Source organism: Lachnoclostridium sp. An76, from assembly GCF_002161355.1.
Taxonomy (GTDB): Bacteria; Bacillota; Clostridia; order Lachnospirales; family Lachnospiraceae; genus Mediterraneibacter; species Mediterraneibacter caccavium.
In genome coordinates, this window is the sequence record NZ_NFHL01000006.1 from 115,137 (window position 1) to 172,807 (window position 57,671).

Below are 57,671 nucleotides of genomic sequence, written 5' to 3' on the forward strand. Positions count from 1 at the left end.
GCGGCGGACATGATCCGTGCGCTGAGAGCAGAAGGAATACAGAAAACAGTCATGATGACCGGGGACAGTGAGAAGACAGCTGCCGCTGTCGCACGCCGGGTCGGCGTAGACGAATACTATGCAGAGGTGCTGCCGGAAGAAAAGGCCGGCTTTGTAGAGCGGGAGAAAGCGTCGGGACACAAGGTTATCATGATCGGGGACGGAATCAACGATTCGCCGGCTTTGTCTGCCGCCGATGCGGGGATCGCCATCAGCGACGGAGCGGAACTTGCAAGGGAGATCGCCGACATTACCATTGCGGCGGAAGACCTGGCAGAGCTGGTCGTTCTGAAGCGCCTTGCCAACGGGATGATGAAGCGGATCGGGAAAAATTATCACCAGATCATCGGGATCAACGCTGGGCTGATCGCGCTCGGCGTTGCCGGAGCGCTCCAGCCGACGACTTCGGCGCTGCTCCACAACACGTCTACACTGCTGATCAGCTTAAGGAGTATGAGAAATCTCTTGACAGGAAAATCTTTTTGTCCGATAATATGCCATACAGATACCCCTAATGGTATAAAGGAGGCAGAATATGAAACAATGTATGGACTCAGACAATCTCCACCGCCGGCTGAAGAAAATCATCGGACAGGTGCAGGCCATTGACCGCATGATCGATGAAGACATTCCCTGTGAAGATATCCTCGCGCAGATCAATGCAGCAAAGTCCGCGCTCCATAAAGCGGGGCAGGTTGTTTTGGAAGGGCATATCAAACACTGTGTCAGGGACGGGATCGAGCACGGCGACGCTGACCAGACGATCGCGAATTTTACGAAAGCAGTAGAGCGCTTTGCGAATATGAACTGAATATCAGATGAAAGCCAGCCATAACAGTCAGGCTGGTTTTCTTTTATCTCATTGACAACCTATACCCCCATACGTATAATATACACATACCTATATAGGTATGTGGAAGGAGGAACATATGTTGAAAACACTGGAAAACTTTCTGGAATGGGGAGGGGTAAAAAAAGATGTGACCTGCCTGATCTTATCAGGGATCGCACTGCTTGCCAGCCTTTTGGACGTTGAATTATTTCATATAAACCCTGCGTGGATCGCGATCATCCTGTGCGGGGTCCCAATCATTCTGGAAGCAGTCATAGGGCTTGTTACAAGATTTGATATTAAGGCGGACGTCCTTGTCTCCCTTGCGCTGATCGCATCCGTTATCATCGGGGAGATCTTTGCTGCCGGGGAGGTTGCATTTATCATGCAGCTCGGAGCGCTTCTGGAAGATCTGACTGTGGCGAAGGCAAGGGCAGGGATCGAGAAGCTGGTCCATCTGACGCCGCGGACGGCGCGCCGGATCTTTGACGGGAAAGAGGAAGTCATCCCGGCCGAGCAGGTACAGGCAGGCGACGTGCTGAGAGTGCTCCCCGGTGAGACGATCCCTGTTGACGGGATCATCTTATCCGGGCAGACTTCTGTTGATCAGGCGGTTATGACGGGCGAATCCATTCCGGTGGATAAGGGAGCAGGTGACAGTGTTTCCAGCGGAACCGTCAATCAGTTCGGTTCCTTTGATATGAGAGCGACAAAAGTGGGCGACGACAGCTCGATCCAGCGCATGATCAGGCTGGTCCAGTCGGTTGACGCCGGGAAAGCGAAGATCGTCGGGATCGCAGACCGCTGGGCAACGTGGATCGTAGTGATCGCTCTGAGCGCGGCGGGACTGACATGGCTCATCAGCGGGGAGATCATCCGTGCGGTAACGATCCTTGTTGTTTTCTGCCCATGCGCGCTTGTCCTTGCTACGCCAACAGCGATCATGGCTGCGATCGGGAATGCGACAAAACACGGATTTCTCGTAAGGGAAGGAGACGCCCTGGAGCGGCTGGCGTCTGTAACGAAGATTACATTTGATAAGACGGGAACCCTCACTTACGGGACGCCGAGGGTGACTGCGGTAAAAAGCTTCAGTAAGGAGTGGACCGACGGGGAGCTTTTCCGGCTTACGGCCTGTGCGGAACAGCGCTCGGAACATCCGCTGGGGAAAGCGATCGTGGAAAGCTATAAAAATCAATATTCTGACGAGCTGCTGGCACTGGCACGGTTTCAGATGATCCCGGGGCAGGGAGTGTCGGCAGAGGCGGGAGGATATGAGATCCTTGCCGGAAATCCGGAGCTGCTCCAGGCGGATCAGATCACCCTGCCGGAGGATATGAGGGCCGCTGCGGCTGCTTATCTGGAGACCGGAAGCACGATAACCTATGTGGCGGTCTCGAAAACAGCCGTCGGATTCATCGCCCTGTCAGATACGCTGCGGCAGGATGCGCCTGACACGGCTGCGCGCATCCGGGATACCGGAGCTGCCCCTGTGCTGCTGACAGGAGACAATGAGAAAGCGGCGGGATATATGGCGGGGCAGCTGGGGATCCGTGAGATCCATGCAAACTGTCTGCCGGAGGACAAGCTGCGGTATATCGAGACGTTCCAGAACAACGGAGAAATGGTCTGCATGATCGGGGACGGGATCAATGACGCACCCGCTTTGAAGAAAGCCTGTGTGGGGATCGCCATGGGCGGGATCGGAAGCGATATCGCGGTCGATGCGGCGGATATCGCCCTGATCAACGATAAGATCAGCGAGCTTCCCCACCTGCTCCTTCTGGCAAGGCGGATGATGCTTACGATCAAATGCAACCTCACATTTTCCATGACACTGAATTTTATCGCTATCGTTCTCGCGATCACAGGAGTGCTGAACCCGGTAGTCGGCGCGCTGGTCCATAACGCCGGATCAGTCATCGTGATTGTTAATTCTGCATTTTTGCTGGGATGGAAGAAAAAGAGCAGGTCTTAAATAAGAAAAAATATCAATAAAATCCCACAATAAGTTGTTGATATCTAATTTTTGTTAGTATATACTAATTCATGGATAAATGATACATATTATCAATTCGTGAGAATGCGGTAATGCAGGAAAACGGACGGAGGGATTGTTATGACGGATGCGGTCATTATACTTGTGATCGTAGTATTTTTGATCTTTGCGCTGAAAGGATCGATCAAACATTTCAAAGGCGAGGGGGCATGCTGCGGCGGTGGTTCCGGCAGTGTGAAACCGAAAAAGCCGAAAAAGAAGAAGCTTGACGGTCCGGTGGTCGGGCGATGCACGATCCGTATTTCAGGCATGCACTGCCAGAACTGTGTCAACAGCGTGACCAGCGCGCTCAACGCCATAGAAGGAGTTTCCGCCAGGGTAAGCCTCAAAGAGGGCAGCGCGGAGGTCTCGTATGACCGTGAGGTGGATGAGACTGAGCTGAAAGAGGCGGTAGAAAAGGCGGGCTTTAAAGTTATCAGCATTTCTTAACTATAAGGCGGGAATATATGGTGAGCAGAAAAGACGAGATCATTGAGCGATTAAAAGAAAACGGATGCCGGATCACCAGGCAGAGAAGGATCCTGATCGACATTATCCTTGAGAACGACTGCGCGAGCTGCAAAGAGATCTTTTATAAGGCATCACAGGAGGACAAAAAGATCGGTGCAGCGACGGTCTATCGGATGATCAATGTGCTGGAAGAGATCGGCGCGATCAGCCGGAAGAATATGTACCGGGTTGAATGCGGGGAAGCCTGTGCAGACCGGAGCGGATGCGAGATCATCCTGGAGGATGATACCGTCTTCCGGCTGCCGCAGGAGAAGCTGGATCAGATCGTCCGGGAGGGCGCCAGACAGCGGGGATACCTGAGCGGCAGTAAGAAAATATCGAGGATCATTTATCACGGCGGGCAGACATAGCTGACGGAGTATCAGGAGAAGTTACAGATGTCTCTTATCAACAAAGAAATCAGTGACTTTACGGGGAGGCTTATCTGAAAAAGGGAGAATACCGGGTATGAAGATAAATGAAAGAAAACGGAAGCCGGTCAGGCTTGGCACACACGGGGAGGATTATGGAAACTGGATGTCCGCACCGGTCTTTTATATGGTGGGTGCGCTGGTTGTCCTCATGGCGGTCTTATGCGTCATATCGCATTTTATCCCCGGTATGAGACTGATCGGAGTTCTGGCGCTGGCTGCTGCAGCGGCAGTGCTGTTCCTTCTTGCCTGGATCACCTGGATCCGGCGGCAGTATGCCTTTGGCGGGGGCGGAATGATGGAGAAGGTACATGAGGTTCTTCTGTCTCAACTGGATTTCGACGGGAAGGGGACGCTTCTGGAGATAGGATGCGGATCAGGTGCGCTCTCCATCCGGGCGGCGCTTTCCTGGCCGGAGGCGGAAGTGACCGGCATGGATTACTGGGGCGCAGTCTACAATTACAGCCAGGCTATGTGCGAGAGCAATGCCCGGAGCGAGGGCGTATCCGAGCGGTGCCGGTTCCTTCACGGCGACGCCCGGAAGCTGGACTTCCCGGACGAGACCTTTGATGCCGTGGTGAGCAACTATGTTTATCATAATATCAACGGCTCCGACAAGCAGGCCCTGCTTCTGGAAAGCCTCAGGGTACTGAAAAAGGGCGGCGTATTTGCCCTCAACGATAACATGAAGCCCCACATGTATGGGAATATGGAAGCATTTGCAGAAAACCTGCGCAAAATGGGATATCAGGAAGTGCGGATCATCGATACGGCGCAGGAGGCTTTCGGTTCCCATCGCCGGGCTGCCCTGATGATGCTGGGAGATTCCCGGATGCTGGCAGGCCGGAAATGAGACGGCGGCGCCAATGGCCGGACAGACCGGGACAGCCGGTCATAATTATATGGAAAGAAAAAACGTGCTGCATTTCGTGGAAATCCACTTTGACTGCAGCACGTTTTTTAACGGAAACTCAGAAAAGTTATCGTTTTATGTTAAATGCCTGAAAACCGGGATATACGGCGCTTTCCCCCAATTCTTCCTCGATGCGCAGAAGCTGGTTGTACTTGGCGACACGTTCGCTCCGGCTGGGTGCGCCTGTCTTGATCTGGCAGGTATTGAGCGCCACGGCAAGATCGGCGATAGTGGTATCCTCTGTCTCTCCGGAGCGGTGGGAGGTCACGGCGGTGTATCCGGCCTTATGGGCCATCTTGATGGCTTCCAGCGTTTCAGATACGGAGCCGATCTGATTCAGCTTGATCAGGATAGAGTTCCCGCATCCCAGAGAGATCCCCTTTTCCAGACGCTCTGTATTGGTGACAAACAGGTCGTCCCCTACAAGCTGGATGCGGCCGCCCAGTTCTTTTGTGAGGATCTGCCAGCCTTCCCAGTCTTCTTCATCCAGGCCGTCTTCGATGGAATAGATGGGATATTTGTCCACAAGGGATTTCCAGTGTTCGACCAACTCAGCCGAAGTGAAAGTCTTTTTGCATTTCGGGAGGATGTATTCGCCCTTTTTATTCCCTTTCCATTCGCTGGACGCTGCATCCATAGCGAGGACAAAATCTTTGCCGGGTTCATATCCTGCCATTTTTACTGCCTCGAGGATGCATTCGATGGCTTCCTCATCGCTGGAAAGATCCGGTGCAAAACCGCCTTCATCTCCCACAGAGGTTGCCAGCCCTTTTGATTTCAGAAGGGACTGAAGGGAGTGGAAGACCTCTGTACACCATCTCAGGCCCTCGGAGAAACTGGAAGCGCCCGCCGGCATGATCATAAATTCCTGTACATCCACGGTGTTTGCCGCATGGGCGCCGCCGTTTAAGATGTTCATCATAGGGACCGGAAGCCGGTTGGCATTCACCCCGCCGAGGAAACGGTACAGCGGGAGATCAAGGGAAGCTGCAGCCGCCCTGGCGCATGCGATGGAAACGGCGAGGATCGCATTTGCCCCGAGGTTGGATTTGTCTTTTGTGCTGTCCGCACGGATCATGGCATTGTCAACAGCGTAGATATCGCTGGCGTCCATGCCTGTCAGCACCTCGTTGATCGTGGTGTTGATATTGTGTACGGCCTTGGACACGCCTTTTCCTCCGAAACGGGAAGTATCCCCGTCCCTTAATTCCAGCGCTTCAAATTCCCCGGTTGACGCCCCGCTTGGGGCAGCGCCTCTTCCGGCCGTCCCGTCTGCCAGAAAAACCTCCGCTTCCACAGTGGGATTTCCTCTGGAATCAATGATCTCCCGTCCGATCACCTTTTCAATCTTTAAATAATCCATAGACATTCATCCTTTCTGGCGAAAACATCCCCGCCCCACTCAGCAGGCATGGGGCAAAGGAGTTTTCATGATTTATTCATATTGGTTAGAAATAACTAACCACACATATTCTATCAAAGAAAAAAGAAAAATTCAATTATATTTTTGACAATCATTCTCAACTAGTATATAATGCGGTTAGAAAAGACTAATCAAAAGGAAAGAAGGCCTGTAAAGTGGGAAGGTATTACAGATTGTCAAAATCAATCACGGAAGAGATGGCTGCAGAGATCCTGAGAGAGGCAAGAGAGGTTAAAAACGTCCGTGAGGCGAAGTTTCTGGAGGATTGTTCCAAAATCCTGGTATTGACAGAAAAAGAGAACTATCCGGAAGTGATGACCAGGCTTGTCAATATTTTCAGCCGTGTCGGCCGCGGGTGCGAGATCTCTTTCGCAGGCTTTGCAGATCAGGATGAGTAGGAAAAGGAAATTCCTGATCCCGGCAGCCCTTGTACTGATCGGCGTTTCCCTCTGGAACATCCTCCCGGATTATCTGGATAAGCGCGCCTCATCCCGGACCTATGAAGAACTGAGCGAAGATTATACAGAGGTTCCGGCAGGGGACGATACAGAAAAGAAGAAGGACTGGTGGCTTACAGACGTGCTGATCCGGTTTGACGAACTGAAAGAACAGAATTCAGATATCGTGGCATGGATCCGCTCGGACGATCCGGAAAGTACCGGGATCGATTATCCTGTCCTCTACTCAGGGGATAATGAGAAATATCTGAGAAGAGATCTGTACGGAGAGGAGCATATCGCCGGGAGCATCTTCCTGGAGGGGCTGAACCGGCCGGATTTCACGGACTATTATACGATCATCTACGGGCATAACATGAATGATGGGAGCATGTTCGGCGGCCTGAAAAAATATAAGGAAAAGGAGTTCTGGGAAGAGAACCCGTATTTTACCCTGTATACGGAAGATATGGCATACCGGTATCAGATCTTTGCCTGCCAGGAGGCGGCAAACGGCGGGGACGTCTATAAGATCGGATACGAACCGGGAGAAGAGTATCAGGCGCTGATCGACGGCATGACCGGCGATTCCCTGATCGATACAGGCATCCATCCGGACAGCAGTCATAAAGTGATGACCCTCTCTACCTGCACCGGAAGCGGATACAGCAGGCGCTTTGCCGTCCATGCCGTGTGCGTGGATGTGCAGGAAACAGCAGGAAACCTTGGCGAATGAAAAAGTTTATTGCATATCGAATGGAGGGATGATTTTATGTGCCATATAGCATTAAGCATACCAGATGAAGTCCTTTATGATACAAAAATGAGCCATGAGCAGGCAAATCAGTTTGCAAGACAGGCAGTGGCGCTTGCTCATTACACACAGAGCGGCGTGTCCATAGGATATTGTTCCCGGATAGCAGGAATGACAGAAGAAGAATTTCTGGAGGAGTTGGATAATGCGTAAAGTAGTTGAAACTGGGATCAAAGAAGCCGGAAAGAGTATGGAATAAGACTATGATAAGCATGTGAAAAGTAACCGCGAAAGCGGTTACTTTTATAGAGAATGGTTAGTTATAACTTACCACGGGGGTTAAAACAAACCAACAGGAGGAAGATATGGAAAAACAGGGACATCCGACCAAGATAGGAGCGATCGGCACAAACGTGCCTAAAAACACAGAGGAAAAGGAAGAGGATTTCCTGGAGACGATATTCAGCCGCTGGCGCAGCGGGAAGGCGATGCGCCTGACAGACTTTGCCATGGAGACAGGGGAGAACAAGGCTCATCTGTTTTTTGTCAAGTACTTTTCCCTGAAAAAAGCGTCGGAATTCCCTTTTTTCAGCAAGGGATTTTCCCTGCCTTCAGCGGGCATTATGCATCCCTGCGCATGAGGGCGTGCTCCATTCGGTAGCTTTTCCCCTCGAAGATCAATAAATGTCCGTGATGGACAAGCCGGTCGATCATTGCAGCGGCCATCTGGTCATCCGTAAAGATCCCTCCCCATTTTGAGAATTCCAGATTGGTTGTCAGGATCAGGCTCTTGCTCTCATAGCTGTCAGATATAACACGGAACAGCAGCTGGGATCCGTCCTTATCGACTGGTACATATCCCCATTCATCCAGTATGAGCAGGTCAAGGCTGCGGAGATCCCGCAGAAGGCGCTCCAGCGTCCCGTTTTTCCGCGATTCCGCAAGCCTCAGCACAAGTTCTGTTACGGTATAAAACTTCGTCTTGTAACCGAGATTGCAGGCCTTTACGCCGGCTGCGATTGCCATATGGGTTTTACCGATGCCCACTGGACCGTAAAGCACAAGATTCTTTTTCCCCGGGACAAACTCAAGGGTTTCCAGTTCCTCCCTGCTGAATGCAGGGGGAAATTTTACGCAGTGATAGCTGTACCCCTCAAAGGTCTTATAGGTTGGGAACCCGGCCCGTTTAATCAGACGTTTTCGTCGGTTTTCATCCCGGAGAGTCAATTCCGCCTGCAGCAGTTCCAGAATAAACTCCAGCTGCTTCTGCGTCCCTTTTTCCCGGCAGATCTCTGAAATCCTGCCCGAAAGGAAGAGCTGCCGGCTTGCTCCAAGGATCTGTGTACAGAAATCCTCTTTCATCTTCGGTGTCATCATGAAACAGTGTCTCCTTCCTTCAGAAACATATCATCATATACTGCAAGGGATGGGCCTGCCTCCGGCGGTGTATAAATGCCATATCCGGTAATCCTTGCGGCAAGCACGGAAGCATCACAGATGTTAATACTGCCTCTTGTACAGGCCATCTCCATAGCGCTGGCCGCTGCTTGAAAGCCGTACTGGCTGGTCAGCTCATTCATGATCCGGAGGCAGTCCTTCAGTTTCTCTTTCGGCTGGGCATCCATGTAAGCCCTTAAAGCATCCGGTGTTTCGCGGCGCAGCCCGCTGTTTCCCCATGCTCCGGAGTTTTTCATCAGGACAGCCAGCGTGGTACTGTAATCGCTGATATCCGTGCGGTTATCTCCGTAAGCGCGCCGGTGAGTCGTGACGACCTGTCCGCCTTCTGTAAGAATGTCAACGGTATGGGCACGAATTCCCACCAGCACCTGTTTGTTTGCGTTTTCCGGCCTGGTAGAATAGAAATGCTTTCCATCCATACAGACTTTGCCGAAACCATCCGCTTTCAGCCATTCATATCGGCAGACATCGAACCGTTTTGGCGGCAGCATCAGGAGGGCTTTCCTGTCTTCTTCAAACAATTCCCGGATAGGGATCTGTTTCTTATAATGGAGTTCGGAAGCTTTCTTTTCATGGCGGGCAAGCAGCTTCCGGTTGTACTTCTCTATCTCATTGAAATGCGGGACCGGAACAAACAGGTTCGCACGGTTATAATCAACCTTGCGCTCCACATTCCCTTTTTCCCAGCCGGAATAGGGGTTGCAGAAGCGCACCCGGAAGTGATAATGGGCTCGGAAACGGGAGAAAAGTTCTGATTCATGGATCGCATCGCCAATCCGCCGCCCGACACCGGTTGCATTGTCAAAGATCAGTAACGGCGGTACGCCGCCGATAAATTCAAAGATATCCTGCAGGCCCTGGCAGACACACTCCGCAGTTTCTCCGCCGAATACCTGGCTGTATCCATCATTGCTGTAAGGGAACGACACGGTCAGATATTTCTTGCGGCAGAGCTTCCCGGCCTCATAAAAGTCAGCTTCCCCAAAATCAACTTGTGCAGGTCCGGGATCCCAGATCAGTTCCAGGTTTGCTTTCTCCGTTTGGATGGAACGGCATTTCTTCATGTAGCGTTGGACAATGCTGTAACTCCCGGTATAGCCATGTTCCTCCACGAGACGCTCATAGACTCTCTGAGCGGTATGGTGCTGCTTTCGCCAATGTTTCTTGTCTTCGTCCAGCCACTCCTGGATGATGGGCTTGAAGGGATCCAGTTTGGATGGCTTCTCCTGGATAACGGGTGGCTGCGGTGAGAAATCATCCTGCGCAAGATACTTGCGTATCGTTTTGGGATCAGCACCTGTTTTTTTAGAGATTTCACTGATCCGGTATCCACAATTGCTCAAGTCTTTGATATGATTGATTTGGGACATAGTGAGCATCTTCCTTTCCTCCTTTATCTTTGGTGGTGCTTAGATAAAGGATAAATATAATGTAAAGGGGAATCAATATGTCCCGCTTTATTTAGGGAATTTCCCTTGCTTTTTTCAGGGAATTCTGACGCTTTTTTTCGGTAAATTTAGTGTATCATAAACACTCATCTGAGAAGCCTGGCAAAACGTCTGGTGAACCACGGGTATATCCAGATGTCGGAGGACGTGATCACGCTGACGGACATCGGGAAGATCAGGGGAAAAGAGTGCATGGACCGGCACCAGCTCCTGACCCAGTTTTTCCAGATGGTCAGCGGCATGACAGAAGAGGAAGCCGAGAAGGACGCCTGTCGGGCAGAGCATACCATCAGCAGGGCGGCGATGGAGGGGATCACGAATTTTCTGATCCAGGGCGATGTGTATGACAGGAGTTATTCCAATATGGACCTGTCCCTTTTCTTTGATCCGGGTGTTTACTTCATGGCGATGGATATCTATGAGATCGAGCGGCGCAGCCCCCGGATCCTTGCGAAGGAGTGGGATCTTTTTGAACCTTACGCCTGTCTGGAAGTAAAGGACGGCAGGTCGGTTTTCCGATTGAAAGAAAAAGAGGCAGGGAACAGGCGCAGCCTCTGGTACAGAAGCGATAACAGGTGGAAACAGGCCGCCAGTGAGGATGGAGAATTTCTGTTGGAAAGCACGCTCTTTGCATATACAGCCAACGGCCGTTTCCCGGTCACGGAAGGGACTGTCACGGCTGCTGTCACAGAGGAGGGCAGGGAACCGCTGACCCTGGACTGCAGGGAAATCAATATCCATGTGATCTGAGAAAGGAAAATGAAATGCCGACAGGAGATAATTTAAAACGGGATGGGAGACCCTCTATGATGCAGATCCGCTGCCTGCAGGAACTGAAGAGGCTGCAGCCGGTGGGCAGAGGGTTCCAGGTGGTGATCGCCGAGAAATGTCATATCTCTGCCCCGGGGATCAATAAAAGCCTGAAAAAGGCCATAGAGCAAGGCCTGATCACAAAGTACTATACATTCACAGAATACGGAGAACAGTGGCTCGGCGTCTATGGACGTCTGGTGGAACGCCTGGAGCGGTATCTGGAAGAGATTCAGATACCGGAATCGGAAAAGGAAAAACACATCCGGATGATGGTGGAGGATATGGATCCGTTCCTGCTGGAATCCATACTTTCCGCAAACGAAAGACAGGTAAAGCCCGGGGACAGGAAATATAAAAGCCTCATGGAAGAAGTGGACTGCAATATCGGTGAAAACAGAGGAATCCGGGTGCGGATCGCAGTATACCGCATGGACAGGAGAAAAAATGGGAAAGACGCCTTTTCCATGGGAAACCGGGCATTTGAGCCGGAGGCGCAGCTGATGAAAAGAGATGGAAGGGATTGCCTGATCCTGCGAATCCGGGAGATGGAGGCGAGATCCAGGATCGACGGGAGAGAAATGACCGGGCGGATCAGCAGCCTGAAATATGAGCAGGGCGAAGAATTAAAGAGGGTAAAGGATCTGACGGAGGAATCCGAAGAGATCGTGATCCCGCTGGAGGCATTCAAAATGCATGTCAGCCCCGGCGGGGAAATAAAAGGCGTGCTGCCGGTCACGGTGACATGCAGCGTGGGGAACGGGCATATGCCGGAAAGCACCGCTTTGTTGATGTTCTGGATGTAAGCTGCTCCTGAATGGAAAGAAACGAAATTGATTTAAAATGATAAATAAATTTCAATAAAAAGGAAAATAGACATATAAATAACTAAAATATCTGAAAATTAACCAAGAAGCAATAAAAAACCTGAAAAAAGTTGTTGACAGTGTTGGAATAAAGTGGTATATAATGATTACATAGGTTAGGAACTACTAACCTAAATAAGAAGAGTCTAACTACATATAAACGGAATTTTTCTTCGTTTTGTGGTGTTTCGGGAGAAAGATAACGGTGTATGTGGTTTCTCTTTGAAACACCATTTTTTATTTTTAAATGCCTATATGGCAGGAAAGGGGCATTTTATGAAAAAGCTTTTTAAGAAGTATAATCAATTTGGATTTTACAGTTGCAGTTTGGATTATGCCGGTTAGTTCGTCTGGCGATCTTGTTATTTTTGAATAACCTTGATCAGCGATCAAGAAAGCCATCGCTCTGCGGTGGCTTTCTTAGGCTAATACAGAAAAAAGGGGACTTATTATGAAACATATTTATAAAAAAACTCAAAGTTTTTTTGCTATACTCCTTGTTATTTGCTTGTGCACAAATAGTTTTATAAATGTATTTGCGGAAGAAAGTAAAGCTGCGACCTATGAGATTACAGTAAATGAAGTAAAGAATGGACTTTTGAGCGCAGATAAGATGACTGCGGGAGAAGAAGAAACCATAACCCTTAGTGCAGAACTGGAAGAAGGGTATGCCCTTTATGCATGGACGGTAACTGATGAAGAAGGAAAAGAGATAGAGGTAACCGAAAATACATTCAAAATGCCAGCATCAGATGTGACGGTCAGTGCAAGGATTTACACAGCTGAAATTGTAGAATTGATGAATCTTCTGGATGAGATTGATGCCATGGATCCTACACTTTATACAGAAGAAAGTTGGAACAATCTGTCGTCGGCAAGAGAATCTATAAAGGATCCGACACAGTTAGGAAAATATGCTTCTATGATGACAGAAAGGCTACAGTCGCTTATAGATGAACTGATACTTGTGGATAAAACTGCGACCTATGAGATTACAGTAAATGAAGTAGAGAATGGACTTTTGAGCGCAGATAAGATGACTGCGGGAGAAGAAGAAACCATAACCCTTAGTGCAGAACTGGAAGAAGGGTATGCCCTTTATGCATGGACGGTAACTGATGAAGAAGGAAAAGAGATAGAGGTAACCGAAAATACATTCAAAATGCCAGCATCAGATGTGACGGTCAGTGCAAGGATTTACACAGCTGAAATTGTAGAATTGATGAATCTTCTGGATGAGATTGATGCCATGGATCCTACACTTTATACAGAAGAAAGTTGGAACAATCTGTCGTCGGCAAGAGAATCTATAAAGGATCCGACACAGTTAGGAAAATATGCTTCTATGATGACAGAAAGGCTGCAGTCACTTATAGATGAACTTGTACTTGTGGAAAAAGACACGGGTGATTCGGAGTTTAAATTAGAAGATGGCTATTATATATTACCAGTTTCATCCTACGATAATGTAGAGAAAACAATTACGGGAGATCTTGGTTCTGCAGCACATGTTGCCCCTGGCTTTAATAACAGAGCAATGTTAAAAGTAAGCGGTGGCAAGTACGAGATAACTTTAAGAATCCTATTTGGAAATAAAGTAAATGGAATAGGCGCATTAAAGGAAGAAAACTTTAATGGATCTATAATGCACGATGCGAATCACACATGGGCAAAATATACTGGAAACAAGTGTTGGTTTGATATTGGAATTGGAGAAAAAGAAGGGGCTAATGAGGAAAATAACACATATTGGAAAGATTTTGATTCTACATGGAATGAAAACTACAATACGTATGATGTAACTTTTGCTGTGGATGACATATCTAAAGATTTTCTGATGTATTTGAACTACGACATTACATCTACAATTTCCTCTTCTATTCTGGAGGTCGTGGATTTTAATGAATATGCTGCGAAAAAAGTAGATATGGAAGAGTATAAAAGCATAGAGAATATAGCATATTCGTTATATGGAAGAATAAATGCGATAGGATGCGACGATTATATTTCAGAAACATTGGAATGGTGTGTGCAGTCTGACAGTGCTTATGCAAAAATATGTTTTGAAGAGGCTGCTTCTGAAAAATATTCAATTGTTGCAGGATCTAAATCCGCAGATGCAGTTGCGATAGAAAATAATTGCTTTAATATAGAATTTAACTTGAATAATTTCAATGATATCATCTTGGGGAGAACGTTCTATATCAAAGAAACTAATAATGAGGATGGTACAAGTGCAAGTCTATACTTAACACTGTATCCAGAAATTGAAGAAGCGGAGAACATCGAACTAACAGAGCAAATTACTGGAAGCAAAATTATAACTAATACAGATATTTTATCTGAAAAGGCGACCCTGACGGCAAGTGAAATTCTTGATGATACAGAATCAGTAAACGACCCGTATACGGTCATTTATAATAATTTAGGATCGTCTTATAAAAATATCTATATGTATAAATGGAGCATATTATATCCAAATGGCACAGAAAGTATGAATATGTCTGAACCGGTACAAATGAAATTTAAAATACCCGAATCATGGAATGCAGACGCTGTACAACTTTTTGGATATTATGAAAACTATGGATTTGATCCCACAGTAGAAGGTGATTTAGAGGAAGACGAAGAAGGTAATAAGTACTTTACTATTACAACATCAACATTAGGTTGGTATGCATTGTATGAAACAAAAGATATGTCTGCTTCTGGGGCTGAACTGGAAGATGGCACATATTCTGTTCCTGTCAGCGTTTATCATTTGACAACAGAAGGACAGCTTTCTATGGCAGATCGCTGCCTTGGCGATAATGCGACGATAGTGGTGATGGACAGCGAAAAATATCTCTATATGGACTACACTGCCGTTACACAGATGGAACTGACATCCTATATGACTAAGATGTGGATATACGGAGATGATATGCAAATGGAGGGAAACAAGCCTAAAGGAACATTAAATCCGGTTATATTCACTTCGTATTACAAAAACGAAGACGGTACATATCTGACTGATGATTTTAACCAAGGAACATTAAATTATTATCCAAAAGAAGGATATGTCCGCTTGGTCAGTGATGAAGCTCAGTGGCCGGCGAGATTTAAAGTCCCGATCATGGATGCCATTGGGGGAGGAAACTTTGAGCAAGATGCATGGCTGACTCTGGATTGGTCAAATGCAGAAAAAATTTCAACTGCAACACCGGACGCCCCAATCAAAGATGCTCTCGGAGAAATGATCTCCATAGCGGAAACGGCTGTTAAAGAAGAATATACTCCGGCAACATGGAGTGTATTGGAAGAAGCGTATAAGACAGCTAAGGATGTTTACGAAAAGAATTCCTCCACAAAGGAAATGGAGACGGCTTACGCTTCTCTTCGTGATGCAGTGGACGCTCTGGAAAAACCAGAGGCAATGGAACTGGAACCAGGGGTTTACACGGTAGAGGACTCTTTTGACCAGGGCGATGGAGTTACACAGACCCGGCTTCTTGTGTCGGAAAATGAGACGAAGGTTTATCTTACCCTGAACGGAGTAAAGGAGTTCTATTACTATGATACGGAAAATGCGCAGTATACAGAGCCGGAACTGGAGACCGGCGAAGACAATGAAGGAAATCAGGTAATAGAGCGTGCGGTTATTACGTATGCGTCAACGCCGTCACTGATATCGGTCAGATATCTGGCGGGGGATGATGAGACAGTTACAGGTTCACTGACTCTGAATGACTGCACGAAGCAGGAAGTGACGAAAGAAGCTCTTGCGGCAGCCCTTGAACAGGCAAACAAAATAGTAGAAGCAGCAACGGAAACTCCGGAAGATTACGATGGAGAAAAAATAGACGCATTAGTCCAGGCGGTTGCTGCAGCCACAAAAGTAAACAGTGACCCGGTTGCGATCCAGACAGAAGTAGACGAACAGGTTTCTGCACTGGAAAAAGCGGCTGCAGAGGCGGGCGGCAATACAGATGAAGAGCGTACGGCATTAGAAGCAGCGATCACGGCGGCAAATGGAGAAGTGGCAAAAGAAGATGTCTATACTGCATCGAGCATCACTGAACTGAAAGATCTGATCGCTTCGGCGCAGGAACTCCTGAATGGAACGCCGACTGCTTCCCAGATCGAGGCTATGACGCTCCGGATCCAGACATTCCTGGAAGAGGGGCTGATCCTCAAAGCGGATTTCACAGAACTTCAGCAACTCTATGATACAGCGGTGAAAACAGCGGAGAACGCAGATGAAAGTTATTCCGGTTATGCAAACCTGACTGAGATCACCAAACAGGCAGAAACGCTACTGAATAACAGTGATGCGTCACAGAGTGAAGTGGATTCTATGGCAGAAGCCCTTACTCTTGCGATCAGCGCACTGGACGATTCTGTGGAGAAAGAGGATCTCAGAGGACTGGCAGAACAGGCGGAGAAACTGATCTCAGACGGAAATTATAGCGGATGCACCCAGGCGACACAGGAGCTGCTGAATGCCAGCCTCGAGGCGGCCAGGGCGGTTCTGTCTGATCCGGCGGCGACACAGTCTGAAGTAAATAAGCACTACGATATGCTTCTGGCTGCAGATGCGGCTATGGTCAAAGAGCAGACCGGGCTTGCAGATGGAATTTATGAGGCGGATGCAACGGTGCTCCATGCGGCTGATACAGACGGGACCCAGCTCAGTATGGCAAATTCTGCAGTGGATAAACCGGTGCAGGTGATCGTGGAAAACGGAATTCCGAAAGCAATCCGGTTAAGTTTCCACGCTCTGACCACTACAGGACTTACAGGATATCTCGGAAATCTGTGGTACTTCCCCGGATACCGTGATGCGGCCGTGCCAAACGGACAGACGCCGGTGCAGGCGGAAGTGGAAACCTGGTATACAGATGAAGAAATCGGTGAGGATCCTTATGCGGACTACATGGATGGAGAACAGTATCCAAAATCTATGCTGATCCCCATTGAGTCAGATGGAAACGGCGTTTATTATACGGAATACTGGATCCAGGTATTCGTGCCGGTCATGGAGTACATCAATACCGGAAGTGGAACCCAGTATGCAAGGCTGAAGCTGGAGATCGATGACTGGAGTGATATGAAGCAGATCAGCGGAACTGTAAACACAGATAAAGAGGAACTTCAGAAACAGCTTCAGGTATTAAAAGATTTCCTTGAGGCGATTTCCAAAGAAGATGCAGATCCGTCAAGAGAGGACTTCCGAACAGAAGACCTGGCAGTGCTTGAAGCTGCGATCACAGCCGGAACTTCGGCAGATGAAAATATGAATATCGGTCAGGAGCTTGTGGACAGCACAGTGAAAGCACTTGCCGCAGCAGAAACACTGTTTGCTTCAGAAAGCATTGAATCAGATAAGACTGCGCTGAATGAGGCGATTGCGAAAGCTGAGGAAGCGCTGGGCTTAGAAAATGTTGTCTACACAGAGGCGTCCAGACAGAACCTGGAATGGATCTTAAATGCGGCGAAGGTTGTTGCCGGAAATGCGTCGGCGGAACAGGCACAGATCACATGGTGGACCACAAGGCTTGAGCAGGCGGTCGAGAACCTGGCGCTGATCAGCGCGGACAAGACAGAGCTGGCAGCTGCTCTGGAAACAGCGGAAGAAAGGCTGAAAGAGACCGACCTTTACACAGGGGCATCTCTTGACGTCCTCAGAAGCCTGTATGAGAGAGCTCAGGAACTCTATGACAATGCCGGAAGCACCCAGGAAGACGTAGATAAATACGCAGCCATGCTGAACTACTACGTGGAAAGCATGATTCCGGTCCAGGAAGGCGAGACATTCCGGGATGGCCTGTATTCCATGCTGCTGACAGCGTCGAACATGGCAGGAAGGGAAAACTCCTTTACAGATTCCACATTAAATGCACTGAAAGCAGCGATCAAAGCAGCGGATGCTGTATATCAGGATGAGGACGCAACTCAGGCTGAGATCAACGAACAAGCGTCAAAGCTCTATTATGCGATCCTTGCCCTTGAAGCAAAACCTGTAGAAACACCTGCAGAAACACCCGGAACAGGAACCGGTGACGGCGGAAGCGGCAATGACAACAATGACGACGGCAACAACGGCGGAAATACGGATCTCGACATCAAGAACCTTGCCGACGGCGTGTATTCCATTTACGGAGAGATGGTGAAGACAGACAAGACTTCCGAATCCATGTCCAATGCGGCAGTCAACCATACGATCAAGCTGACAGTGAAAGACGGGAAATACTATATCACCATGAACTTCAACGGCCTTCAGTACTCCGGACAGTACGGCTACTTAAAAGACCTGCAGTATTTCCTGACTGGTTACACCACGAACCAGTACGGCGTACCACAGGGAGATCTGGCGGACGTGACCATCGATTCCTACCAGACGGATTCAGATGGAAACCGCATCAGCGATTCCTTCGGAACAGACTATCCGGATTACGTGACATTTGAACTGATCCCGGAGGCACTGGAAGACGGCTTCGTACCGCTCCAGGTATTCGTTCCGATCATGGAGTCCATCGCTGACGGAACAGGTACCCAGGCCGTTTATCTGAAGCTTGACTGGAGCAGCCTGAAACTGACAGAAGCGGATGATCCGGGCTTTGAAGATGACGGAAACAATGACAACAATAACGACAACAACAATAATAACAATAATGGCAATGGAAACGGCGGCTCCGGCTTAAACGGCGGAAGCGGACTGGGAAATAACACACTGGGAAGCACTCTTGGAGGTTCCAGCCTCGGCGGTTCCAGTCTTGGCGGCAGCTCCCTCGGCGGATCCAGCTTAAAGAGCGGTTCCGGCCTGACCGGAGCGTCCAGCGTCAAGACAGACGACACGTCTTCCGACATCAGCGGATGGGCGGCGGTGCTCACGATCGGCTGCATGGTCCTGCTGGTGGGCGTCATGGAGAAACGGTCACAGAAGAAAAATAAGGGGATTTAAACCTTTATAAACGGAAGGGGCGGCGCCCAAAACAGGCGCTGCCCCGTTCAGGTTGTAATGATTCCATCCAGGGGAGAAAGTTTCCCGGACGGAACAAGAAAAGAGACAGGAGAAAAGGATGAAATCAGTAAAGAAAATAAGAAAGATTTTTGCCGGCCTGCTTGCAGCCCTTGTGCTGACAGTGACAGGGGCGGGAGCCGGAGCAGTTCCGGTTCTGGCAGCCAGCGGCAATGTTTATACCTGCGTGATCCATCCCTGCTATGCCCATCCGGTCACCGGCGTGATCGAGGATTCCGGCGGAGAGGCATCCTACGCTACAGGACAGGGAATGGTGGAAGGCGCTGTCTATCCCACCGGTATCCTGGAGCTGACGGACAGCGGAGAATATTACCTGACGATCCGCATGAGCCTGATGGATTACACATCAAACCACAGCTTCTGGGTGCAGAACGTGGGAGATTCCGGATGGTCCAGCCCTGCCATCGGCGTGACAGGCAACGGAACAGATGATAACGGCGCTACGGCGGATATCTGTATGCAGGTGCCAAGCGAGAACTGTGTAGTCAGGGGCTCCATGTATGTGGAACCTATGGGAAGGGACGTGATCTTCTATCTCTATCCAAGTGACTACACGGCAGGAAACAATACAAATATGAATGCGACGATCGTGACAGAAGCCTCAGGAAGCGGCGGGACAGCGACAACCAGCGGCTCGGGGAGCACAGGCACAGAAAGCGGGTCGAGCGGCGGTGGGATATCAAAAAGATGAGTATATCGATACTCAGGGAGCACAGGCACAGAAAGCGGGTCGAGCGGCTCCGGCAGCACGAGTACCGGAAGCGGCAATGCCAGCCTGTCCGGTTCCTCTCTCCAGAGCGGTTCCGGGTCATCAGCCTCCGGCTCTTCAGATACGGAGGCCGGAGACAGCAGTACGGAAGCGCCTGCACTGTCCAGCTCCATTGACGAAGCAGCCCAGCCGGCGGCCTCTACCGATACAGAGTTAAATGACGCTCAGGGATTAAGCCTGTCAACGGGAGCAGACGCATCCGAAGAGGCGGAAGAGACGGGAAGTTCCGGCGGGAGCAGCGCATTTGCCATCGGAGCGGCAGTCACAGTCTCCGGGCTGATCCTGATGGGGACAGCGGCGGTGATCGTCTATTTCTTCCGGAAGAACTGGAAACGCTGGGGCGGAGGTTACGATGATGATGAAGCATAACTGGATCAAAGGAAAAAAGAAGCTCCCGGCCCTGGCCGTCTGCGCGGCTCTCTCCTGCAGTCTGCTTGCAGGGTGTGTGGACCAGAGCGGCGGGGATACGGGGGAAGGAACAGCGGACAGCGGCGCTTCTTCTCAGCCTGAGAGTGTGGAGACCATGCTGGAGATCACGGACCCGGAGGAGAAAGCCGCTGTAGAAGCGGCAAAGGCAAAAGTGCAGGGGATGGAAGATGAGCCCAGGATCATTGCCACCTCCCCTTCCACGGCTGAGATCTGCGACCGGCTGGAACTGGACCTGGTGGGTGTGTGCTCCAGTTCCATCTCGGAACTGCCCGAGCGGTATGCAGAAGCGGAAGAGGTCGGGACCGCCATGGCCCCCGATATGGAGATCGTGGCGTCCCTGGATCCGGACTGGATCTTAAGCCCTGCCACTCTCCAGGCCGATCTGCAGCCCAAATACGAAGCCATCGATACGGACTGGGCATTTTTAAACCTGCGGAGTGTCCAGGGCATGTACCGCTCCATTCAGGAACTGGGGGAGATCTTCGGCAGGGAAGAGCAGGCGCAGGCCATGGTGGATGAATTCACAGAATTTTATGAAGATTACAAGGATACCAATGAAGGGAAAGAAGCGCCCAAAGTGCTGATCCTCATGGGGCTGCCCGGCAGCTATATCATAGCCACGGAAAATTCTTATGTGGGAAGCCTGGTGGAACTGGCAGGAGGCGAGAACGTCTACGCCGGGACAGACCAGGAATTCCTGACAGTCAATACCGAGGACATGAAGACAAAGGAGCCGGATGTGATCCTGCGGGCGGCACATGCCCTGCCGGATCAGATCGTGGAGATGTTCAATGAAGAGTTTGCCACAGACGATATCTGGCAGCATTTCGATGCAGTGAAGAATGACCGGGTGTATGACCTGACCTATGAGTACTTTGGCATGAGCGCCGATTTCGATTACCCGGAAGCGCTGGAGGAACTGCAGCCCATGCTCTATCCGGAGAGCGAAGAGGATGAAGAAAAGGCAAAAGAGAACAGCGAGAACGCCGCAAAGGCGGCCGAAGAGAGCGAAGCCTCCGAGAAGGTAGACGAAGAGACACTGCAGGAGATCACGAAGTAAGGAGGGAGAGCCATGAGCGAAGACAGAGAATTAAGACAGGACGGCAGCCTTACGGATCCGCAGGTTCCAGATCCCGGAAAGCAGGATCGGAACCGGAAGAAGCGGAAGACAGCCCGGGCGGCGGTCTCCTTTATGATAACAGGGATACTGCTGGCGGTGCTGATCGTCCTGTCCGTCAATATCGGGAGCCTGAAGGTCTCACCTTCGGAGTTGTTCCGGGGGCTGTTCATCGAGCGGATCGATGATGTGGCGGCTATCTACGACCTGCGTTTCCCCAGGATCGTGATCTCCCTGTTCGCAGGGGCGGCGGTGGCGGTCTCGGGCGTTCTTTTCCAGGCGGTGTTAAAGAACCCCCTGGCAGACCCGGGGATCATCGGCATTTCCAGCGGCGCGGGCTTTGTGGCGGTACTGATCACGGCATTTCTGCCGGCCCTTTACTTTTTTACCCCGCTGTTCGCATTCGCCGGCGGTGTGCTGGCCTTTTTCCTGGTGTACAGCCTGTCGTGGAAAGGGGGATTAAGCCCGCTGCGCATTATCCTGACCGGCGTGGCGGTGAGCGCCATGTTTACCGGTCTGTCAGACGCCCTGAATTCCATGAGCGGAGGAAATTCTTCCGGCGTGGCATCCATCGTGGAAGGAAATATCACACAGAAGACATGGGAGGATGTGCAGACCCTGCTCCCCTATGTGATCGCAGGGCTGATCCTTGCGCTTTTGTTTACAAAGATGTGCAACCTGATGTCTCTGGAGGACAAGACGGCCAGAAGCCTGGGCGTCAATGTCAATCTGATGCGGATCCTGATCTCCCTGGTGGCGGTGCTCCTTGCCAGTATCTCCACGGCGGTGGTGGGAGCCATCAGCTTCCTGGGGCTGATCGTGCCCCATATCGGGCGGCTGCTGGTGGGCAGCGACCACCGGGCGCTGGTGCCTTTTTCCATGCTGGCGGGGGCCTTTACCTTCCTGCTGGCAGATACCATCGGCCGGACCGTGGCGGCGCCCTACGAAGTGTCGGCGTCCATTATCATGAGCGTGATCGGCGGACCGTTCTTTATCATTCTGTTGAGGAGGTCGAAGAAGTATGCAGCCTGATATGAAACAGAAAAAGCCGGCCATGGAAGTGCGGGATCTGTTCTTTTCCTACGGGAAGAATAAAGTCTTAAAGGGAACATCTTTTACCATAGAAGAAGGGAAGATCACCACCATCATGGGAGCCAACGGGTGCGGGAAATCCACCTTGTTCAACCTGATGACCAAAAACCTCTATCCCAGAAAAGGAAATATCTTTCTCCATGGGAAGAACATCCAGAACCTGGGGCTGAAGGATTTTGCCAGGCGGGTGTCCATCGTCCATCAGTATAATTCCTCGGCGGACGATATTACGGTAGAGCGGCTGGTATCCTTTGGCCGCACGCCCCATATGAAGATGATGCAGGGGCACAGCGACGAGGATGAAAAGCTGATCCAATGGGCCATGGAAGTGACCAATGTCCTGAAATACCGGGACCGGGAAGTGAGCCGTCTCTCCGGCGGCCAGCGCCAGAGGGTGTGGATCGCCATGGCCCTGGCGCAGAACACGAAGATCCTGTTCCTGGACGAGCCAACAACCTATCTGGATATCCGTTACCAGATCGAGATCCTGGAGCTGGTGAAGAAGCTGAACCGGGAGTATGGGATCACCATAATCATGGTGCTTCATGATATCAACCAGGCGATCCACTTCTCAGACCGGATCATCGGACTCAAAGACGGGCAGGTGACCGCCCAGGGTGCGCCGGACGAAGTGATCACGGAGGATTGTATCCGGGATCTGTACGGGATCTCCCTGGGAGTGACGACTATCGAAGGAAAGAAATTTGTCCTGACTGTGTGATGACGGCTATGAACCGCACACAGTGTCGGGATCAGAAATAGGAGTGAAACAAAATGAAGAATAAGAATCCGTTACGGATCTTCTGGATCCTGCTGGGTTTTCTCTGCCTGGGGCTGGGGGCGGTGGGCATTGTCCTGCCGATCCTCCCCACCGTGCCCTTTTTCATGGCCACGGTGTTCTGCTTTGCGAAAAGCTCAAAGCGGCTCCACGACTGGTTCATCGGAACGAATCTTTATAAAAAGCATCTGGACAGCTTTGTGAAGCAGAGGGCCATGACGATGGGGACGAAGCTGCGGATCGTGGGAACCGTGACCGTTGTCATGGCGGTGGGGTTCCTGATGATGAGCAAAGTCCCGGTAGGAAGGATCTGCCTTGCTATTGTGTGGGTGTGTCACCTGCTGTATTTCTTCCTGCGGGTGAAGACCATTAGGCCGGAAGAAGCACAGGCGGCAGAGTAAAGGAAGGAGAAAACCATCTGCAGATACGGAAACAGAAGAAAGAAGGATGGATCCGTTGGAGTACTGTAAGTGCAGTATGCTGATATTCTGATAGATATCGCAATAGTTCTATGCTATACTCCCGTCTTTGACAGTTGAAAAGAAAAAATTGATAGTCTGTACGGAAGACACATGCATCATGAAGTTCATCCGTAATCTCTTGACGTTCATATACCGGCATAAAGCCTTGTTCTTCTATATCGGCAAACTTCACGCTACGCAGTACGTGCAGCAGCTGTTCTGTAGTACAAGGAGGTTTTAATGCCTTTTTTTAGCATCCGGAAATGTAGCAAGGCTAAAAAACAGATGAGAAAATGTGCTTTTATCTGGTCTTCGCGACTGACATAATCTTCTTCTGCGATCTTCTCGAGATCAAGATAGTAATGGATTTCCGCTTTTTCTCCTTCTGTTGCCGCTGAGATCTTATTTACGAACCTTGCAGGATCGGTGGAATTTTTTCGCTGTCTTTTCAAAGAGCTGCAGGCAGCCATTTTTTCAGCACGGCTGATCTGCTCTGCACGGACGGCCTTCTGGTATGCGGCATATTTGGGAGAATAGGTTATGATCAGCCGCTGATGGAGTTTCTTTGTAGTGTACGGTTCATCTTTATAAAAAAGTCCTTGTTTATCATCATCAGAAAGCTGCGTGATATCAACAGGAGAATCATCTGACAGCCGAACTGCTGAAGAATCTTTGTTTTCAGGGGCTTTAAGGACTTTTGCTCATTCTGATTGCCTGGGAAAAGAGAAAAAGCTAATGAAAGCCCATCTCCATCGGTAAACAGTCCCATCTGAATGATAGGATTCGGCTGGTGTTCTTTGCTCTTTCCATACTTTTTATCACCATCTTCCTGCTCGATCTCGAAATAGTAGTTTGTACAATCATAATAAAGTACTTTATCGTTTCTGTTTTCCAGGAAGAAACTGTTCTTATAAACTTCGGCCTGAATAAAATCGCTCTCTTTTGCGAGGACAGAAAGCGCACGGTAGACATCATGAAGCTCATAGGATGGTGCCCCCAGTCCGTCAGCATCGTTTACTTGCGCCTTTTTTTCAGACGTAGTAAAATGAAACTACATCTGGAAGGGAGGCGCTTCAGCAGATTGAGGATCAGGATTACGAAGCCGCGCTCCGGCAGGAAGGGTATAAAGACATCATGAAATGTGGCGTCGCGTTTTACAGGAAAGAGTGCATGGTAAAAATAGAAAAGTGAGTTCTGCTCCCAAAAAACTGTTTCCTAAAATCAGTCTGAAAATGACTCTGACTGGAAAAGCACAGATTGTATCTGGCAAAGAAAGAGACATATTTCCTTTTTCCGGCTCATATAATATAAAGCTGGGTTGATGGCGGCAGACGGGAAAAGAAAGATCTTCCCTGCCGTGACAGAGAAGGAAGGAGGTATTTCTATGCGTCAGGACAGCAGGAAAACAACAGCAGACATGATAACCATGGAAGAATACCTGAAAAAGAGACAAGCGATAAAGAAACAGCAGGATACAGTGAGGACAGACCGCCCGCGCGGAGCGGATGCCCTCAGGCTGGCAGAGTTATTATACGTCTGAGTCCGCACCGGGATCATTGCCGGCAGCCTCGTCAGAGCCGCTGCCTTTTAAAAGGCGGGCGACGAGTATATACGCATACAGGAGGACAGGGACGAGGATGGTCGCTGCCACGGATGCTTTAAACAGCCCGGTGGAAGCAGGCGAGCCCATAAGGGCGAAGATGAGGGTGCATGCGTACATGCATACGAGTAATACAGCGCCCGCCAGGGCGAGGATACGTTTTGCTTTTTTCATGATGATCAAATCCTTTCTCTACCGTACAGTATACCGAAAAATTTAGTTTACGGCAAACAGAAATTGGTATATAATAATCACCGATGGATTTTTAAGATAAAGGAGCAGTATACGATGAGCGAAAAAAGTTTGTTGGACCAGTGGCGCGATATGGCGTATGACAGAAGTCTGTCAAAAGACCAGCTGGAGAAATTCTGGGGAAAATATTTTACGATCGAAAGAGAGATCTATGAGCAGCTTCTGGAGGATCCTGACACAGAAGTTAAGGGTACGGTAAAAGAGCTGGCTGAGAAATACGGACAGGATGTCATGACTATGGTCGGATTCCTGGACGGCATAAACGAGAGTCTGAAAGTGGAAAACCCGATCGAGACGATGACAGAGGACACGGAAGTAAGCCTTGCGTTTGATAAGGAAAAGCTGTATAAAAACATGGTCGATGCAAAGGCTGACTGGCTCTACGGGCTTCCCCAGTGGGAGAAGATCTTTGACGAGGAGACAAGAAAGCGTCTTTACCGCGAGCAGAAAGCTTCCGGCACGGTGCGCAAGCCGAAGAAGATCGGGAGAAATGACCCGTGTCCGTGCGGCAGCGGCAAGAAATATAAAAAGTGCTGTGGGAAAAACGCATAAATGAGATATTATTTTCTGATCATGGGGTGCCTGTGTATTTTATATTATCTGGTACTTGCGTTTTATTCGCGCAGGCTGAGATCAACTTTTGCAGCCTTCTGGCTGATAAGCGGCGGCGTACATCTGGTGCTCGGATGTGCGCCGCTCCCTGTATATGTATATAAGGCTCTCGGATGGTTCTGCCTGGGGTGCTGGATTTTGTTCTTATTTATAGAATTTAAGATCATCCGGGGAATGTGTGCACAATGCGATGAAGAACTGGACTGGATCATCGTGCTGGGAGCACAGGTGCGCGGACGGTATATCACGAATTCGCTCAGGCGCCGCCTGGACTGTGCGCTGGCTTATGCACAGCGCTTCCCGCGGGTAAAAGTGATCGTCTCCGGTGGACAGGGGCCGGGAGAAGCTGTCTCAGAAGCACAGGCGATGGCAGAGTATCTGGAAGAAAATGGGATACCAGAAGAGCAGATTTTTAAAGAGGACAAGTCCACCTCGACCCGGGAAAATTTCAGATTCAGCCGTAAGTATGCTGATGCAGAGCATGACAAAGTGGGGATCGTGACAAATGACTTCCATATTTACCGCTCTTCGCTGATCGCATACCGGGAAGGGTATCGGAATATTTATCTGATACCGGCAGACTCAAATCCGGTATTCCAGCTTAATTATCTGGTGAGAGAATTTTTTGGGGTGATCCAGGTTTTTCTATTTAAATAAATTTTGATCATATTTCGATCTGTTACAGAAATCTGAGAATATTTTCTGCGGACAAAGGGCATAATAAATACGGATCAGGCGGGCTGAGGAAGCAATGCTTCTTGAACACGTTAAATTCCAAGTGGAAATCAGAGGAGGTATGATTATGCCAGAGTTAAAATGTACCGTACAGACATGTGTACACAATGACCAGTACCTGTGCAGGCTGGACAAGATCCAGGTCGGCGGGGACAATGCGAAAAATCCCCAGGAGACATGCTGTGACAGCTTTCAGGAGCGCACGGAAGGAAGCTATACAAATTCCATGAACTCCATGTCAGAGGCTTCGGACCGCTCACAGGTGGACTGCAAGGCAGTGAACTGCATGTACAATGAAAACTGCGCATGCCATGCAGGAAAGATCAGTGTAGAGGGCGGAAACGCGAGACAGGCTGACGGGACGGAGTGCGCTACATTCCAGTGCCACTGCGGCTGAAAAGGCAGGGAAACATCACAGGTTTGAACAAGAAGATCCACAGGACGGAAGCACGGTCCGGTGGATCTTTTTTCTGAGCTTGCGCGCCCTTGGGGAAAGGGGTATAATCAATCTATCTGCACTTCGCGGGAAAATCGATCAAAAGAGGAAGGGGAATCAACCATGCCGATTCGAGTACAAAATGACCTGCCTGTAAAAGAGATACTGGAGCAGGAAAATATATTTGTGATGGACGAATACCGTGCCGCGCATCAGGATATCCGGCCTTTGAGCATCGGGCTTTTGAACCTGATGCCCCTCAAGGAGGACACGGAGCTTCAGATACTGAGGTCGCTTTCCAACACGCCGATCCAGGTGGATGTGACCTTTGTGCGCATGACGAGCCACGTGTCGAAAAATACATCCACAAGCCATATCTATAAATTTTATGAGCCGTTTGAGAGCATCAGGGAAAAGAGGTTCGACGGATTTATCATCACCGGGGCGCCTGTGGAGCAGATGCCCTTTGAGGAAGTAGACTACTGGGAAGAGCTGAAGAAGATCATGGAGTGGACGAAGACAAATGTCACATCCACACTTCACCTGTGCTGGGGAGCCCAGGCGGGGATCTATTATCACTACGGGATCAACAAGGCGCCGCTTCCGAAAAAACTCTCCGGCGTGTACCGTCACAGAGTGCGGAACAGGAAAATCCCTCTGGTACGCGGGTTTGACGATGTGTTCATGGCGCCCCACTCCCGGCATACGGAAGTGCCGCAGGAGCTTCTGGAAGCGGATGAACGGATCACGGTGCTCGCAGATTCCAGGCAGGCAGGCGTATTCCTATGCATGGCAAAAGAGGGTCGGCAGATCTTTGTCATGGGACATCCCGAGTATGACAGGATGACCCTGGATTCGGAATATAAGAGAGATATGGGAAGAGGATTAAACCCGCAGATCCCGGAGAACTATTATCCGGACGATGACCCGGAGAATAAGCCGGTGCTCACGTGGAGATCCCATGCCAATAACCTGTATACGAACTGGGTGAATTATTACGTATATCAGCAGACTCCGTACGACCTTTACGGGGAAAATAAAAAATGACATAAGCCGCGGCAGGCAGCGCATGATATGAAAGATACAGGAGGAAACACAAGTGGACAGCAGTCATTTTTCGACTTTGATCAATAATTTTAAGCCCGGGATCTTCGGCGCTCTGAATGAAAAGAAGGAGAAGCTCCTCAGAGCCGGGCGGAAGGTATACAATCTTTCGGTGGGAACGCCGGATTTCCCGCCGGCGCCCCATGTGATGAAGGCGATGCAGGAAGCCTGCGGGAAGGCAGAGAATTACAAGTATTCCCTGGCAGATCTGCCGGAGCTTTTAGAAGCAGTAAAGTATCGCTATGAGAAGCGGTTTGGTGTACATATCGAAACGGATGAAGTGATGTCTGTGTATGGCTCCCAGGAAGCCATGGCACACATCGGCAAGGTGTTCTGCGATCCCGGCGATGTGATCCTTGTGCCGGATCCGGGATATCCGATGTTTGAGATGAGCGGGATCATGGCGGGAGCGGATGTGGAGTATTATCCCATAAAAGAAGAAAACGGTTATCTGCCGGATCTGGACAGCATCCCGAAAGAGACCCTCAAAAAGGCAAAATACATGATCGTGTCCTATCCGCTGAATCCGGTCTGCGTGTGCGCGCCGGACGAGTTTTATGAAAAGCTGATCGCGTTTGCAAAAAAGAACGATATCGTGATCCTGCATGACAATGCGTATTCGGACATTACTTTTACGGACAGGCCGGGAAGATCCTTCCTGTCATTCGAAGGCGCGAAAGATGTGGGGGTGGAGTTTTACTCTCTGTCAAAGTCTTACAATCTGACAGGAGCCAGGATTTCTTTTGTGGTAGGAAACAAGGATATCGTCAGCCGGTTCCGCCTGCTGCGCTCCCAGATCGACTACGGGATCTTCTACCCGGTGCAGTATGCGGCAATCGCTGCCCTGACCGGTCCGGATGACTTTATCGAAGAGCAGAGACGCCAGTATGCGGCGCGCAATCAGGCTCTGTGCGGGGGCCTGCGGAAGATCGGGTGGAATGTGCCGGACAGCCAGGGAACCATGTTCGTGTGGGCAAAGATCCCGGCAGGATATGAGTCATCCGCGGATTTCTGCCTGAAGCTGATGGAGAAGACCGGGGTAATCGTGACACCGGGAAGTGCCTTCGGAAAAGGCGGGGAAGGGTATGTCAGGATGGCCCTTGTAGTGGATGAGGAGACGATCGCGGAGGTGGTCCGCGTGCTGGATGAGTCCGGGATGTTCAGAGGAGAAGTATGATGAAGAGGATAGCGAAATTTGAAAAAGTGAGTATCAGTCAGTTCAGAGAAGGGTGGACAGACACCTTCGGGAATATTGACGAGGCGGAACTCCGGGAAATCTATGAGAGGATCAGGCTGCCGAAACGCGCCACGTCAGGAAGCGCGGGGTATGATTTCTTCGCCCCGGTGTGCATTACGCTTGCCCCGGGAGAGACTGTGAAGATCCCTACCGGTATCCGGGTATGGATGGAGCCGGAGTGGGTGCTCAAGTGCTACCCGAGGAGCGGGCTTGGATTTAAGTTCCGGCTCCAACTTAACAATACGGTCGGCATTATTGACAGCGATTACTATGATTCTGACAATGAGGGGCACATCTTTGCAAAGCTCACGAATGACAGCAATGAGGGCAAGACCGTGGAGGTCAGGGCCGGAGACGGATTCATGCAGGGGATCTTCGTGGAGTACGGGATCACGCTGGATGATGACGTGACAGACGTGCGGAACGGTGGCTTCGGCAGCACGACGAAGGAGTAAGGATGCTGCGAAGGCCTGCCAAGAAGGGCCTGCTGCGGAGGCTTACAGAAATGTAAGTCCTGCCCGGGAAAACGTAAGGTAATATGATGGAAGGATACAGGCGGATCCGATATACTGTGTTTAAGATGCAAGAGACAAACCGTCCCTGGTGTTACAGAGGGACGGAAAATACGAAAGGCAGGAATCATACAGTATGAAATGGATCAAACGTCTGTGTTCTTTCATTTTTTTATGCATCCTGATCACTGCAGGAGTGCTGACTTATCAGGGATATACAGATTACCGGGAAGCGGTCGGAGCCAGGAGCGTGGAAGAGATGGCGGCTGACATAGAGTCTATCGATAATTATACAGATCTGGATGAACTGCCCCAGACTTATATCGACGCAGTGCTGTCGGTGGAGGATAAGCGGTTTTACAGCCATCCGGGGATCGACCCTATCGCGATCGGAAGGGCGCTGGTAAACGATATCAAAGCAGGCGCGTATGTAGAAGGCGGCAGTACGATCACACAGCAGCTCGCAAAGAACCAGTATTTTACTCAGGATAAGAAGATTGTCCGGAAGATCGCGGAGATGTTCATGGCGTTTAAGATCGAGTCAGTCCTTGATAAAGACAAGATACTGGAATTGTATGTAAATTCCATCTTTTTCGGGAATAATTATTACTGCGTGGCAGACGCGTCCGAGGGATATTTCGGGAAAGCGCCGTCAGAGATGGACTTTGATGAGTGCACGCTCCTGGCGGGCATCCCGAATGCGCCTACGAATTATAATCCTCTGGCAAGCCCGGAACTCGCCCGCCAGAGGCAGGCACAGGTGATCGAGAAAATGAAAAAGGCAGGGTATCTGGAAGAGGATGACGAAGACGGAACAGAAAAATAAACCGGCAGCCAGCGAAAGGATAGGCAGTGGATATGCAGGCATATCCGTCTGTCCCGCTGTTTCGCGGGAATAAATAAAAGAGAACGGGGCACTATAACTATCATAGAGAATCATGCTGACTTCCGGCAGATAAGGAGAAACAGATCCTATGGTAGAGAAAAATACAAAAAAAATCAGTGCTTCCTTTGAAGATAACATAAGATATATGAATGAGATCCTTCCGGTGAATGAAAGTTTTGACATCATCCGCCGGGAGATGGAGATCGGGGGAAGGGCGTCCGTATTCTACTACATTGACGGATTCATTAAAGATGAGGCAATGTTAAAGATCATGGACTCCTTTCTTTCTGTGTCAGAAGAAGACATGCCTGAGGACGCGGAAGGATTTATCCAGAAAAATGTGCCCTATGTGGAGGTTGATGTCCTGGAAGATTTTGACCAGGTTATTAGGAATGTCCTTTCCGGTCCGGCAGTGCTCTTTATCAATGGGTATAAAGAGTGTATCGCGATCGACTGCCGCACCTATCCGGCACGGAGCGTGGACGAGCCGGACAAGGACAGGTCGCTGCGCGGGTCCAGGGACGGATTTGTGGAGACGATCGTATTCAATACCGCTCTCATGCGCCGCAGGATCCGGGACCCGCATCTGGTGATGGAGATGACGGAAGCAGGGCAGACATCGCGCACGGATATCGCCCTGTGTTATATGAGCGACAGAGTCGATCCTGAGTTATTGAAAAATCTGAAGGACAGGATCGAAAGCCTGAAGATCGACGATCTGAGGATGAACCAGCAGAGTCTTGCGGAAGCGCTGTTCAAGAGGAAGTGGTTCAACCCGTTCCCGAAATTTAAGTTTACGGAGCGACCGGATACTGCTGCGGCGTGCCTGCTGGAGGGAAAGGTGGTGATCCTGGTGGACAATTCACCTTCCGCCATGATCCTGCCCACTTCGATCCTGGATATGATCGAGGAGGCGAATGACTATTACTTCCCCACGGTCACAGCTGTTTATCTGAAGGTGACGAGAGCGCTTATCACGATCGCTACGGTATTCTTCACGCCGCTGTACCTGCTTTTTATGCAGAACCAGGACTGGCTGCCAGAGGCATTTGAGTTCGTCGCGGTGCGGGACACTGTGAATATCCCGCTGATCTTTCAGTTCCTTCTGCTTGAACTGTCCATCGACGGCCTGAGGCTTGCTGCCATGAATACGCCGACCATGCTGAGCACGCCTCTGAGTGTGATCGCCGGTATCGTGATGGGGGAATTCTCCGTACAGTCGGGCTGGTTCAACTCGGAGGTGATGCTGTACATGGCATTCGTGGCGGTGGCCAACTATACCCAGCCGAACTTTGAGCTGGGCTACGCGCTGAAATTCATGCGCCTCATGCTGCTGGTGCTGACGGCGGTGTTTGACCTGTATGGCTTTATCATCGGATGCATCCTTGTCGTCTGCTTCCTGATCTTTAATAAGACGCTGTCCGGGCGGAACTATCTGAATGTAAAACTGAACTGAAAACGGGCGGTTACGAATTTCATTCGCACTCATGGATATTTATACAAACTGTGGAATCTGTAAAAATTTTTTGCCTAATGCATAAAAAGGTGTTATCATTAAGAAAGATGAACCTGCCGGTGCGGGCGGATATTTATGCAGGAGGACACAGAGATGAGAGATTATGTGATCACAGTGAACAGTACGGTGGATCTGCCGAAAGAATGGCTGGAGGAGAGACATGTCCCGGTTGTTCCGCTGAAATATACGATAGATGGAGAGACTTACACAGATATGGAAGGCCTCTCCGCAAAAGAATTCTTCGCAAAACTCCGTGAGGGCAAGATGTCCGTGACATCCCAGGTCAATCCGGAAGAGGCGGCAGAGCTGCTGGAACCATATGTGAAAGATGGAAAAGATGTCCTTCACCTGGGATTTTCATCGGGCCTGAGCGGTACGCTGAACAGCATGCGCATCGCCGGACAGATGCTGGAAGAAAAGTACCCGGAGGCAAAGGTCATTGTGATCGATACCCTGTGCGCCTGCCTGGGAGAAGGGCTGCTTCTGTACAAAGCCCTCCAGCAGAAAGCGATGGGGAAGACGATCGATGAAACCGCTCAGTGGGTGGAAGAGAATAAGCTCCACATCTGCCACAATGTCACAGTGGATGACCTGAACCATCTCCACAGAGGCGGCCGTGTATCAAAGACAACAGCAGTCCTCGGCACACTCGTGCAGATCAAGCCGATCATACACATGGATGATAACGGAAAGCTCCAGGTGATCGGTAAAGAACGCGGGAGAAAGAAATCCCTCAACAAGATCGTGGATATGGCAGTGGAACAGTCAAAAGGCTGGGACAATGACATCATTATGATCACACACGGAGACTGCATCGAAGACGCAGAGTATGTGGCAAAGCTCGTCCGCGAGAAAATGGGCATTGACAATATCCTGATCAACAACATCGGGACCGTGATCGGAAGCCATACAGGTCCGGGAGTGGTGGCAGTATTCTGTATGGGCGATAAGAGGTAAAGTCTGCATTGCCTTCGGCAGGATTCCTGCAAATTTACCGTAATAAAGCGTTAAAACTGTAAAATAATGAAATTTTTCGTTGACATTCATTCATATACCTTTTAAAATATACGCGTGGGCAAAGATGCCAGGAAGGCAGGCGCATCGAGTGTCCTGCCATATTTATTTTAGGAGGTAGATTAAGATGTCATACGTTGATGAAGTGATCGATCTGGTCGTAAAGAAAAACCCGGCAGAGCCGGAATTCCACCAGGCAGTAAAAGAAGTCCTTGAGTCTCTCCGTGTAGTGATCGAGGCGAATGAAGAGAAATTCCGCAAAGAAGCTCTTCTTGAGAGACTGACAGAGCCTGAGAGACAGTTTAAGTTCCGTGTTCCGTGGGTAGATGATAAGGGACAGGTACATGTAAATACAGGGTACCGCGTACAGTTCAACAGCGCGATCGGACCGTACAAGGGAGGACTCCGCCTTCACCCGTCCGTAAACCTTGGTATCATCAAATTCCTTGGATTTGAGCAGATCTTTAAGAACTCTCTGACAGGTCTTCCGATCGGCGGAGGAAAAGGCGGTTCTGACTTTGATCCGAAGGGCAAATCAGACAGGGAAGTTATGGCATTCTGCCAGAGCTTTATGACAGAGCTCTGCAAATATATCGGCGCTGATACAGACGTACCGGCAGGAGATATCGGAACAGGCGCAAGAGAGATCGGTTACATGTTCGGACAGTACAAGAGGATCCGCGGTCTCTATGAGGGTGTCCTGACAGGTAAGGGATTAAGCTACGGCGGATCTCTCGTCCGTACAGAGGCGACAGGATATGGTCTGCTGTATCTGACACAGGAAATGCTGAAACTGAACGGACAGGATATCGCAGGCAAGACAGTAGCAGTATCCGGTTCAGGAAACGTGGCGATCTATGCGACAGAGAAAGCACAGCAGCTTGGCGCGAAGGTTGTGACAGTAAGTGATTCTAACGGCTGGGTATATGATCCGGAAGGAATCGATGTTGCGGCTCTCAAGGAGATCAAAGAGGTGAACCGCGCAAGACTGACAGAGTACAAGAAATACCGTCCGAATTCTGAATATCATGAGGGCAGAGGCGTATGGTCAGTGAAGGTTGATATCGCACTTCCGTGTGCAACACAGAATGAGCTTCACCTTGAAGACGCTAAGATGCTCGTTGAGAACGGATGCATGGCAGTGGCTGAAGGCGCAAATATGCCGACAACAATGGAAGCAACAGAGTATCTCCAGGAGCATGGCGTCCTGTTCGCACCAGGAAAGGCTGCAAACGCAGGCGGTGTGGCAACATCTGCACTCGAGATGTCTCAGAACAGCGAGCGCCTGAGCTGGACATTCGAAGAAGTAGACGCAAAACTGCAGAACATCATGGTAAATATCTGCCACAATATGGCTGATGCAGCTGAGAAATACGGCTTCAAAGGCAACTATGTGGTAGGTGCGAACATCGCCGGATTCGAGAAAGTCGTAGAGGCGATGACAGCACAGGGCATCGTATAATCAAATCTGTATTTGTGGGGGAGCCACTGTCAGAGTAAAACGTCCGAAAGCAGTGAAGCGGATGTGTCGAAGACGTATTCAGCACGGGTGTGTGGGTGGCTTCGGCTCCGGGGCTCCGGGGCAGCAAAACTAAAAAATCCGGGACTATGCTAAAAGCAGAAATCAGCAGGCGGTAACTCGCCTTTGGCTCAGACAATCCACCTGCTGATTCCAACGCATAGTCCCGGATTTCAAGTCTATAACCAGTAGAGAGGCCCAGCTTGCTGGGCCAAATCGGACGGCTAACCCTCTCCCGGAAGTCCGTGGCACCTTCCGATCGGATGCACGCAGAAAACCGACCCTTTGATGCACCTTTCGCGGCGGGCGGGGATATGGCGGCGGTGACTTGGAGTAATCTGATGGAAAGACTTAAAAGAATGGGATGCGGCGTTAATTTCAAAGCGGATGCCTGAGCCGCAGGCGAATCTTCCGCTTTGAAATTGTCCTTAGCCGTATCCCATTCTTTTTACGTCTTTCCCAGATTACGGAACCGGAACCCAAGCCATATCCCCGCCCGCCGCGAAAACGTCCTCAATCAAACCCACGGTTTTCGTACCCATATCCAATCAGCTGGTTCCCCCCCCACAAATACAGATTTCAGAACACAAACTGTACCAATAGCATATAGCAGATGGTCCCTCCCGCGATGGAGAGCAGCATCTGCCGTTTCCACAGATGGAGCGCGATCACCAGGGCTATGGCAATGAGTTCCGGGAGACCATGGCTGCCGGTGAAGATGCTTACGTTCTTCAGGCAATAGATGATGAGCAGTCCGAAAACCGCAGAGGGGAGAACTTTCCCGAGATACTGAACATATTTAGGAGTGGGGCGTCCTGCCGGAAATACGAGGAACGGAAGGAAACGGGTCAGCATGGTGGCAAGGACTACCACGGCTACGGTTATGATCTGTTGTGCGAGTGTCATGGCTGTTCACCGCCTTTCTCTATTTCTTTTGCCATATCTGCTGATGGGCTGACACGCGTCTCAAGAGGTCTGCGGATCACGGTCAGGAGGATCAGGATCGCAAGCATAGCGGGGATGATAAAATTGTCAGCTCCGAATGCGATGAGGCAGATCAGGGAGAGCGCCAGTCCGATGAGCGAGCTTGTATGATCTTTTTCTTTCAGCCACTGCTCGAGGAAGATCACGACAAACATCGCTGTCATCACGAAATCCAGACCCTCCGTGTCAAAGTGGATCAGGGAACCGAAGATCCCGCCCAGTGTAGCGCCGAAAAACCAGTAAAAATGGTTGAGCGCGGTTACAAAGAACATAAACCAGCCCTTGTCGAAATCTTTTGGGATCATGGCAGTGTAATTGATAGAAAAGCTCTCATCACACATGCCGAAGATGAGATAAAAGGAACGCCATCCATAGCCCCTGTACTTTTCCAGCATGGAAATGCCGTAGAACAGATGACGGGCGTTGATCATAAGCGTCATGGCAAATGCCTGGAGCGGGGTGAATGCCCCGAGCAGGAAATCTACAGTGACGAATTCCATGCTTCCGGCGAAGATCGTGATGCTCATGAGCATGGGATAGATAAAGGAAAACCCGGATACATTCATATAGATGCCGTATGTAAGCCCCAGGAACCAGAATCCCGCGAAAATGGGGATCGTATGGGGGAAGGCTGCCCGGAATGCACGCCGGATCTCTCTGTGTTTCCTGATCTTTAGCTGTTGTCCTGTCATAATTAGCTCCATTCTGCCGCCCTGTTGGCGGGAATTTCTGTTTCTTCTGTATGCCTGCCAGCACACCTGATCATGATACCATTTTGAAAAATAGAATTCAATGATGTATTCCGGGCAGTAAATGTAGTAAAATGAGAAACAGGGGGAAAGTACGGGGACAGGAGGATGAGAAAACATGGATTTTGACAGTGCAAAGCAGGTTTTCGAAAAATATCTGGACGGCTATGACAGGGAGAATGACAAAGTAAGGCTGAAGATCGTACATACATATGGCGTCGTGGAGCAGAGTGCGGCGATCGCAGGGCGTCTGGGACTCTCGCAGGAGGATAAAGAGCTGGCGGGGATCATCGCCCTGCTCCACGACATCGGGCGGTTTGAGCAGCTCAGGAGATTTGACAGTTTTCTGCCGGATACAATGGACCACGCGTCTTACGGGGTGGAACTCCTTTTTGGGAAACAGGGGATGATCCGCAGGTTTGTCCCTGAGGATACATGGGACGGTGTGATCCGCACGGCGATCGCGCGGCACAGTGATTTTGCTCTGGAAGGCATTACGGACGGGCGGGAGCTCATGCATGCCAGGATCATCCGGGATGCGGATAAGCTGGACAACTGCCGGGTCAAGCTGGAGGATGATTTTGAGACGTTCCTGGGTGCTCCGGCAGAGGAAGTCAGCTTATCTGCCATAACTCCGAAGGTGCGCGAGGATGCGCTGGCTGGCAGGAGTATCCTCTCCTCGGACAGGGTAACACCCATGGATTACTGGGTATCATATCTGGTATATTTTTACGACCTCAATTACCGGGCGAGTCTTGATATCGTCGAGGAAAATGATTATGTCAGGCGTCTGATCCACCGTATCCCATACCTGGACCCGGATACGGGCAGAGTGATGGAAGAGCTGGAAAACAGGCTTATTAAATATGTCAGTGAAGCAAAAAAAAGGATTGTGAAAGGAGAGGATAAAATGGAAAAATATCTGGGCGAAAATATTCCGAAGCTTGGATTTGGCCTGATGAGGCTTCCCATGGATGGAGAAAAAATTGATGTGGCGCGCACGCAGGAGATGGTGGACCGCTTTCTGGAAGAAGGATTCTGCTATTTTGACACTGCATATGGCTACAATGACGGAGAGTCCGAAGCAGTGGCGAAAAAAGTATTAGTAGACCGGTATCCGAGGGATCGATTCCTTCTTGCGACGAAGCTTCCCGCGTGGGCGGGAGCGAAGAACAGGGAAGAGGCGGAGCGGATGTTTTACACTTCCCTGGAGAGGACGGGAGCCGGGTATTTTGATTTCTATCTTCTTCACAATCTGGGGCAGGAGCGGACCCGCTTTTTTGATGACTATGATATCTGGAACTTTTTGAAAGAAAGGAAGAAAGAGGGACTGATCCGTCATCTGGGATTTTCTATGCATGATAAAGCGGAAGCGCTGGACAGGATACTGACAGAGCATCCGGAAATGGAGTTTGTGCAGCTTCAGATCAATTACGCGGACTGGGAAGACCCGGATATCGAATCGAGGAAATGCTATGAGACGGCAAGGAAGCACGGCAAACCTGTTATTATCATGGAACCGGTGAAAGGCGGGACTTTGGCGGATCCGCCGAGGGAAGTAAAAGAGATCCTGGCAGAGGCGGATGGAAATGCATCCCCGTCTTCATGGGCGATCCGCTTTGCCGCTTCCCTCGATGGGGTGATCACAGTGCTCTCCGGTATGTCAAACATGGAACAGATGGAGGATAATCTTTCTTATATGAAAGATTTTGCACCGCTGTCAGAGGCAGAACAGCAGGTGATAAAAAGAGCCAGAGATATGTACGCCTCCTTCCCGAAGATTCCCTGTACCTCGTGCGCTTACTGTATGAAAGGATGCCCGAAACAGATCGGGATCCATGGCATCTTCCAGGCGTATAACCTGTATACAATGTATCACGATCTTTCGGGCGCCCGGCATAAATATCAGTGGAATACAGAGGGGCGCGGATTTGCAAAAGCGTCAGCGTGTATACGCTGCGGGAAATGTGAACAGGTCTGTCCGCAGCACATCCATATCAGGGATGAACTTGCTCGTGCGGCGGAAGCGCTGGAGGGATAACTGTAATGATATTTTAAAAGGGATATTTTAAAAGTTTGACAAAAAAAGATTGTAAAACCCGCGCGGCGTGCTATAATGGAGAGCGGTCGGAGGGATGATAAAAATGGAATGGAATAACAGGTCAGAGGTCTGGACGCATTTTGTAATGGCTGTCTGCGGCGGCTTTTTCGGCGGGTATGCGATATTCGGGCGCATGGCGGTATTCGGGTCCGCGCAGACGGCGAACCTGATCGAGATGGTCGGGGATATCCTGGGAAGAAATCTTGCAGACGCTTCCCTGCGTCTGGGAGCACTGCTTATATACGCCGCGGCGATGGTGATCTTTGCGGTCCTCAGGAAGAAAACTCCGCTGAACCTGAAGTATCTGGCTATTGCTGTCGATGCGGCGGCAGCGGCAGCGGCGGCGGTGATGCCCGGGCAGATGGACCCGGTCCTGGCGCTGTATCCGGTGTTTTTCGCGATGTCCTTCCAGTGGTGCGTGTTTAAAGGAGCAGAAGGCTATGCCTGCTCTACCATTTTTTCTACGAATAATCTGAAGCAGACGGTGCTCTCGTTCACGGAGTATTTCCTGGCGGGAGAAGATGAACAGGAGGAGAGAGCGAAGAACCTGAAAAAAGGGCGATTTTTCGGAGAGACGATCCTGTTTTTCCACGCCAGTGTGGCGGCGGCATATCTGTCGCTCCGCGTGATGGGGCTCGCAGCTGTCTGGCTGGCAGTGTGCCCGCTTTTCATCGGCCTGGTCATGACGGAGATGCAGGAAGGCGTGATACGGGGATGGACTGTCCGCCTTGTGATGAAAAAGGCGGCAGAAAAGACAGTATAAAGATAGTATAAAAGACGGCATAAAAGAGATGAGGCCGGCGCATGGAGAGTTCTTCATGCGCCGGCCTCATCTCTTTTATGCCATCTCTTTATCTGGAAAGTCTGTCAGGCGGAAAGCCTGTCAGGGATCTTTACTGTCTGGGAGCAGCTGTGGATCCTCTCACGATCAGGTCAGCGTGGAGCAGGACTGTGCCGATGGACACTCCGTTCATCAGGCTGCTGAGGGCATAATAGCCGCTTTTCCCGAGCTCGGTCCGGTCCTGGCGCACCGTGGTCAGGGGCGGGGAAGTGTACGGGCAGATCGGGATGTCGTCGAAGCCGATGATGCTGATATCCCTGGGTACCTGGTACCCGAGCTGCTGGCACTGGGTGATGGCAGCGCTGGCAAAGGTGTCCTGGCAGCAGATCACAGCGGTCATCCCCATGTCGAGGAAGCGGGGGAGATGTTTCTCCATGCACTCGGACAGATAGTAGGAACAACCTGAGTAAGAGGAGTCTGCTTTCAGGCCGTGGCGGTGCATTGCCTGGAAGAACGCTCTGTGGCGGACCTGCATGATATGGGAGCCGAGCGCGCTGCTTAAATATCCGATCTTCTGGTGTCCCTGTTTTTTCAGGTACCCCACTGCAAGGTACATGCCTTCGTCGTTGTCGATCCCCACGTAGGCTGTGGCGGGATTCCCGATGATATGGTTATCGTAGAGGACAGTGGGCGTGCGCGTGGCCTGAAAATCCTTCATCCACGGCTCGCCGAGGGAAAAGCCGAGGACAAAAGCCCCGGCGTAATCATTCTGCAGCATGAACACATCAAAAGATGTCTCGCGCTGGAGCTCCACATCCACCGGGACTACATCCACCTCAAACCCGGCAGGTTCGCTCATCTGCCGGAAACCCATCACAATATCATACGCAAAGTGGTGCGGCTCCAGGTATTCGATGTTGTCCTTCTGGGCAATGACGCACAGACGCTTTGCGGTTTTCTTATAGCGCCGGAGTTTGGTATAGCCCAGTTCCACGGCAGTCTCCAGTATTTGTTTTTGTAATGTTTCGCTGATGTCAGGGGCGTCATTCAGAGCTTTGGACACAGTGCCCTTGGAAATCCCCAGCTTATCAGCGATATCCTGAATGGTCGTCATAAAAAATCCACCTGTTTCTTTTATAAAATTTCTGATTGTTTCGCTGTAAACCTGTAAAAATATTATATAAAAAAAGAAAAGAGAAATCAATGAGACGGGAAATAAGTTTAGATAAGTTTCGGATAAATAATTATGTACAAAAAATAAGAGGGGTATTTATGCAAAACAGATAAAATGAATTGAATATAAGAAATAGAATTGACGATTATGCAATACAGGTCTATTATAATGATAACGAAACAATTCGAAACTTTAGAAGCGGAGGATGGAAAGATGAGAAGAAGAGCAGTGTCTGTGCTGCTGGCGGGAGTGATGACTCTCGGACTTGCGGCGGCTGGGCTGACAGGCTGCGGCAGTGCAGGCGAAGGGAAAGAGAGCATCCGGCTGATGGTCTGGTCCCCGCAGAATGACCAGTCAAAGGATAACGGCGAGTGGCTCCAGACGATGTGCGAAGCATTTGCGGACGAACATCCCGAATGGGATATCACATTTGTGTACGGGATCGCGGACGAGGCCAGCGCGGCAGGGACGGTGTCGCAGGATGCCGAGGCAAGTGCGGATGTATTTATGTATGCAAACGATACGCTGACCACGATGACAGATGCCAATGCACTGGCAAAATTCGGCGGGAAGTACAGAGAGCAGATCGAGTCCATGAACTCGGAGGCAGTCCTGGATTCCCTGACCATGGACGGAGAGCTGTACGGCGTGCCGTTTACAACGAATACCTGGTTCATGTACTATGACAAGAGCGTTTACACAGAGGAGGATGTGAAGAGCCTGGATACCATGCTGGAGAAGGGAGTCGTATCCTTCCCGTTCGTGAACTCCTGGTATCTGCCGGCGTTTTACATAGGAAACGGGTGCACTCTGTTCGGAGACGGTACTGACGAATCTGCGGGAGTGGATTTCGGAGGCCAGAAGGCAGTGGATGTAACAGACTATCTGATCGACCTGGAGAGCAATCCGAATTTCAGGATCGATGACCTTGGATCCGGTATCGCGGGACTCCGCGACGGCAGCATCAATGCTATGTTCTCAGGCTCCTGGGACGCCAATTCGGTGAAAGATGCCCTCGGAGACAATATGGGCGTGGCGGCGCTTCCCACATTTACGCTGAACGGGGAAGAGAAGCAGATGATGTCTTACGCGGGTTCCAAGGCAATCGGGGTGAACCCGAATACAGACAACATGGTGGCAGCGGTGGAGCTTGCCGTATTCCTTGGCTCGCCGGAAGCGCAGAGAGCGCACTACGAGATGTGCGGGACGATCCCCTGCTGTACGGAGCTGACGGAGGATCCGGAGATCGGGGCTGACCCGGTGGTTATGGCGCAGAATGAGACCTTCCTCAATACATCGATCCTGCAGCCATTCGTGTCTAAGATGAACAACTGCTGGACTCCGGTGGAAAACATGGGCAAGGGGATCCGGAACGGAAGCATTACCCATGACAATGCGGCAGACCAGACGGAGCAGATGAATGAAGCGATGAACAGTGACGGGATTTAAATGAGGTGACGAGGATGGGAATTTTCAAAAAGAGAGTAAATGATTTTCCGACTCCCTATACATGCACAAGGGCGATCCGGGAGGGCGGACTTGAGACAAAGCTTTCCATGATACTCATGGGACTTGGCAATATCGTGCACGGGCAGAAGATCAAAGGGCTTCTGTACCTTGCGGTGGAAGTGGCTTATGTCGTATTTATGGCAGTGAACGGGATCGGCTTCTTAAGGCTGCTGGGAAGCCTGGGGACAGTCCCCCAGGAAGAATACTGGGACGAGACGCTTCAGGTGTATATGTATACAAAGGGCGACCAGTCCGTCCTGATCCTGCTCTACGGAGTGGCGACCGTGCTTTTAACCGTGCTGATGTTCCTTGCATGGCGCGGGGCGCTGCGCAGCGCGTACAAGGCGGAGTGTCTGGACAAAGAGGGAAGGCATGTGAATAATTTCAGGGAAGACTTAAAGTCCCTGCTCCATGAGAACCTGCACAGGCTCCTCATGACGCCGCCCATGTTCTTTATCTTTGCGTTTACGATCCTGCCGCTGATCTTCATGATCTGCATGGCATTTACGAATTACAGCAAGATCGACAACCACCTGATGCTTTTTGACTGGGTGGGACTGGATAACTTTAAGGCTTTGTTTGACTCGGGGAGTATCCTCGGGAGCACCTTCTGGTCTGTGCTCGGATGGACTCTGGTGTGGGCGTTCTTTGCCACGTTTTCGAACTACATTTTCGGTATGATCATTTCCCTGATGATCAACCGGAAGGGCACAAGGGCAAAAGGATTCTGGAGATTCTGTTTTGTGCTCTCCTGTGCGGTGCCGATGTTCGTATCCCTTCTGATCATGAGGACCATGCTCCAGCCGGAAGGAGCGGTGAACGTCCTTCTGAGGAACCTGGGACTGATTGCGCAGGACGCGAGCCTTCCGTTCTTTACGGATCCCACATGGGCAAGGGTGACAGTCATCATCGTCAATATCTGGGTCGGCGTACCTTACACACTGCTGCAGCTTACCGGCGTGCTCCAGAATATCCCGGGAGAGCTTTATGAGGCGGCAAAAGTGGACGGGGCGAATGCATTCCAGATCTTTACGAAGATCACGCTGCCGTATATGCTGTATGTGACAACGCCTTACCTGATCGTGACATTTACAGGAAATGTCAATAACTTTAATGTCATCTACCTGTTGTCCGGCGGCGACCCGGTCACAGACCTGTCGTCCACCGCCGGGAAGACGGACCTGCTGGTCACCTGGCTGTATAAGCTGACCATTGACAAGCAGTATTACAATATCGGAGCTGTCATCGGCATCCTGACGTTTCTCATCCTTGCGGTGGCTGCGCTGCTTACATACCGGAACAGTAAATCATACAAAGAAGAAGGAGGGTTCTAGGCATGGCTGGAAATAAGATCCATTCGGCGAAGAAAAGACGCTTTATCAATAATACGATCGTCCATGTGATCCTCGGGATCCTCGCGGTGATCTGGGTATTCCCCATTGTCTGGGTGATCCTGACCAGCTTCCGCGCGGAGAAGGGGTCCTATGTATCTACGTTTTTCCCGCAGTCATTCACGCTGGATAACTATGCGAAGCTGTTCACGGATACAACGATCCTGAATTTTCCGCAGATGTTCATGAATACGCTGTTCATCGCCATCTGCTCCTGCATCCTTGCCACATTTTATGTGCTGGCAGTGTCCTACTGCCTGTCAAGGCTGCGCTTTAAGATGAGGAAGCCGTACATGAACATGGCGATGATCCTCGGCTTATTCCCGGGATTTATGTCCATGGTCGCTGTGTACTTTATCCTGAAAGCGCTTGGCATGACAGAGGGCAATCTGATCAAGCTGGCCCTGATCCTGGTCTATTCGGGAGGAGCGGCCCTGAGCTTCCAGATCGCAAAGGGATTCTTTGACACGATCCCCATCGCGGTGGATGAGGCGGCGATCCTGGACGGCTGTACGAGATGGCAGATCTTTACGAAGGTTACGCTTCCCTTAAGCAAACCGATCGTCATCTATACTGTGCTGACATCCTTTATGTCGCCGTGGCTGGATTTCATCTTCGCGAAGGTGATCTGCCGGGCAAATGCGGACCAGTATACCATTGCCATCGGGCTGTGGCGGATGCTCGAGAAAGAGTACATCGACAGCTGGTACACAAGCTTCGCGGCAGGCGCGGTGCTCATATCCGTTCCGATCGCGGCGCTGTTCCTCTATATGCAGAGGTACTATGTAGACGGACTTTCCGGGGCAGTGAAAGGATAAGAAAGAAAAGAAACAGGCGGGCGGCCGTACCTGTGCCGCCTGTCCTGATCCCCCGGACGGGGAGAGCTTTTTATAATTGAATATTGACAGATCCGGTTTACAGGATTTATATAGAATATAGTGTATATATGAAGATTGATAATACATGGAGAGACAAGGTTTATGAAGACGGCATTAGAGTGGAAAAAGTATTATTCGAGCCTGGGATTCAGGGACAATTACATATATGACGGAAATGATCTTGGGGTGAGCTGTACGGTAGGCGGGACTTCGTTTAAGCTGTGGAGTCCTTCGGCTGACAGTGTCACCCTGAATCTGTTTCAGGAAGGGGGCGGGGGAAGCCCGTATCAGGAAATCCCCATGGAGCGGGAAGCCAGGGGTGTGTGGAGCTGGAAGACAGAAGAGTGCCTGCACGGGGTCTACTATGATTTTGCCATTGAGATGGAGGGGAAGACCGTCCGCTCGGCGGATCCTTATGCGAAAGCCTGCGGCATCAACGGCAGGAGAAGTATGGCGGTGGACCTGAGCCGGACAGACCCTGAGGGCTGGGAGTCAGACCGGGCGCCGGAGAGGCAGGAGGAGCAGATCATTTATGAGCTCCACGTAAAAGAATTCTCCTGGGATGCATCCGGAGGGTTCCCGGAAGCGTACCGGGGGAAATATAAGGCATTTACCTGCGGGGATACGACGCTGTATGGTGATGGCGTGCATCCGACGGGGCTGAACTATCTGAAGGATCTGGGGATCACACATGTGCAGATCATGCCTGCCTATGACTACGGCTCTGTGGATGAGGCGGGAAAGGATACGGAGTTTAACTGGGGTTATGACCCGGTGAACTACAATGTACCGGAGGGGTCTTATTCTACCGATCCTGCGAGAGGCGAGGTGCGCATCCGGGAGATGAAGGAGATGATCCAGGCTCTCCATGCCCGGGGATTCCGTGTGATCATGGATGTGGTATACAATCATACGTACTCCCTGGATTCCTGGTTCCAGCGCACTGCCCCCTGGTATTTTTACCGGGTGTTTGACGACGGCAGGATCTCCAATGGGTCCGCCTGCGGAAATGACGTGGCGAGCGAGCGGGAAATGTGCGGGAAATATATACTGGAATCTGTGCTTTACTGGACGGAGGAATACCATGTGGACGGATTCCGGTTTGACCTGATGGGGCTTCTGGACGTGGACCTGATGAACCGGATCCGAAGAGAACTGGACGCCCGGTACGGCAGGGGAGAGAAGATGCTCTTCGGAGAGCCATGGGCAGCGGCGGAGACAGCGATGGAAGGCGGCGCTGTGCCGGCCCTGAAGAAAAATATCCGCCTGCTGGATGAAAAGATCGGCATGTTCTGCGATGACACGAGAGACGCGGTGAAAGGTTCTGCGCTGAAAGTGAGGAAGCCGGGATTTATCAACGGGGCAGAGGATAAAGAGGACGATATCATCCGCGGGGTGGCCGCGTGGCGGGCAGCAGGGGTCAAAGCGCCTTCACAGATCATTACCTATGTGTCTGCCCATGACAATCAGACTCTGTGGGATAAGCTGGCTGAGACAATGCCTCAGGCAGATGAGAAAGAGAGGATGCGGCTCAACCGTATGGCAGCGGCTTTGTATATGACGTGCCAGGGGAGTCTTTTTCTTCTGTCAGGAGAGGAGTTTGCCCGGACAAAGGACGGGCTGGAGGATTCCTACAATGCCCCCATCGCCATAAACAGGCTGGACTGGGAACAGGCCTGGAAGAACCGGGATCTTGTGGACTATTACCGGGGGCTGCTCGCTCTCAGGAGACAGCTCCCCGGGCTCTGCGATAAGTCTGCGCGGGCGGCTGAACGGATCTCTCATGTGCAGAAAGAAAAGGGGGCAGTCAGCTTTGTGATAGATAACCGGCCGTGGGTTCCGGTCTGTCAGAAGGGAGAGACAGGAGATGCGCCGGAACTCGAAGGGAAGGCGCATAAGAACCGGTGGCAGACGTTGAAGATCGTTTATAACAGCAGCAGGGAAGAGCGCCCGGTCACATTGGACGGAGAAGGGTGGAAAGTCCTCTGCGACGGGCAGGACAGCTGGCTGTGGAAGACAGACCGACCTGCACAGGGGAAGATGTGCATTGCCCCGCAGAGTGTCCTTATCCTCGGACAGGACGGGAACACGGCGGAAGCAGAAACAATAGAAACAACAGAAGCAACAGAAGCAGCCGGCACAGCGGAGCATCAACATAGAAGAGAAGAAACGACCTGGAGGAAAAAGGCAGTATGAGCAGAAAATGGGTGTACGGAAAACAGGATTGGAAGACATATGAGCGGGGACAGGAGAACTGTTATCTGATGACCAATGGGCTGGGAGGATTTTCTTCTATGACTATGACCGGGTCTGTGGCAAGGAATGACCATGCCTTTTTTATGGCGTGTACAAAGGCGCCGAACAATCGGTATAATATGGTCCACCGTCTGGCGGAAAAGCTCCGGATCGGAGACAGGGAATATGTACTCTCCTCCCAGCAGTCTGCGGACAGAAAAGTGGAGGAGGGGTATCGCTATCTTTCTGAATTTTCTTATGAAGATACTCCCATGTGGAGATTCCATGTATACGGTGTGGAGATCGTGAAAGAGGCGGCAATGAAAAACGGGGAGAATACGGCTGCGCTTACTTACAGGATCATAAACCGGACGCGCGGGGAGGCGCGGCTGACTGTCACACCGTTTTATCAGTTCACTCCGAAAGGGAAAGAACCGGACGCAGGGCAGAAGTTCGAGTGGAGGGAGATCCGGAATAGCGGGATCAATGGAACAGCCTGCCGGATCGAGAGCAATGACCTGTCCCTGGAACTGATCACAGACGGTCAGGTCAGCGGGATCGGACCGGTTTGGGAAACATATTTCTATTCTTATGATGCGTGTGACGGGAGAAGGGATACCGGCTCCGCCGCTGCGTGCCACCAGATCAGTATCTGTGTGGAGAGCGGATGTGAAAAAGTACTCTCTATCATATACCGGATGGACGGGATCGGCGCGGACAAAGGACAGGAAAGCAGTGGAGATCCGGCAAATACTCCCCGGGAGATGGCGGATACTTCCGGGGGGATAGATTCATCCCGGGAGATTACGGATTCTCCCCGGGAGATGGCGGCTCGGATCACAGAGGGATTGAAAGCGTACCGTAAAGGGCTGGAAGCGCTTGCCGGGTTCCGGGATGAGAATGCGCGAACGCTGTCAAAAAGCGCGGACCAGTTTATCTCTCTTCGGGAATCTACCGGGGGGAAGACAATACTCGCCGGATATCCTTTCTTTGAGGACTGGGGCAGAGATACCATGATCGCGCTGCCCGGCGTATGCATTTCCACAGGAAGATACGAGGACGCCGAGTCCATACTGCGCACGTTTGCCGCATACGAGAGGAGAGGGCTCATGCCGAATCTGTTCCCGGAGGGCAGGAATGATCCCATGTACAATACAGTGGACGCGGCGCTTCTTTTTATTAACTGTGTGTGGCTGTATTACAGCGCGTCCGGCAATGCTGGCTTTGTGGAAGAAATGTATCCGGTCATGGAGCGGATCATAGAAAATTATAAAGCGGGCACTGACTATGAGATCCGCATGGAGGAGGACTGCCTGATCCGGGCGGGGAGCGGTCTTGACCAGGTGACATGGATGGACGTCCGCGTGGGAGACATCCTGCCAACACCCCGCCACGGGAAGCCGGTGGAGATCAATGCATACTGGTATAACGCGCTCAGGATCATGGGGCGATTTTCCGATATGCTCGGGAAATCCGATGAAGCTTATGAGGAATTGGCGGACAAGGTAAGGGCGTCCTTTGAAAAAGAGTTCTGGATGGAAGAAAAACACTGCTTAAGAGACGTAGTCTCAGGGACAAAGGCAGACACTCAGATCCGGTGCAATCAGATCTGGGCAGTGTCAATGCCGTTTACGATGCTCGGACCGGATAAAGAGAGGCAGATCGTGGATACTGTCTTTGAAAAATTGTATACACCTTACGGGCTGCGCACGCTGGAGGAAGCGGATCCGGAATTTAAACCTTTCTATGGCGGGGAAGTCTTAAAGCGTGATCTCGCCTATCATCAGGGAACGGTGTGGGTGTATCCGCTTGGCGCGTATTATACAGCGTATCTCAAGGTGCACGGATACAGCAGCGCCGCGAAAGCATATGTAAAAGAGCAGCTGGAGGTAATGGAAGGCGCCATGCGGGAGGGATGCGTCGGACAGCTCCCGGAAATCTATGACGGGGAAAACCCTGTGTCCTCAAAGGGATGCTTTGCCCAGGCGTGGAGCACGGGCGAGATCTTAAGAGTGTACGAGGCGCTGGAGCGTCAGGCAGAAAAGCGTTAAGCGGAAAGGAGTGCTGTCATGGAATTTACAGCAGTATATCACAAAACGTCAGAGCAGATGAGCTATGCCCTCGATGAGGACCGGCTTGTCGTGAACCTTAAGACAGGATACGATGTAAAACAGGTCTTCATCATCCACGGAGATCCTTTTGACGCCGGAATATTGGGCGGCAGCGAAAAGTGGAGCGGCACAAGGGAGGAGATCGTCTTTAAGAAAAGGCTCCCTTATCAGATATGGTGGACGACAACGCTTATGCCGCCGTATAAGAGATGCAAATATTATTTTGAACTCCACACGGACCGTGAGGTGTGGTATTATTTTGAGGACGGATTTCTCACAAAAGAACAGATGGATATGCCGGGGCGGCTCCTTCAGTATTTTATCGTACCGTGGATGAACCCGGCGGATGTGAACCGCACGCCCGCGTGGGTCAATGACACTGTGTGGTATCAGATCTTCCCGGACCGCTTCTGCAGCGGGGACCCTCAGAGGGAAAAGGGGGATGTCCGGCCGTGGCAGACAGGCCCTGTGACAAACCAGGAGAGGTACGGCGGGGACCTGGAGGGGATCCGGCAGAAGCTCCCCTATCTCGCAGAGCTCGGGATCACGGGGATCTATCTGAATCCCATCATGGAGGCGGAGACGAACCATAAGTACGATACTACAGACTATACGAAGATCGATCCAGCGTTCGGGGACGACGCCGTCATGGAACGCCTGGTGGCAGAGGCGCATGAAAAAGGGATCCGTGTGATGGTGGACGCAGTGTTCAACCACTGTGGGAGAAAGTTCGCCCCCTGGCTGGACGTCCAGGAAAAGGGACAGGCATCCGCATACGCGGACTGGTTTATGGTGCAGGACTGGTCTGACCTGAGCAAACATGAGAATACCAGGGACGGAAGGTTCTATTCCTTTGCTTTTGCGGACTGGATGCCAAAGCTCAATACAAATAATGAAGAAGTCATCCGCTATTTCTGTGATGTATGCGAGGGATGGATCCGGAAATACGACATCGACGGCATCCGTTTTGATGTGGGAAATGAAGTGTCCCACCGGTTCCTGAAAAAAATAAGAGAACATTTAAAGGCAGTCAAGCCGGACATTTATCTTCTCGGGGAAATCTGGCATGACGCCAGCCAGTGGCTGATGGGGGATGAGTATGACTCTGTCATGAATTATCCGCTCATGAGCGGGATCCACGACTATTTTCTCGACAGCTCCATGGATAAGCAGGAGTTTGAATACATGGTCAACCGCTGTTATACGATGTATATGCAGCAGAATAATAATGTGCTGTTCAACCTTCTGGATTCCCACGATACGGAACGGTTGATGAACCGCTTCCATGACCTGGATATTTTTTACCAGCAGCTGGCCGTGCTCTTTACCCTTCCGGGAAGTCCGTGCATTTATTATGGGACAGAGATCGCCATGGAGGGAGGTTTTGACCCGGACTGCCGCCGGTGCATGCCCTGGGATGAGATCGGTGCAGGGAAATATACGGAGCGGATGAGCCAGATGAAGGAACTGATCCGTCTGAGGCGGACAGAGGCGGCATGCCGCAGCCTGCATTTCCATTTCCCGGATCAGTACGGGAACAGGCGGTGTGTGGAATATATCAAGCTGGATGACGAAAACAGGAAGATCGAGGTCCTGCTGAACTGCTCCGATGAGGAGGTGCATACTGCACCGGGAGGAGAAGTCCTGTTTGCGCGGAACTTTTCAGACGGCGTGCTGAAACCGAAGGGGACGCTGATCCGCAGGGTATGCTGATCCGAAAGTAAGATCATGAGAGAAGAGAGGTTTGAATATGGAAGATAAGAAAGAAAAATGGTGGAAAAACGCAGTTGTATATCAGATCTATCCGAAGAGCTTCCAGGACTCGAACGGGGATGGCATCGGGGATATCCGGGGGATCATCCGGAGGCTCGACTATCTGGCGGACCTGGGGATCGACGCAGTGTGGATCTCGCCGATGTACTGCTCGCCGCAGAATGACAATGGGTATGATATTTCTGATTATCAGGACATTGACCCCATGTTCGGGACGCTTGAGGATATGGATGAGCTGATCGCTGAGGCGGGGAAGCGCAAGATCCGTATCATCATGGACCTGGTGCTCAACCACACTTCCAATGAGCACCGGTGGTTTCAGGAGGCAAAGAAGAGCAGGGAAAACCCTTATCATGACTATTATGTGTGGCGCGATGGCGAGGAAGGGGTTTATCCGAATGACATGAAGGCAGCCTTCGGAGGCCCTGCGTGGGAGTGGGTGCCGGAAGTAAAGCAGTATTATTTCCATCAGTTCGCTCCCGAACAGCCGGACCTGAACTGGGAGAACCCGAAGGTGAGGAGAGAAATCTATGACATGATCCTCTGGTGGATGGACCGGGGAGTGGGCGGATTCCGTCTGGATGTGATCGACCAGATCGCAAAAGAGCCGGATCTGGGGATCACGAATAACGGTCCTAAGCTCCACGAATTTCTGCGGGAACTGAGCAGGGAGACATTCCAGAAAGGAGACCTCATCACAGTTGGTGAAGCCTGGGGAGCAACGCCGGAGATCGCGGAGAAATACAGCTGCCCCGACGGAAGCGAATTCTCTATGGTGTTTCAGTTCGAGCACATCGGCCTGGATCAGCAGGAAGGGAAGGAAAAGTGGGACCTGGCGCCCCTTTCCCTTGTAAAGCTGAAAAAATGTCTGGCAAAATGGCAGAACGCGCTCCATAAGAAAGGCTGGAACAGCCTGTTCTGGGATAACCACGATCTGCCCCGCATCGTGTCACGCTGGGGAGACGACAGCACATACCGCGCAGAGTCCGCGAAGATGCTGGCTGCAGTCCTCCACGGGATGCAGGGCACCCCGTATATTTATCAGGGGGAAGAACTGGGGATGACGAATGTGAAGTTTAAAGACATCACAGACTACCGGGATCTGGAAACGGTCAATATGTACCATGAGCGGCTGCAGGCGGGATATCCCCTGGAAGATGTCATGCATTCGATCTACGCCAAAAGCCGGGATAACGCCCGCACACCCATGCAGTGGAGCAGGGAAGAGAACGCCGGCTTTACCACAGGGATTCCGTGGATCGCTGTGAACCCGAACTACACTGAGATCAATGCAGCGTCAGAGACAGAGGATCCGGATTCTGTATATCAGTTTTATAAAAAACTCGTACACTTAAGGAAAGAATATCCCGTCTTTGCGGACGGCGATTTCAGCCTCCTGATGCCTGAGGACGAGCAGATCTTTGCCTATACGCGTACAGACGCAGAGTGCAGGATGCTCGTCTGCGCGAACTTTACCGGGGAGCCGGTCAGATGCCCTCTGTCCGAAGAGTGGAAAGATGCGCAGATGCTCATCCATAACTATCCGGGAGAACGGCTGGATGAAGAACTGAAGCCATATGAGGCGGCGATCCTTCTGAAAATGGAATAATCCACAGCTTTTTTCAAAAGATAATATAGCGGAGGGCTGAGATCAAAAAGAAAGAGAGAAAGTCGGACAGGCAGGAGGAATTATGAAGAAGATACTTTTTTTGATCATTGATATGCAGAATGGATTTGTGAACAAATATACAGAAGGACTTGACAGGAAGATACTGGATTTTCACGATAAGATCAAGGACAGAGTGATCACTGCCGGAACCCGGTATGTCAATCACGAGCATACGGCGTGCTATTTATTTGAGGGCTGGAAAGACTGCATGGCAGGGAGCAAAGAAGCGGAGATCATCCCTACTCTCGTTCCGATCATGGAAAGAGTGTTCGACAAAGACAAGTACAGCTGCTGGAATGAAGAAATGAGGCGGTATATCCGTGATGATAATGTGGAGAAAGTTTATTTCGCAGGGGTGAATACAGGATGCTGCGTACTTCACAGCGCTTTTGATTTTTATGATGACCTGGTGGACTGTACCGTAATAGAAGATCTCTGCGGATCAACATCGGGGATCAAAGAACACGAAGAAGGGATCGCAGTTCTGCGGAGCTGTATCACAAAAGAAAGAGTAGTCACAGCGGAGGAGGCCCTCAAAGAGATCAATCTGGATTTGTGGGGGAGCCTTCCTTGTGAATATAACGTCCGAAAACAGTGAAGCGTGTTTGTCGAAGACGTATCCAGCACGGGTGTGTGGGTGGCTTCGGCTCCGGGGCTCCGTGGCAGCAAAAACTAAGAAATCCGGGACTATGCTAAAGGCAGAAAGCAGCAGGGAGCAACTCGCCTTTGGCTCAGACAAGCCCCCTGCTGCTTTCAACGCATAGTTCCGGATTTCAAGTTTTTTCAAGCCCCTCCGCAGTCACCTCAGACACCCACACACCCGTGCTGAAAGGTTTTCGAAAAAGGCGCTTCGCTGTTTTCTGGTTTACTCAAGCCGGAAGGTCCCCAGCAAATGCAGCATTTAAAAACGTAGCGAGAAGGGAACTTTCCCGGCAAAAGGCACCCCCTCTCCCGGAAGTCCGCGGTCCCTTCCGATTGGTAAAACTTCTTGTTTTGCCGCTGAAGCTCCCCTCTCACCCACCTTTCGAAATCCTGCATTTGACTGCGGGGACCTTCCGATCGGATGCGCGCAGAAAACCGACCCTTTGATGCGCCTTTCGCGGCGGGCGGGGATATGGCGACGGTGACTTGGAGTAATCTGCTGGAAAGACTTAAAAGAATGGGATGCGGCGTTAATTTCAAAGCGGATGCCTGAGCCGCAGGCGAATCTTCCGCTTTGGAATTGTCCTTAGCCGTATCCCATTCTTTTTACGTCTTTCCCAGATTACGGAACCGGAACCTGAGCCATATCCCCGCCCGCCGCGAAAACGTCCTGTATCAAACCGACGGTTTTCGGACGTCATATTCACAAGGAAGGCTCCCCCACAAATCCAGATTTCCACCTTGACATATCCTCCCCCCTTGCGGTAGAATAACCGATGTAAGCAAAAGCGTTGAAGAGGACAGTAAGCTGTCCGGTCATCTCAGAGAGAAGCCCGTCTGGTGCGAGGGCTTTGGTGTTCCGGCTGACTGAAGACCACCTCGGAGCTGCCCTAATCCGGCACGGTGATTCCGTTATCATCACACGAATGAAGCAGGTTTTCCATGGAAAACAAGCAGGGTGGAACCGCGGGAATACTGATATCCCGTCCCTGCGTGGAGTGTTTCCGTGCGGACATAGATTCAGAAGGTGAGAGACATTCCGGGAGGGATGTCTTTTCTGTTTTATGGATCAGCATCGGACAGATAAAAGGGAAAGGAAGGAAAAGAAGATGAAGATCACTTTAAAAGACGGATCGAGCAAAGAATATCAGCAGCCGATGAGCGTGTATGACATCGCGCTGGACATCAGCGAGGGGCTGGCAAGGATGGCGACAGCCGGAGAAGTAGACGGCGAGGTCGTTGACCTGAGGACAGTCGTTGACCATGACTGTGACCTGAGCATCCTGACATTTAACGACGAAAAGGGAAAAGGTGCATTCCGCCACACGGCGTCCCACATTATGGCGCAGGCGGTAAAGAGACTGTATCCTGAGACAAAGCTGGCGATCGGACCTTCCATTGCTGACGGGTTCTACTATGATGTGGACAGGGAGACTCCGTTCACAGCGGAAGACCTGGAGAAGATCGAGGCGGAGATGAAGAAGATCGTCAAAGAGAATCTTGAGATCAAACAGTATACAATGCCGAGAAACAAAGCAATCGAGTATTTTAAAGAGAAAAACGAAGACTATAAGGTGGAACTGATCGAGGATCTTCCGGAGGATGAGACGATCAGCTTCTATTCCCAGGGCGAGTTCACAGATCTGTGTGCGGGACCGCACCTGATGACCACAAAACAGGTGAAGGCATTCAAGCTCACAAGCCTGGCAGGCGCGTACTGGAGAGGGGACGAGCACAATAAGATGCTCCAGAGGATCTACGGGACTGCCTTCCCGAAGAAAGCAGAGCTGGAAGAGTACCTGACGATGATCGAGGAAGCGAAGAAGCGCGACCACAGAAAGCTTGGAAAAGAACTGGGGCTGTTTATGATGCGCGAAGAAGGTCCGGGATTCCCGTTCTTCCTTCCGAACGGTATGGTGCTCAAGAATACGCTTCTTGACTACTGGAGAGAGATCCACCGCAGGGCAGGATATGTAGAGATCAGCACGCCGATCATGCTGAGCCGCCATCTGTGGGAGACATCCGGACACTGGGATCACTATAAGGAAAACATGTATACAACCGTGATCGACGACGTGGATTTCGCGATCAAACCGATGAACTGCCCGGGCGGTATCCTTGTATACGAGTCAGAGCCGCGCTCTTACCGTGATCTCCCGATCCGCATGGGCGAGCTCGGACTGGTGCACCGCCATGAGAAATCCGGACAGCTCCACGGCCTGATGAGAGTGCGCTGCTTTACACAGGATGATGCGCATATCTTCATGATGCCGGAGCAGATCAAGGACGAGATCAAAGGGGTCGTAAAACTGATCGACGAGGTGTACAGCCTCTTTGGATTTAAATATCATGTAGAGCTCTCCACACGTCCGGAGGACAGCATGGGAAGCGATGAGGACTGGGAAATGGCGACAGACGCTCTGAGGAGCGCGCTGGAGGACATTGGTCTCCCATATGTTGTAAATGAAGGGGACGGAGCGTTCTACGGGCCGAAGATCGACTTCCACCTGGAGGATTCCATCGGCAGGACATGGCAGTGCGGTACGATCCAGCTTGACTTCCAGCTTCCGCTCCGGTTTGACCTGGAGTACACAGGAGCGGACGGAGAGAAGCACAGACCGATCATGATCCACCGTGTTGTATTCGGATCCATCGAGAGATTTATCGGGATCCTGATCGAGCATTTCGCGGGTGCATTCCCCACATGGCTTGCTCCGGTACAGGTAAAAGTGCTCCCGATCTCAGACAAGCACATGGACTATGGTATGAAGGTGCTCGACGCGCTGAAAGACGCGGGAATCCGCGCAGAGATCGACACCCGTGCCGAAAAGATCGGGTATAAGATCCGCGAGGCGCAGATGAAGAAGATCCCATACATGCTTGTCGTGGGGGCAAAGGAAGAAGAAGAGAACAAAGTCTCCGTGAGAAGCAGATTCGCAGGAGATGAGGGACAGTGCGGGCTGGATTCATTCGTGGCGCAGATCAAAGAGGAGATCGCCGGGAAGGTCAGCAGGAAGATCGAGAAGGAGAACTGATGAGCGCGCAGTACGAAAAACTATTAAAGTGCTATGAATATTACAGGTCAGTGACAGACTTTGAGCCGAGGGTGGGACTGATCCTCGGCTCGGGCCTGGGCGGATATGCCAGAAATATGAAGGTCGTCAAAGAGATCCCTTACGGGGATATCCCGGGCTTCCCGGTCTCCACTGTGCAGGGGCACGACGGAAGATTCCTGCTGGGCTATATCGGAAATGTGCCTGCTGTGGTCATGAAAGGCAGGGTGCATTATTACGAAGGCTATTCTATGGAAGAGGTGGTCATGCCGGTCCGGCTGATGAAGATGATGGGCATTGAGATCCTTTTCCTGACCAATGCGGCAGGAGGCATGGGAGCAGGGTTCCGTGTGGGAGATTTCATGCTGATCACGGATCAGATCTCCAGTTTTGTGCCGTCGCCTCTGATCGGGGAAAACGTGTCCGAGTTCGGGGAACGTTTCCCGGATATGACACATATCTATGACACGGAGCTGATGAAACTGATCCGAAAGACTGCTGAAGAAGAGGAAATCCCGCTACAGGAAGGCGTGTATCTCCAGACTTCCGGACCGAATTTTGAAAGTCCGGCAGAGATCAGGATGTATGCTGCTCTCGGAGCCGGCGCGGTGGGAATGAGCACTGCATGCGAAGCGATCGCGGCGCGGCATGCCGGCGTCAGAGTGTGTGGGATATCCTGCATCTCCAATATGGCGAGCGGCCTGTCGGACGAGGAGCTGAGCCATCTGGACGTCCAGGAAGTCGCAGACCGGCGTTCGGGAGAATTTGAACTTCTGGTGACCCGGAGCATAGAGAAAATGTAAAGACACAGCAGATAATGGAGACAGTTACCGGGATAGAACCTGAATGACTGAGATAGAAGAAGGGAGCATGAAGGCTGAGATGAGGACAAGGATCTATAATGCCAGGATACTGACAATGGAACCGGGGAGAAAGATCTTCTTCGGGGAGATCGGGATCGAAGACGGCAGGATCATATCTGTCAGGGAAGAGCAGGGAAAAGAGAAAGAGCAGGCAGAAGACGGGGCTGCGCTGGAGAAAGAAAATCAGAAGGGACAGGCTTCCGGCGGCTGGGATGAGGAGATCGATGCGCGCGGGAACCTGGTCATGCCCGGCTTTAAAAACGCGCATACCCACTCCCCGATGACATTCCTGCGGTCTTATGCGGATGACATGAAGCTTCAGGAGTGGCTGTTTGACAAAGTGTTCCCGGCGGAGGCAGAGCTGACATCCGATGATATTTACTGGCTTACGAAGCTGGCGGTCATGGAGTACCTGACCAGTGGGATCACGTCAGTCTTTGATATGTACAAGCTCAAAAAAGACAGCGCAAGGGCGGCTGAGGAGACCGGGTTCCGCATGGTGTTCTGCGGAGACATGAATGACTTCGGCGGGACAGTGGAAGAGATGGAGAAGGATTACATCGGATATAACAGAGATCCGGACAGCCTTCTGTCCTATCAGATCGGCTTTCACGCAGAGTATACGACCAACCGGGAGAGGATGGGGCAGATCGCGGCCCTGGCGGAGAAATATAAGGCTCCGGTATGTGTCCACTGCTCAGAGACGAAA

52 protein-coding genes, 3 pseudogenes and 1 other annotated feature (2 of these 56 cut by a window edge) are annotated in these 57,671 nt (G+C 51.0%); of the genes and pseudogenes, 47 read left to right on the plus strand and 8 right to left on the minus strand.

The genetic code is table 11. From position 1 onward, the window contains the following. The 6 genes from B5G27_RS11585 to B5G27_RS11610 all read left to right on the plus strand — a co-directional run. Positions 1-648 carry the 3' portion of a heavy metal translocating P-type ATPase gene (locus B5G27_RS11585; RefSeq protein ID WP_087179025.1) on the plus strand. Its footprint begins 1,563 nt before the window's first position, so 648 of the gene's 2,211 nt are visible here — the last part of the coding sequence; its start codon lies off the left edge, out of view; the stop codon is at positions 646-648. Further along, positions 575-850, plus strand: coding sequence for a metal-sensing transcriptional repressor (locus tag B5G27_RS11590; protein WP_087179026.1), 276 nt, complete (start codon positions 575-577; stop codon positions 848-850). Before B5G27_RS11585 ends, B5G27_RS11590 begins: the two co-directional genes overlap by 74 nt. Positions 851-968: 118 nt before the next feature. After that, complete coding sequence (locus B5G27_RS11595; protein WP_087179027.1) at positions 969-2,849, plus strand: heavy metal translocating P-type ATPase; 1,881 nt, start codon at positions 969-971, stop codon at positions 2,847-2,849. Positions 2,850-2,990: 141 nt separating this feature from the next. After that, a complete protein-coding gene (locus tag B5G27_RS11600; protein ID WP_087179028.1) occupies positions 2,991-3,359 on the plus strand; it encodes a heavy-metal-associated domain-containing protein in 369 nt (122 codons plus the stop codon). Between the two features lie 17 nt (positions 3,360-3,376). Beyond that, on the plus strand, positions 3,377-3,790 hold the full coding sequence (locus B5G27_RS11605) for a transcriptional repressor (RefSeq protein ID WP_242958301.1): 414 nt from the start codon (positions 3,377-3,379) through the stop codon (positions 3,788-3,790). Between the two features lie 97 nt (positions 3,791-3,887). Beyond that, entirely contained in the window at positions 3,888-4,703 is an 816-nt protein-coding gene (locus B5G27_RS11610) for a class I SAM-dependent methyltransferase (protein ID WP_087179029.1), read from the plus strand. Between the two features lie 127 nt (positions 4,704-4,830). Here the strand turns inward: B5G27_RS11610 and eno are convergent, their stop codons facing one another. Further along, positions 4,831-6,126, minus strand: coding sequence for a phosphopyruvate hydratase (gene eno / locus B5G27_RS11615; RefSeq protein WP_087179030.1), 1,296 nt, complete (start codon positions 6,124-6,126; stop codon positions 4,831-4,833). 233 nt (positions 6,127-6,359) lie between these two features. On the opposite strand from eno, the gene B5G27_RS11620 reads away from it, so the two are divergent. From B5G27_RS11620 to B5G27_RS11635, 4 genes are all read left to right on the plus strand, one after another. Then, entirely contained in the window at positions 6,360-6,584 is a 225-nt protein-coding gene (locus B5G27_RS11620) for a hypothetical protein (protein ID WP_242958302.1), read from the plus strand. Next, positions 6,577-7,359, plus strand: coding sequence for a class B sortase (gene srtB, locus B5G27_RS11625; RefSeq protein WP_087179032.1), 783 nt, complete (start codon positions 6,577-6,579; stop codon positions 7,357-7,359). The genes B5G27_RS11620 and srtB overlap by 8 nt, the downstream gene beginning before the upstream one ends. Before the next feature lie 36 nt (positions 7,360-7,395). Then, positions 7,396-7,590 (plus strand): UPF0175 family protein, encoded by a 195-nt coding sequence (locus tag B5G27_RS11630; protein ID WP_087179033.1) that lies wholly within the window; start codon positions 7,396-7,398, stop codon positions 7,588-7,590. Positions 7,591-7,742: 152 nt separating this feature from the next. Continuing rightward, positions 7,743-8,018, plus strand: coding sequence for a hypothetical protein (locus B5G27_RS11635; RefSeq protein ID WP_087179034.1), 276 nt, complete (start codon positions 7,743-7,745; stop codon positions 8,016-8,018). Here the strand turns inward: B5G27_RS11635 and istB are convergent. Together istB and istA are read right to left on the minus strand one after the other, a co-directional pair. Beyond that, positions 7,999-8,754 (minus strand): IS21-like element helper ATPase IstB, encoded by a 756-nt coding sequence (istB, locus tag B5G27_RS11640; protein WP_242958187.1) that lies wholly within the window; start codon positions 8,752-8,754, stop codon positions 7,999-8,001. The genes B5G27_RS11635 and istB overlap by 20 nt on opposite strands. Then, entirely contained in the window at positions 8,751-10,205 is a 1,455-nt protein-coding gene (gene istA / locus B5G27_RS11645; protein ID WP_206608963.1) for an IS21 family transposase, read from the minus strand. The genes istB and istA overlap by 4 nt, the downstream gene beginning before the upstream one ends. Before the next feature lie 192 nt (positions 10,206-10,397). Between istA and B5G27_RS11650 the strand changes: the two genes are divergently transcribed. From B5G27_RS11650 to B5G27_RS11685, 9 genes are all read left to right on the plus strand, one after another. Next, complete coding sequence (locus B5G27_RS11650) at positions 10,398-11,033, plus strand: metal-dependent transcriptional regulator (protein ID WP_087179035.1); 636 nt, start codon at positions 10,398-10,400, stop codon at positions 11,031-11,033. A gap of 56 nt (positions 11,034-11,089) precedes the next feature. Beyond that, entirely contained in the window at positions 11,090-11,899 is an 810-nt protein-coding gene (locus B5G27_RS11655) for a hypothetical protein (RefSeq protein WP_087179036.1), read from the plus strand. Between the two features lie 511 nt (positions 11,900-12,410). Continuing rightward, the gene (locus tag B5G27_RS11660; RefSeq protein ID WP_087179037.1) at positions 12,411-18,902 is read left to right on the plus strand and encodes an NEAT domain-containing protein; all 6,492 of its coding nucleotides are present in this window, start codon (positions 12,411-12,413) and stop codon (positions 18,900-18,902) included. A gap of 118 nt (positions 18,903-19,020) precedes the next feature. Next, entirely contained in the window at positions 19,021-19,671 is a 651-nt protein-coding gene (locus tag B5G27_RS16475) for a heme-binding Shp domain-containing protein (RefSeq protein WP_242958303.1), read from the plus strand. Continuing rightward, positions 19,668-19,865, plus strand: coding sequence for a hypothetical protein (locus B5G27_RS16480; protein WP_242958304.1), 198 nt, complete (start codon positions 19,668-19,670; stop codon positions 19,863-19,865). Before B5G27_RS16475 ends, B5G27_RS16480 begins: the two co-directional genes overlap by 4 nt. A 236-nt stretch (positions 19,866-20,101) precedes the next feature. Further along, entirely contained in the window at positions 20,102-21,238 is a 1,137-nt protein-coding gene (gene isdE, locus B5G27_RS11670) for a heme ABC transporter substrate-binding protein IsdE (RefSeq protein WP_330399059.1), read from the plus strand. Positions 21,239-21,370: 132 nt separating this feature from the next. Next, positions 21,371-22,327, plus strand: coding sequence for a FecCD family ABC transporter permease (locus tag B5G27_RS11675; protein ID WP_242958309.1), 957 nt, complete (start codon positions 21,371-21,373; stop codon positions 22,325-22,327). Next, complete coding sequence (locus tag B5G27_RS11680) at positions 22,317-23,108, plus strand: ABC transporter ATP-binding protein (protein WP_242958305.1); 792 nt, start codon at positions 22,317-22,319, stop codon at positions 23,106-23,108. Before B5G27_RS11675 ends, B5G27_RS11680 begins: the two co-directional genes overlap by 11 nt. Before the next feature lie 53 nt (positions 23,109-23,161). Next, a complete protein-coding gene (locus tag B5G27_RS11685; RefSeq protein WP_087179039.1) occupies positions 23,162-23,566 on the plus strand; it encodes a YbaN family protein in 405 nt (134 codons plus the stop codon). Here B5G27_RS11685 and B5G27_RS17085 read toward each other — a convergent pair. Further along, positions 23,535-24,626, minus strand: a pseudogene (locus B5G27_RS17085) (IS1634 family transposase); the annotation flags it as partial. The gene B5G27_RS11685 and the pseudogene B5G27_RS17085 overlap by 32 nt on opposite strands. 384 nt (positions 24,627-25,010) lie before the next feature. Between B5G27_RS17085 and B5G27_RS16055 the strand changes: the two are divergent. Beyond that, positions 25,011-25,166 carry a hypothetical protein gene (locus B5G27_RS16055; protein WP_162611240.1) on the plus strand — a complete coding sequence of 52 codons (156 nt, stop codon included), beginning with the start codon at positions 25,011-25,013 and terminating at the stop codon, positions 25,164-25,166. Here B5G27_RS16055 and B5G27_RS11710 read toward each other — a convergent pair. After that, positions 25,155-25,400: a hypothetical protein gene (locus B5G27_RS11710; protein ID WP_087179106.1), complete on the minus strand. Its 246-nt coding sequence runs from the start codon at positions 25,398-25,400 to the stop codon at positions 25,155-25,157. The genes B5G27_RS16055 and B5G27_RS11710 overlap by 12 nt on opposite strands. 114 nt (positions 25,401-25,514) lie before the next feature. On the opposite strand from B5G27_RS11710, the gene B5G27_RS11715 reads away from it, so the two are divergent. From B5G27_RS11715 to B5G27_RS11765, 11 genes are all read left to right on the plus strand, one after another. Beyond that, positions 25,515-26,030, plus strand: coding sequence for an SEC-C metal-binding domain-containing protein (locus B5G27_RS11715; RefSeq protein WP_087179042.1), 516 nt, complete (start codon positions 25,515-25,517; stop codon positions 26,028-26,030). Further along, on the plus strand, positions 26,031-26,747 hold the full coding sequence (locus tag B5G27_RS11720; RefSeq protein WP_087179043.1) for a YdcF family protein: 717 nt from the start codon (positions 26,031-26,033) through the stop codon (positions 26,745-26,747). 145 nt (positions 26,748-26,892) lie between these two features. Further along, a complete protein-coding gene (locus tag B5G27_RS11725; RefSeq protein ID WP_087179044.1) occupies positions 26,893-27,222 on the plus strand; it encodes a DUF1540 domain-containing protein in 330 nt (109 codons plus the stop codon). A 162-nt stretch (positions 27,223-27,384) separates the two neighbouring features. Then, positions 27,385-28,308 carry a homoserine O-acetyltransferase MetA gene (metA, locus tag B5G27_RS11730; RefSeq protein ID WP_087179045.1) on the plus strand — a complete coding sequence of 308 codons (924 nt, stop codon included), beginning with the start codon at positions 27,385-27,387 and terminating at the stop codon, positions 28,306-28,308. A 52-nt stretch (positions 28,309-28,360) separates the two neighbouring features. After that, positions 28,361-29,542 carry an aminotransferase class I/II-fold pyridoxal phosphate-dependent enzyme gene (locus B5G27_RS11735; RefSeq protein ID WP_087179046.1) on the plus strand — a complete coding sequence of 394 codons (1,182 nt, stop codon included), beginning with the start codon at positions 28,361-28,363 and terminating at the stop codon, positions 29,540-29,542. After that, positions 29,542-30,057: a deoxyuridine 5'-triphosphate nucleotidohydrolase gene (locus B5G27_RS11740; RefSeq protein WP_087179047.1), complete on the plus strand. Its 516-nt coding sequence runs from the start codon at positions 29,542-29,544 to the stop codon at positions 30,055-30,057. Before B5G27_RS11735 ends, B5G27_RS11740 begins: the two co-directional genes overlap by 1 nt. 193 nt (positions 30,058-30,250) lie before the next feature. Continuing rightward, positions 30,251-30,940 (plus strand): biosynthetic peptidoglycan transglycosylase, encoded by a 690-nt coding sequence (locus B5G27_RS11745; RefSeq protein WP_087179048.1) that lies wholly within the window; start codon positions 30,251-30,253, stop codon positions 30,938-30,940. 148 nt (positions 30,941-31,088) lie between these two features. Then, a complete protein-coding gene (locus B5G27_RS11750) occupies positions 31,089-32,456 on the plus strand; it encodes a spore germination protein (RefSeq protein ID WP_087179049.1) in 1,368 nt (455 codons plus the stop codon). A 153-nt stretch (positions 32,457-32,609) separates the two neighbouring features. Continuing rightward, entirely contained in the window at positions 32,610-33,473 is an 864-nt protein-coding gene (locus tag B5G27_RS11755; protein WP_087179050.1) for a DegV family protein, read from the plus strand. A 184-nt stretch (positions 33,474-33,657) separates the two neighbouring features. Continuing rightward, complete coding sequence (gene gdhA, locus B5G27_RS11760) at positions 33,658-34,992, plus strand: NADP-specific glutamate dehydrogenase (RefSeq protein ID WP_087179051.1); 1,335 nt, start codon at positions 33,658-33,660, stop codon at positions 34,990-34,992. Between the two features lie 260 nt (positions 34,993-35,252). After that, positions 35,253-35,444 (plus strand): hypothetical protein, encoded by a 192-nt coding sequence (locus tag B5G27_RS11765; protein ID WP_087179052.1) that lies wholly within the window; start codon positions 35,253-35,255, stop codon positions 35,442-35,444. Positions 35,445-35,628: 184 nt separating this feature from the next. Here the strand turns inward: B5G27_RS11765 and B5G27_RS11770 are convergent, their stop codons facing one another. Next, positions 35,629-35,955, minus strand: coding sequence for a branched-chain amino acid transporter permease (locus tag B5G27_RS11770; protein ID WP_087179053.1), 327 nt, complete (start codon positions 35,953-35,955; stop codon positions 35,629-35,631). Then, positions 35,952-36,725 (minus strand): AzlC family ABC transporter permease, encoded by a 774-nt coding sequence (locus B5G27_RS11775; RefSeq protein WP_087179054.1) that lies wholly within the window; start codon positions 36,723-36,725, stop codon positions 35,952-35,954. Before B5G27_RS11775 ends, B5G27_RS11770 begins: the two co-directional genes overlap by 4 nt. A gap of 175 nt (positions 36,726-36,900) precedes the next feature. Here B5G27_RS11775 and B5G27_RS16930 point away from each other — a divergent pair. From B5G27_RS16930 to B5G27_RS11785, 4 genes and pseudogenes are all read left to right on the plus strand, one after another. Beyond that, a pseudogene (locus B5G27_RS16930) lies at positions 36,901-37,659 on the plus strand (HD domain-containing protein); the annotation flags it as partial. Between the two features lie 75 nt (positions 37,660-37,734). Then, a pseudogene (locus B5G27_RS16935) lies at positions 37,735-38,520 on the plus strand (aldo/keto reductase); the annotation flags it as partial. A gap of 21 nt (positions 38,521-38,541) precedes the next feature. Then, entirely contained in the window at positions 38,542-38,823 is a 282-nt protein-coding gene (locus B5G27_RS17090) for a 4Fe-4S dicluster domain-containing protein (protein WP_442911429.1), read from the plus strand. 103 nt (positions 38,824-38,926) lie between these two features. Next, positions 38,927-39,646, plus strand: coding sequence for a YoaK family protein (locus B5G27_RS11785; RefSeq protein ID WP_162611241.1), 720 nt, complete (start codon positions 38,927-38,929; stop codon positions 39,644-39,646). 130 nt (positions 39,647-39,776) lie between these two features. On the opposite strand, the gene B5G27_RS11790 is transcribed toward B5G27_RS11785, so the two are convergent. Next, positions 39,777-40,778, minus strand: coding sequence for a LacI family DNA-binding transcriptional regulator (locus B5G27_RS11790; RefSeq protein ID WP_087179057.1), 1,002 nt, complete (start codon positions 40,776-40,778; stop codon positions 39,777-39,779). Between the two features lie 273 nt (positions 40,779-41,051). Here B5G27_RS11790 and B5G27_RS11795 point away from each other — a divergent pair, with 273 nt between their 5' ends. The 12 genes from B5G27_RS11795 to B5G27_RS11850 form a co-directional block, all read left to right on the plus strand. Continuing rightward, positions 41,052-42,287, plus strand: coding sequence for an extracellular solute-binding protein (locus B5G27_RS11795; protein ID WP_087179058.1), 1,236 nt, complete (start codon positions 41,052-41,054; stop codon positions 42,285-42,287). A 14-nt stretch (positions 42,288-42,301) separates the two neighbouring features. Next, positions 42,302-43,681, plus strand: coding sequence for a carbohydrate ABC transporter permease (locus tag B5G27_RS11800; RefSeq protein WP_087179059.1), 1,380 nt, complete (start codon positions 42,302-42,304; stop codon positions 43,679-43,681). A gap of 2 nt (positions 43,682-43,683) precedes the next feature. Continuing rightward, a complete protein-coding gene (locus tag B5G27_RS11805) occupies positions 43,684-44,556 on the plus strand; it encodes a sugar ABC transporter permease (protein ID WP_087179060.1) in 873 nt (290 codons plus the stop codon). Between the two features lie 162 nt (positions 44,557-44,718). Next, positions 44,719-46,812 (plus strand): type I pullulanase, encoded by a 2,094-nt coding sequence (gene pulA, locus B5G27_RS11810; protein WP_087179061.1) that lies wholly within the window; start codon positions 44,719-44,721, stop codon positions 46,810-46,812. After that, positions 46,809-48,902, plus strand: coding sequence for an amylo-alpha-1,6-glucosidase (locus tag B5G27_RS16495; RefSeq protein ID WP_242958306.1), 2,094 nt, complete (start codon positions 46,809-46,811; stop codon positions 48,900-48,902). Before pulA ends, B5G27_RS16495 begins: the two co-directional genes overlap by 4 nt. Positions 48,903-48,920: 18 nt before the next feature. Further along, positions 48,921-50,675, plus strand: coding sequence for a glycoside hydrolase family 13 protein (locus B5G27_RS11825; protein WP_087179062.1), 1,755 nt, complete (start codon positions 48,921-48,923; stop codon positions 50,673-50,675). Positions 50,676-50,712: 37 nt separating this feature from the next. Next, entirely contained in the window at positions 50,713-52,344 is a 1,632-nt protein-coding gene (locus tag B5G27_RS11830; RefSeq protein ID WP_087179063.1) for a glycoside hydrolase family 13 protein, read from the plus strand. Between the two features lie 82 nt (positions 52,345-52,426). After that, entirely contained in the window at positions 52,427-53,002 is a 576-nt protein-coding gene (locus tag B5G27_RS11835) for a cysteine hydrolase family protein (protein WP_087179064.1), read from the plus strand. A gap of 465 nt (positions 53,003-53,467) precedes the next feature. Next, a complete protein-coding gene (locus B5G27_RS16645) occupies positions 53,468-53,599 on the plus strand; it encodes a hypothetical protein (protein WP_275533046.1) in 132 nt (43 codons plus the stop codon). A 229-nt stretch (positions 53,600-53,828) separates the two neighbouring features. Continuing rightward, positions 53,829-54,040, plus strand: a binding site (T-box leader). Positions 54,041-54,155: 115 nt separating this feature from the next. Continuing rightward, on the plus strand, positions 54,156-56,081 hold the full coding sequence (thrS, locus tag B5G27_RS11840; protein WP_087179065.1) for a threonine--tRNA ligase: 1,926 nt from the start codon (positions 54,156-54,158) through the stop codon (positions 56,079-56,081). Next, positions 56,081-56,902 carry a purine-nucleoside phosphorylase gene (locus B5G27_RS11845; RefSeq protein ID WP_087179066.1) on the plus strand — a complete coding sequence of 274 codons (822 nt, stop codon included), beginning with the start codon at positions 56,081-56,083 and terminating at the stop codon, positions 56,900-56,902. The genes thrS and B5G27_RS11845 overlap by 1 nt, the downstream gene beginning before the upstream one ends. Before the next feature lie 79 nt (positions 56,903-56,981). Beyond that, a protein-coding gene (locus B5G27_RS11850) for an amidohydrolase family protein (protein ID WP_087179108.1) crosses the window boundary here: on the plus strand, positions 56,982-57,671 show its 5' portion. 648 nt of this gene lie beyond the right edge of the window; 690 of the gene's 1,338 nt are visible here — the first part of the coding sequence; its start codon is at positions 56,982-56,984; the stop codon falls past the right edge of the window.

Bases quoted from the DNA above. Each gene is read 5' to 3' on its own strand.
- B5G27_RS11750 (WP_087179049.1), top strand. From the start codon at position 31,089: ATGGTAGAGAAAAATACAAAAAAAATCAGTGCTTCCTTTGAAGATAAC.
- B5G27_RS17090 (WP_442911429.1), top strand. From the start codon at position 38,542: ATGTACGCCTCCTTCCCGAAGATTCCCTGTACCTCGTGCGCTTACTGT.
- eno (WP_087179030.1), bottom strand. From the start codon at position 6,126: ATGGATTATTTAAAGATTGAAAAGGTGATCGGACGGGAGATCATTGAT.
- B5G27_RS16475 (WP_242958303.1), top strand. From the start codon at position 19,021: ATGAAATCAGTAAAGAAAATAAGAAAGATTTTTGCCGGCCTGCTTGCA.
- B5G27_RS16495 (WP_242958306.1), top strand. From the start codon at position 46,809: ATGAGCAGAAAATGGGTGTACGGAAAACAGGATTGGAAGACATATGAG.
- istB (WP_242958187.1), bottom strand. From the start codon at position 8,754: ATGATGACACCGAAGATGAAAGAGGATTTCTGTACACAGATCCTTGGA.
- B5G27_RS11605 (WP_242958301.1), top strand. From the start codon at position 3,377: ATGGTGAGCAGAAAAGACGAGATCATTGAGCGATTAAAAGAAAACGGA.
- srtB (WP_087179032.1), top strand. From the start codon at position 6,577: ATGAGTAGGAAAAGGAAATTCCTGATCCCGGCAGCCCTTGTACTGATC.
- B5G27_RS11680 (WP_242958305.1), top strand. From the start codon at position 22,317: ATGCAGCCTGATATGAAACAGAAAAAGCCGGCCATGGAAGTGCGGGAT.
- B5G27_RS11740 (WP_087179047.1), top strand. From the start codon at position 29,542: ATGAAGAGGATAGCGAAATTTGAAAAAGTGAGTATCAGTCAGTTCAGA.
- B5G27_RS16480 (WP_242958304.1), top strand. From the start codon at position 19,668: ATGAGTATATCGATACTCAGGGAGCACAGGCACAGAAAGCGGGTCGAG.
- pulA (WP_087179061.1), top strand. From the start codon at position 44,719: ATGAAGACGGCATTAGAGTGGAAAAAGTATTATTCGAGCCTGGGATTC.
- B5G27_RS11775 (WP_087179054.1), bottom strand. From the start codon at position 36,725: ATGACAGGACAACAGCTAAAGATCAGGAAACACAGAGAGATCCGGCGT.
- B5G27_RS11630 (WP_087179033.1), top strand. From the start codon at position 7,396: ATGTGCCATATAGCATTAAGCATACCAGATGAAGTCCTTTATGATACA.
- B5G27_RS11835 (WP_087179064.1), top strand. From the start codon at position 52,427: ATGAAGAAGATACTTTTTTTGATCATTGATATGCAGAATGGATTTGTG.
- B5G27_RS11745 (WP_087179048.1), top strand. From the start codon at position 30,251: ATGAAATGGATCAAACGTCTGTGTTCTTTCATTTTTTTATGCATCCTG.
- B5G27_RS11725 (WP_087179044.1), top strand. From the start codon at position 26,893: ATGCCAGAGTTAAAATGTACCGTACAGACATGTGTACACAATGACCAG.
- B5G27_RS11715 (WP_087179042.1), top strand. From the start codon at position 25,515: ATGAGCGAAAAAAGTTTGTTGGACCAGTGGCGCGATATGGCGTATGAC.
- B5G27_RS16055 (WP_162611240.1), top strand. From the start codon at position 25,011: ATGCGTCAGGACAGCAGGAAAACAACAGCAGACATGATAACCATGGAA.
- B5G27_RS11805 (WP_087179060.1), top strand. From the start codon at position 43,684: ATGGCTGGAAATAAGATCCATTCGGCGAAGAAAAGACGCTTTATCAAT.
- B5G27_RS11845 (WP_087179066.1), top strand. From the start codon at position 56,081: ATGAGCGCGCAGTACGAAAAACTATTAAAGTGCTATGAATATTACAGG.
- B5G27_RS11825 (WP_087179062.1), top strand. From the start codon at position 48,921: ATGGAATTTACAGCAGTATATCACAAAACGTCAGAGCAGATGAGCTAT.
- gdhA (WP_087179051.1), top strand. From the start codon at position 33,658: ATGTCATACGTTGATGAAGTGATCGATCTGGTCGTAAAGAAAAACCCG.
- B5G27_RS11595 (WP_087179027.1), top strand. From the start codon at position 969: ATGTTGAAAACACTGGAAAACTTTCTGGAATGGGGAGGGGTAAAAAAA.
- B5G27_RS11785 (WP_162611241.1), top strand. From the start codon at position 38,927: ATGGAATGGAATAACAGGTCAGAGGTCTGGACGCATTTTGTAATGGCT.
- isdE (WP_330399059.1), top strand. From the start codon at position 20,102: ATGATGATGAAGCATAACTGGATCAAAGGAAAAAAGAAGCTCCCGGCC.
- B5G27_RS11610 (WP_087179029.1), top strand. From the start codon at position 3,888: ATGAAGATAAATGAAAGAAAACGGAAGCCGGTCAGGCTTGGCACACAC.
- B5G27_RS11830 (WP_087179063.1), top strand. From the start codon at position 50,713: ATGGAAGATAAGAAAGAAAAATGGTGGAAAAACGCAGTTGTATATCAG.
- thrS (WP_087179065.1), top strand. From the start codon at position 54,156: ATGAAGATCACTTTAAAAGACGGATCGAGCAAAGAATATCAGCAGCCG.
- B5G27_RS11685 (WP_087179039.1), top strand. From the start codon at position 23,162: ATGAAGAATAAGAATCCGTTACGGATCTTCTGGATCCTGCTGGGTTTT.
- B5G27_RS11600 (WP_087179028.1), top strand. From the start codon at position 2,991: ATGACGGATGCGGTCATTATACTTGTGATCGTAGTATTTTTGATCTTT.
- B5G27_RS11635 (WP_087179034.1), top strand. From the start codon at position 7,743: ATGGAAAAACAGGGACATCCGACCAAGATAGGAGCGATCGGCACAAAC.
- B5G27_RS11800 (WP_087179059.1), top strand. From the start codon at position 42,302: ATGGGAATTTTCAAAAAGAGAGTAAATGATTTTCCGACTCCCTATACA.
- B5G27_RS11590 (WP_087179026.1), top strand. From the start codon at position 575: ATGAAACAATGTATGGACTCAGACAATCTCCACCGCCGGCTGAAGAAA.
- istA (WP_206608963.1), bottom strand. From the start codon at position 10,205: ATGTCCCAAATCAATCATATCAAAGACTTGAGCAATTGTGGATACCGG.
- B5G27_RS11655 (WP_087179036.1), top strand. From the start codon at position 11,090: ATGATGCAGATCCGCTGCCTGCAGGAACTGAAGAGGCTGCAGCCGGTG.
- B5G27_RS11675 (WP_242958309.1), top strand. From the start codon at position 21,371: ATGATAACAGGGATACTGCTGGCGGTGCTGATCGTCCTGTCCGTCAAT.
- B5G27_RS11770 (WP_087179053.1), bottom strand. From the start codon at position 35,955: ATGACACTCGCACAACAGATCATAACCGTAGCCGTGGTAGTCCTTGCC.
- B5G27_RS11755 (WP_087179050.1), top strand. From the start codon at position 32,610: ATGAGAGATTATGTGATCACAGTGAACAGTACGGTGGATCTGCCGAAA.
- B5G27_RS11790 (WP_087179057.1), bottom strand. From the start codon at position 40,778: ATGACGACCATTCAGGATATCGCTGATAAGCTGGGGATTTCCAAGGGC.
- metA (WP_087179045.1), top strand. From the start codon at position 27,385: ATGCCGATTCGAGTACAAAATGACCTGCCTGTAAAAGAGATACTGGAG.
- B5G27_RS11720 (WP_087179043.1), top strand. From the start codon at position 26,031: ATGAGATATTATTTTCTGATCATGGGGTGCCTGTGTATTTTATATTAT.
- B5G27_RS11795 (WP_087179058.1), top strand. From the start codon at position 41,052: ATGAGAAGAAGAGCAGTGTCTGTGCTGCTGGCGGGAGTGATGACTCTC.
- B5G27_RS11710 (WP_087179106.1), bottom strand. From the start codon at position 25,400: ATGAAAAAAGCAAAACGTATCCTCGCCCTGGCGGGCGCTGTATTACTC.
- B5G27_RS11660 (WP_087179037.1), top strand. From the start codon at position 12,411: ATGAAACATATTTATAAAAAAACTCAAAGTTTTTTTGCTATACTCCTT.
- B5G27_RS16645 (WP_275533046.1), top strand. From the start codon at position 53,468: ATGCGCGCAGAAAACCGACCCTTTGATGCGCCTTTCGCGGCGGGCGGG.